Raw genomic sequence first — 56,314 nt, 5'->3', positions numbered from 1 at the left:
TATAGGTCGCAGGAACTGGGAGCTCCCATGCATCATTTCCGTTATGCTTTGTTAAATCTGAACCATATTTCTTATAAATTTCAATTTGATAATCAGGCAGCTTAAATATTAAATGGTAGTTTTTAGCAACGTTTCCGTTCATATCACTTAGAACAAGAAATTCTAACTCGTTTTTTTCTTTCGTCGAGAGTGAAGAATCAGGAGTTTGAGGACTAATCGCAATTAATTGTCCTCCTGTTGCTTTAATATCTTTTAAAACTCGTTGGTAAGCTCTTAATTCTAGATTACAATACGGACACCATCCGCCTCGATAGAAAGTTAAGATGACAGGTCCTTTTTTCAATTCTTCATAAAGGGTAATGGAAACGCCTGTGGCATCTTTTAAGGTAAAATCAGGTGCTAGTTCACCAATCGATAATCCCTTTGCTACATTCGATTCGACCAATTCTTTTGTTGCTTTTGCGATGATTTTTTTGTTTTCAATCAAGACTTTTTCTTCAAAGCTTTCTTCAAATTGCTGAATATCATCAACTAATTTTGTCATTGTTTTCACCTCTTGAATTTTTTCCACAGACTGTACCCGAGGCACAATCTGCTCAAATAATAATCACAACGCCTAGTACGGTACAGGTTCAATCAACCACACACAGACTAAACCAACCAGAAAAGATAATTAAGTTCGATTTGGGTAAACGTTGGATAAACAGTTCCCATTCGAGTTTCTAGATCGTCCATGATGGATCATTGCCACCACCAAACCTGCAAAACATCCACCAATGATTGCAACATCAAACTGTTTCATCATCCATACCTCTCCTGTGCTGTTTTATCTTTCATAAACTAAGACAAAGAAGAGGATTTGTGACATTCGTTCATAACTTTTTTTCTGTGAAAGTCTAAATTGCACGTAGAGCACCGTGTAAAAAAAATAGAATGCTCGAGACATAAAGATTTTGTCTCTAGGTTTAAAACATCAGCATATGGTCATCCTGTTAAGTTGTTGGTTTGGCGGAGACTGGTTCACCTGCGGAAACCATTACGCAAGCCAATAATCGCCTCGTGGAGTTCCATAGCCGATTGAAACTAGCACAAACATGGGGTGGTGGGGAAGTCGCTTCTGCGGATGGATTACTTTTCGTCACACCCGTCAAGACGGTTCATTCCGGTCCAAATCCCAAATACTTTGGCAGAGGATGAGGAATCACGTACTACAACTTTATGAGTGACCAGTTTACAGGCCTTCATGGATTAGTGATTACAGGTACGATCCGCGATTCGTTATACCTATTGGAATGCATCCTGGAACAAGAAACGGTACTACAACCAAAGCAAATCATGACTGATACGGCTGGATATAGCGATATTATTTTGGGGTACGGCCATGGTGGTACCCCTAATAGAGTTATACCAATTAATTTCATCCCAAATATCTTTAACTGTCTGGAAAGGTGCTAACCCCATATGCTTCACAACATCTTTATCAGATAAATATTTAAACAAATCATTAGCATCCTCAGTTGTTACTTCTCTTAAAATTAATCTTTCAGTTTCAATTAACGGAAATTCTTTTTTCATTAATTTTCCTTCTCTCTATTAACATTAGATTATTTTATATACTCTGTTTATTCCAGTAAACTGCGCCCTTTAATTTAATACCAATTATTTCAAAATTCCATCTTTTTAACAATACGTTATTCAACAATCTGGCCCTTTAATTGAACAATCAGGTGGCGTTTAAGGGACAAAAGAAAAACCCTATTTTCCAAGGTTTTTATCAATCATTATTTTAAATAATCGAACTTTGTTTTAAATGATCAATCTATTAAAAATCTACACATTGTTCTATTACTGATGATTAATTCATAAGAAAAGAAACAGCTGCCGGATAAAAATTCTGCAGCTGTTTCTTATTTCATTTTCGGATCAAGCGCATCCCTTAAGCCGTCCCCCATCAAGTTAAACCCAAGAACCGTCAGCATAATAGCAAGCCCCGGAAAAAACATCGTCCACGGCGCCTGAATGAGATACTGCTTCGAATCAGAGAGCATTTTTCCCCACTCAGGATTCGGTGCCTGAGCTCCGAGTCCGAGAAACCCGAGTGCTGCGGCTTCAATGATCGCCGTTGCTACAGCTAGAGATGCCTGCACAATAATCGGTGAAAAACTGTTTGGCAGGACATGTCTGAGCAGGATGCGGGAGTCCTTCATGCCGATCGCTCTTGCCGCAGTGATGTATTCTTCCTCTTTTACACTCAGTACCTTTGAACGGATGAGACGCCCGAAGGCTGGAACATTAATAATGGCGATGGCAATGAGGGCATTTTCAATGGAAGGACCAAGGATGGAAACTATCGCAATGGCAAGCAGAATACTAGGGAATGCAAGCATGATGTCAAAAACTCTTGAAATAATCGTATCGGGCCATTTTCCGTAATAGCCCGCAATGATCCCTAGAAGACTACCTGCCACGACTGAGCCTAATACGGAAAAAAAGCCAACAAATAAGGATATTTTCGCTCCATACACAATCCGGGAAAAGATATCACGTCCAAAGTCGTCTGTTCCTAGCCAGTATTCTTTAGAAGGCGGCAGCAGGCGCTTTGTGAGCTCCTGATCATTGATCCCATGAGGCGCAAGGATCGGAGAAAGGATTGCCAGTAATATAAAAATGAAAACAATGCCCGTCCCGGTAACAGCCAGCTTATTTTGAAAAAACGTTCTTGTTTTTTCCTGAAAAGGTGTAAGTACCTTTTCTTCCTGGACAGTTAATGGTTTTGTCAAAGCAGTCATGCCGCTTCCCTCCTTTCCAGAATCAATATTTAATCCTCGGGTCAATCGCTGCATACAGCAAATCGATGATCAGATTGATCAGAACAAAAAGCAGTGCAATCACTAAAATGCCTGACTGAATGACTGGATAGTCCCGGTAGCCAATCGCCTCGTATACATACCGCCCGATACCAGGCCATCCAAAGATCGTTTCTGTCAAAATCGCTCCCCCAAGGAGCAGGCCAGTTTGAAGTCCGATGATTGTGAGAATCGGTATGAGGGCATTTTTCAGCGCATGCTTATACACGACAAAAAACATCCGAAGCCCTTTCGCTCTAGCTGTCCGAATATATTCTGCACCCATCACCTCGATCATGCTAGATCTTGTGATGCGGGCAATGATCGCCATTGGAATAGTCGCAAGTGCTGCTCCGGGCAAAATCAAATGCTTTAGGACAACCACAAACTGGCTTAGATTACCCTTCAGCAAGGTATCGATCAAATACAAATTGGTAATAGCCTGCACAGGGTCCCGGACTTCTTCCCTTCCAGTTGTCGGAAGCCAGCCAAGCTTAATCGAAAAAAACCACTGCTCCATAAGCCCGAGCCAGAAGATTGGAAGCGAAACACCGATCAAAGCGATCAGCATCGCAAGATAATCAAACCAGGAACGCTGAAACCAGGCGCTGATCATTCCTGCATTTACTCCAATCACGATTGCGACAGCCATTGCGAAAACGGTCAGCTCAATCGTTGCCCCAAGGTATGGGACGATTTCCTTTGAAATGGCCTCGCTTGTCCGAATCGAAGTGCCGAAGTCACCGCTTAAAAGATCCTTAATATAATGAAAATATTGCACATACCAAGGCTGATCCAGTCCAAGCTGCTTCGTCAGTTCAAGGACTGCTTCCTTTGTAGCCCTTTGTCCGAGAATAACCTGAGCCGGATCTCCAGGTATTGCTCTGATGATGGAAAAAACAACAAGGGTCATGCCGATCAATACAGGAATCAGCATTCCAACTCGTTTTGCCGTGTAAGAGAGCATCACAGCACCCCTCTTCTAAAATTCATACACCTGCTTTCAGCTTAAGTGAGCATGAAAGCAGGTGCTGCCTGATTATTTAAATTCTGTATTTGTGAACAGATCTGTTCCAGTCGGATGCGGTGTGAAGCCTGTGATCGTTTTATCCCCTGCCATTAAAGGTGTAGAGTGAACAAGCGGAATCCACGGAGCATCATCGTGAATGATTTCCTGCGCTTGTTTGTATAGCTCATTTCGTTTCTCCTGATCTGTCACTGTTTGAGCTTCAATCAGGATTTTATGGAGCTTATCATTGCTGTAGAATGTGTAGTTGTTTCCACCGATGCTGTCCTTATCAAGCAAGGTATAAATGAAGTTATCTGGGTCCCCATTGTCTCCTGTCCAGCCGAGCATAAAGGAGTCAGCTTCACCCTTGCTTGCTTTTTCTAGATAGGTTGCCCAGTCGTAGGTGACGATTTTCGCTTTAACGCCGATTTTCTCAAAGCTTGACTGAAGAACCTCTGCCACCTTCATTCCTTCAGGCATGTATGGTCTTGCTACAGGCATTGCCCAAAGCTCCATTGAGAATCCATTCGGGAAGCCTGCTTGCTTTAAAAGCTCCTTCGCTTTTGCTGGATCGTACGGATATTCTTGAATGCCATTGTCATAGCCTTCAAGTGTTGGCGGAAGCGGGTTTTTAGCAGGCTCTGCAAGGCCGCCGTAGAATGCTTGAATAATCGATTTTTTATCAACAGCATAGTTTAGTGCCTGACGCACCAGTTTATTATCCAGAGGTTTTCTCGTTACGGTAAGTCCTACATAACCAACGTTCATCGATGCCCGTTTAAATAGCTGCAGGTTTTGATCCGCTTTTACTTTATCCAAATCAGATGGATTGACTCCATCCATTAAGTCGATTTCGCCTGTTTGAAGGGCGTTCAGTCGAGCTGAATTGTCAGGAATCGTTTTGAAAATGACTTTGTTCAGCTTCGGATAGCCTTTCATCCAGTAGTTTTCATTTTTTTCAAGCACGATCCGGTCATTGGCCTTCCATTCTATAAACTTAAATGGGCCAGTACCAACAGGGTTCTCTCTGAATTTATCCCCATATTTCTTTACTGCTGTTGGACTTGCAATTCCGAACGGTGCCATAGCAATGTTTTTCAAGAATGGTGCTTGAGGACGTTTTAAGGTAAACTGTACCGTATTTTCATCAAGTGCTTTTACTTCCTTAATCACATGTCCTTCATCTTTTTTATAGCCGCCAAACATTGTATAATAAGGGAATTTATCGGCATCTCCGTTCATCCAGCGGTCAAAGTTGAAGACAACAGCGTCCGCATTAAAATCAGTGCCGTCATGGAATTTTACACCTTTTCTGAGATGGAAGGTGTAAACAAGCCCATCCTTCGATACATCCCACGTCTCTGCGAGGGACGGATGAATGGTTGTATCATTTTCGCCATATTTCAGCAGTCTTTCATAAATGTTCTCTGTTACCTTGAAAGCTTCCCCTTCTGTCGTTGTGATGGGGTCAAGGGAGGTGGAGTCACCGCTTCTGCCATAAACCAGTGTATCTTTTGCCGGCTTCGTGTTTTCTGTCGTTTTCGTCCCTTTTTCAACCTCTGTTTTCGCTGTCCCGCTGCAGCCTGAAAGTGCAGCAGCAAGGATCAGCACAAGCATTAAGATCAGTGGAACAAGCACCTTTTTTCGCTTCATTTGGTTACCCCCTGTTTTTATACATATCTATCAAACACACAAGCCTTTTTCACTCATATAGGTGGCAGGCTGCGTAATGACCTTCCTTTTGCTTCGTTAAAAGCGGCTTTATCTTCCGGCACTTATCAAAAGCCTTCGGGCATCTTGTATGAAAAGCACAGCCCTCCGGAGGTTTCTCTGGATTGGGCGGCTCTCCTTTTAAGAGGATCCGCTCCCGTTTAGCAGAAGGATCGCTTGACGGTACGGCAGACAAAAGGGCCTCGGTATAAGGATGCAGCGGCTTTTCATAGAGAGAATCACTATCAGCAAGCTCTGCTATTTCTCCTAAATACATAACGGCTACCCTGTCACTGATATGCCTTACAACGCCAAGGTCATGCGAAATAAACAGGTAGGTCAGTGAAAACTCTTTCTGCAAATCCTTTAATAGATTCAGCACCTGCGACTGGATAGACACATCAAGTGCTGACACGGGTTCATCGGCAATAATCAGCTCAGGGTTTGTCATGAGGGCTCTTGCAATTCCGATCCGCTGCTTTTGTCCTCCGCTGAACTGGTGAGGATAACGGGAGGCATAATCCGGATTAAGCCCGACTATTTTCAGCATTTCAGCCGTTTTATCCTTACGCTCCTGCTTCGTTCCCATCTGGTGAACAATTAAAGGCTCTTCCAATATCTTTGCTACAGAATGCCTTGGATTAAGAGAAGCATATGGATCCTGAAACACCATCTGCATGTTTTTGCGGATCCTTTGCATCTCCCGCTTTTTTAATGAGAACAAATCTTCACTAGAGTAGGTGACCCTTCCTGATGTCGCATCAATGAGCCTCAAGATCAGTCTGCCTAGGGTCGATTTGCCGCACCCTGATTCTCCGACGATTCCGATCGTTTCTCCTTTGAAAACATTCAAAGTAAGGTCGTTAACTGCGACAACCTCTCTCTTTCCTCTACCAAAAAGGTCTTTTCCGGTTGGAAAAGCTTTTTTCAAAGATTCAATTTTTAATAGCGGCTCCTTCACCAACCGGCTCCCCCTCCTCTACTAAAAAACAGCTGGCAGACTGATGCTTCTTCACTTTAGTCAGCACAGGGCTTTCTTTCCTGCAGCGATCATGAGCAAATTCACACCTTGGCGCAAATTTACATCCTCCTTGGATACTGCCTGGCTTTGGAACCTGTCCCGTTATGGAATAAAGCTTCTCTTTCTTATGGTGCAAATCAGGGATCGACTTCAAGAGCCCCTTCGTATAAGGATGCTCCGGGGACTGAAAGATCGCCTCTAGATCTCCTTCTTCCACAATCTCTCCAGCATACATGACCATCACCCTCTGACAGGTTTGGGCTACAACCCCAAGATCATGTGTGATAAACAGGATGGAAGCGTTCATCTTTTCGTTTATTTCCTTCATTAAGGAAAGAATTTGCGCCTGAATGGTGACATCCAAGGCAGTCGTCGGCTCATCTGCAATCAAAATGTCAGGGCTTAGAATCATGGCCATCGCAATCATTACCCTCTGCCTCATGCCGCCTGAAAGCTGATGGGGAAATTCCTTTAACAGCTCTTCAGGCCTGGCAAGTCCAACAACCGAAAGCATTTTGACCGCCTGTTCCTTCGCTTCCTTTTTACTGACTTTTGAATGCACTCTTATCGCTTCAATCAGCTGATCGCCAATTTTAAAAAGAGGATTTAAAGACGTCATCGGCTCTTGGAAAATCATTGAGATCTCATTCCCCCTGATTTTCCGCCAATCACTCTCTGAGTAGGCTGTTAAGTCTTGTCCGCGAAATAAAATTTCTCCCGTGACACTCGCGCTTCTCTTCGCTAACAGCCCCATCAATGCTAGAGACGTCACACTCTTTCCGCAGCCTGACTCTCCTACAACTCCTAAAATTTCTCCCTCTCTCAGCGAAAAACGAATCGAATTCACGACAGGAATCTCCTGCTTCCCCTCTTTAAAGGAAACACTAAGATCCTTTGCCTCTAGAATAATCGGCCTGTCCATACTGCCACCCCCAATCTTTTCCGCATAGTATTAGGTTTCTAAAGTTTATTTAGACAAGCACGCATTTATGACTGATTGGGATGAAAAGCATATAAAAAAGCAGTGCCAATTCCTTAGAATCGGCACTGCTTTTTGTTAATAGCTGTTTTCGTATAGAGTGATGCTTTTCGTAAAAGCTGTTATAACGCACTTCGCCTTGGTTCGTGGCATTTTTCCTTAAAATCTCAGCCAAATCAAGGGTGATTTTAAAAATACAGAGTGAAAAGCAACAACAAAGTTTAAGAAAAGAGCCTTGTTAATTTATCGATTGGCGAACGACAATCCTTTTTCAGAGAGAGCACCGCGAATCAGCTCTGCGCCTTTTGGTCCCATCCCGTGAAGCTTAAGGACCTCTGCTTCAGTCAGCTTCGTAAATTGTTCAAGCCGGAAATACCCTGCTCCAGCAAGAGCGCGCTGTGCAGGCTTTGATAAACCTGCTGGAAGATCGCTTTTCTGTAGAGTATCCATCCATTTATCACTCTCTTCTTAACATTTTCAGACCTTAACGCAGCATAACGCTATAATGGCTCATCGACTTCGGGACTCCTTTTCCTTCAAGTACTCCATTATAAAGTCCAACTCTCCGTTCCATTCTAAATCGGTAATATAATCCTCGCTACGTATTTTGCACACCAGGACCATGCCAGTTTCTAATAAAAAATAGATATTCGGATGTTTGTCTTTCGTTTTCATATCATTCCATTCCTTTTACGTACCGTTTATAGAAGAAGTTCTATCCAGCGATACATTTTACCTGCCATACTTTCTTTTTTCCTAAAACACTTCAATATGTTTAGCCAAACAGGCTTACCCAGTTTAATGTAACCGGCTTTTGATAAATTTAAGCTCTTCCAAATCCGATATCAGCGCTCATCACCAATATATCAAGCGCCATCTTGAAGTTTATCGGCATACCTTCCAAATATATCGGCGGAAAACCCCACTTTATCGGCGGTTCTCAAGCTTTTATCAGCGCCGCACCACTAATGATCTTCAAACAAAAAACAGCGTAACCCGCCAAATTAATGGGTTCCGCTGCTTTCATCAGTTATTCAGCTGCTGAATTTGAAACAAGTTATAATAGTTTCCTTGAAAATCCATCAGTTCCCTATGGGTGCCCTGCTCAATGACCTGTCCGTTTTCAATGTGAATGATCTGAGAGGCATGGGTGATGGTGGATAATCTGTGGGCAACGACAAAGGTTGTCCTGTCTTTTTCAAGCTTTTCCAGTGCTTCTTGAATTAAATGTTCACTTTCAAGATCGAGAGCAGATGTGGCTTCATCAAGTACAAGGATCGGCGGGTTTTTCAGGAAAACCCTTGCAATTGCAACACGCTGCTTCTGCCCCCCGGACAGCTTTACACCGCGCTCGCCGACCTTTGTTTCATACCCTTCCGGCAAGCTCATGATAAAGTCATGGGCGTTTGCTTCTTTGGCCGCTGCGATGACTTCCTCGTCTGTAGCGTCAGGTTTTCCGATCAGAATATTTTCCTTAACCGAATGGCTGAATAGGAAGGTGTCCTGCAGAACCATACCGATTTGGTCCCTGACGCTTGTCACTTTGTAATCTCTCAAATCCACTCCATCAAGAAGAATTCTTCCTCCTGTTACATCATAAAAACGGGGAAGCAAGCTGATAAGAGTGGACTTTCCTCCGCCGCTCATCCCAACAAGCGCGATTGTATCCCCTTTTTTTGCCTCAAGAGAAATATTACTAAGTGCAAGGGCTTCGTTATCGTTATAACTGAAAGACACATTGTCAAAAACAACTGATCCTTTAATGCTTTCAGCTTTAATCGCATTTGGCTTGTCTTCAATATCATAGGGTTCATCAAGAAGCTCAAAAACCCTGTCCATGGATGCTGATGCTTGCGTCAAAGTCGTAGAAGAATTGACCAGTCTTCTTAATGGACTATAAAGCCTGTCAATATATCCGACAAACGCAACCATCGTACCGATGGTTAAGTGTCCATGAATAACCTGATAGGCTGCATAGGCAATAACCAATAGCGGTGCTGCATCTGTAATCGTATTAATCACAGCAAAGGTTTTGGCATTCCACATTGTGTGGTTTGTTGCTTTAGTTAGAAATTGATGATTTTCCTTTGAAAACAGCTTTTGTTCATGCTTTTCAATAGCAAAACTTCGAATGACCGGCATCCCAGAAACCCGCTCATGAAGGTGTCCCTGAACCTGAGCGAGCGCCTGAGACCTTTCTCTCGTAAGCCCTCTCAGCCTTCCGTAGAAATACCTTACTGAAATCCCGTAAAAAGGCAGCAGCACAATCGAGACGATTGTAAGAGGCACATCCATTGCAGCCATAAAGATAATAGCAATAATAATGGTCACAAGATCAAGCCAAACATTCATGAGGCCTGTTAAAACAAAGTCTTTCGTCTGTTCAACATCATTGATCACTCTTGAGATAACCTCGCCTGCCCGGGTATTGGAATAATAGCGCAGACTTAGCTTTTGTATGTGATGGAACAGTTTGTCCCTAATATCATAGAGGATCCGGTTGCTTGCCCACTGGGCGAAATACTGCCTGTAATATTCGATCGGCGGACGCAGAATAACAAAAATAAAAAACATAATACCCATAATCGTAAATACTTTTGAAGTTTTAGCATCAGCTGATAATCCTTGGGCCTGCAAAACATCATCAACAAGGTATTTCAAGAGTAAAGGAATAAGTAAAGGAATACCGAATTTCAAAATACCTATCAGTATGGTAACCGCAATCTGCCATTTATAAGGCCTGACAAAATGCAGATACCGTTTCATGGTACTCATTTGCATCTCTCCTCTCATTTTCGTTCAGCTGCATGGTGGCTGAAGATTTGCAAACGAAAAGCCCGTTGATCCATTCAACAGGCCAGAAGGGGTTTACTATTTTCCCGTTTCACAGGTCGTCAAGCTTCTCGTTTCCTGTTTATCTTGCTTGCCGCAAGTAATAGTTGTACCATTCGTCAACAAAGTCAGGAGAAAAAGGACCCTGCCTTTGGTGAATCCACTGCAGCAGCTTATCAACATTTTTCCTTAGAATAAGGTCGATGACTTCAGGATAATTCATCAGTTTTTTATGGTGCTCGTATTCATCTTCATCAAGCAAAATATACGTCATGTCCGGAAATACTTTTACATCCAGATCATAGTCAATATACTTTAATGCTTCTTCGTCCCATACAAATGGAGAACTGATATTGCAATAGTAGTAAATCCCATCATCGCGAAGCATGCCAATAATATTGAACCAATGCTTGGCGTGAAAATAACAAATAGCCGGTTCGCGGGTAATCCAGGTCCGCCCGTCTGATTCAGTAACGGTTGTCCTGTCATTACCGGCTATGATGCAATTCTCCGTTCCCTTCAGAACTGTGGTTTCTTCCCAAATGCGATGAATCAGTCCATTATGCTTGTAGCTATGTATTTGTATGGAATCTCCCTCCTTGGGAAAGCTCATCCATATCGCCTACTTTCAAAATGGATGCTTTGGAAATGCCTAATCTTCATTCACAAAGCGTTCTAATTGATGTTTTTTTTTATTATACCGTTTCAGGAATAAAAAAGAAAATAATAGAGCCATTCAATATGGAATGGCTCACCTGATTTTAGCGGACTTTTGCGTGAGGATCTTGATAGGAGCGGATGACATCTTCTGTCTGTTTTTCAAAAATTTCCTGAATCGCAGAGAGCTCCTTTTTCGTCTGCTCCACTTCCTTCTGAATGGAAAGCTTCGTCGCTTCATCCTGAAAATGGGTGACTTCCCGCTGAATCTCCTGGCATCGTTCTAATTCCGACTGCAGCTCCAAAAGCCTGTCCATCGTTTTTAGCTGTTCCCCGACAAGCATATTGAACGTTTCCATTCCCTGCCCCTTTCAAATCAACCACTAATCGGCTTCTTGTTCACCATTACCATTCTTCTTAAGCTATATAATTCCTTTGACAAATTATGTAGGAAAACAGGAAATTTTGTCGCTTTGAAAATAAGGGAAGGCACTTCTTCCCGAGTGCGAAGAAGTGCCTTCATTTAATTAGCTGTTTTGTTGTTTGTTTTGCTCAGCTTTTTGGTTTTGTTGCCTTACCTTTTGAGCTGAAGTTTCGCTTCCGAACTCAGTTCCGTATTGTTGGGATTGAGAAGAAGCTGCTTGCTGGTTTTGTTGCTTTGCCTTTTGAGCTGAAGTTTCGCTTCCGAACTCAGTTCCGTATTGTTGGGATTGAGAAGAAGCTGCTTGCTGGTTTTGCTGTCTCACTTGTTGAGCATTAGTTTTGCTCGGTTGTTGTTGGTTTTGGTTTTGGTTTTGGTTTGCCATTGTTATCACCTCCACGAAAATTATGATGTCCAGTGGAGGTGAATTATATCCGTCTACATGAAAAATTTTTATATTAGACGAGCAGGGACCTTCCGCCGTCTACAATAATTGTCTGGCCTCTGATCATGGAGGATTGATTGGAGATCAAGAACTCGACTGTGTCAACAAGATCTTCAATTTCAACCATTCTGCCTGCAGGTGTTTTTGAAATCGCGTCAGCCAAAAGCTCCGCTCTGTTAGGAAAATGCTTTAAGGCCTCTGTGTCAACAGCTCCTCCGGAAACCGCATTAACAACAATCCCTTTTGGAGCAAGCTCTACTGCCAGATAACGGGTTAACGCTTCAAGTGCTGCCTTTGAAACACCAACGGTTGTATAGTTTTCCAGGTAGCGGATCGAGCCCAATGAGCTGATGCTGATGATTTTACCGCCCTCCCCTGTTTTCTCCATTCGTTTTGCCGCTTCCTGTGCACAGAAAAGCAGCGCTTTGCTGTTAATATCCATTGTCCAGTCCCAGTGGGATTCCTCCAGCTCCATGGCTGGCCTTAAAACACCAGAAGCTGCATTGTTTACAAGGACATCAAGTCTTCCGAAAGCAAGGTCAATTTGTTCAAAAAGATCTTTAATCTTTTCCGGCTTCCCAACATTTGCTTTAACAACAAGTGCTCTTGCACCAAGCTTTTCAATTTCTTCTGCCGTCTCTAAAGCAGCCTGCTTGTTCCTTAAGTAATTAATGACAATGTCGTACCCTTTGTCTGCCAGACGCAAGGCGATTGCCCTTCCGATTCCTCTGCTGCTTCCTGTGACAAGAGCTACTTGATTTAGACTCATTTTTGAAAACCTCTCTTTGTTTTTATCGAATAGTTATTTTTATTATATCAAACACTAATGGTGTTAAATAAGCTGTGAAATCTAAACCGGGAGGCTAACTGCTCATGTATGTAGGCCGTGATATGACAGAACTATCAATGATTTCCATCAAAGAATGGAAAGACAGTGAGCTTTCTTATTTCCATCATTCCTTTCAGCAGATCATGCCTTACTTAAATACAGAAGGTCATACCATTTACCGTGAGGTTCTGGAAGAAATTTCAGAACGAGGCGGGCTGAAAAGAAATGAAGCCGATTATACCCATGGCACTGTTATCACATCTGACTGACTGTTAAGCATCAGAGTCGGCAATAAGCCGGCTGATTTTTTGATGAGAGACGGGGAATGCATAACGCTGCATTTCCTCTTCTGTCACTTTTTTTAAATTATTTCCTGATGTTTCATCAACCAAACCTGTAAAAACTGAGATCTCCCATTTAATATGAGAAAAAACGTGACTGATGACGCCTTCTACTGTATCAAGGCTTGCCCGTAGACTATATTCCTCTTTTAAATATTCCTCAAGCTGGGCTTTGGCAGCTGTCCCAGGGATGATCTCGCAATTCGGAAATTCCCAAAGGTTAGCGAGCAATCCAGTCGGATTCCGCTTGTTTATGTAATAGTTTCCCTCTTTGTCTGTCAGCACAGCTGCAGCCATTCTGACAGGCTTTGGCTTGCTCTTTTTGCTTTTCACCGGGTATTCCTTTTGGGTTCCTGTTTGAAATGCTTCACAGTATTCCTGTACGGGGCAAAGCAGACAAGAAGGGGTGGCAGGAATACAGATTAATGCCCCGAGCTCCATTAATGCCTGATTAAAGTCAGACGGATTTTTTTTGGAAATCATAATCCGGATCGCTTCTTCAAATACCTTTCTAGCTTTTGGTTTTGCGATGTCTTCATCAATCGCAAGGATTCTCGAGATAACCCTCATAACATTTCCATCCACAGCCGGTTCAGGGATATTATAAGCGATGCTCATAACGGCACCCCTTGTGTACGGGCCGACTCCTTTCAGCCCGGCAAACTCATCGGGTTCTATAGGAACGATGCTGTTGTACCGCTCTTTAACCTCCCTAACAGCTGCCTGAAGATTCCTTACTCGTGAATAGTAGCCCAGCCCTTCCCATGCTTTTAAAATTTCCTCCTCATCAGCATCAGCCAGTGCATCGACAGTCGGAAATTTTTCCATAAATGCATGAAAATAAGGTATGACAGTATCTACTCTTGTTTGCTGCAGCATGACTTCAGATACCCAAATGCGGTAGGGGTCCTTGTTTTCCCGCCATGGGAGCGTCCGCTGTTCAAGCTGAAACCAGGCAATCAGATCATTTTGAAATCCTTCGATATTAAATGTATTCTTGATGTCCATATTGCCCTCCATAGGTTAAGTTTCAGTGATTATTGGGAAAAATGGATAATAGGCTATTACTTATCAACGCATTATTTTGAGCCAAGCTGCTTATTTTTTGTTAAGATACGTTAAACTTTCTTATCATATAAGAAAAGCGCAAGGCCAGCTAGCTGCTTTTCGCAAACGAAGCGTTAAGATAAGATATACGAATATTATTTCACCATCAAAAAGATGGGAGGGAAATCATTTGGATACCGGAACACATGTCGTAATGGGAATTGCACTTGGAAGCCTTGCAACACTAGATCCAACTATTGGAATTCATACACCTGCAGCCCATTCTATCATGGCTGCTGTCTTAATTGGCTCCCAGGCTCCTGATATTGATACCATATTGAAGCTGAAAAACAATGCTGTTTATATACGCAATCACCGGGGGATTACCCATTCTATTCCCGCTGTCCTAATATGGACGTTATTGATAACCGGCGCAGTTTACCTGTTCTCACCTGGTATAGATCTTCTTCATCTGCTGATGTGGACCTTTATTGCCGTTGGACTTCATGTTTTTGTGGATATTTTTAATGCATACGGCACCCAGGCAATTCGGCCGTTTTCAAAAAAGTGGGTAGCTCTCGGTTTGATCAATACCTTTGATCCAATTATTTTCTTCCTTCATATAGGGGGGATTGTCATTTGGTCCCTTGGCGTTCCGCCTGGATATGCTTTTTTAGCCGTCTATGTCATTTTAGTCGTCTATTATATCACCCGTATTGTGATGAAAAGAACCATCGTTCATAATATTAAAAAACGGTTCGATGATATTGTTGATATTACAATAGCACCAACGATCAAGTTTCAAAAATGGCACTTGGCCATTACAACGAAAACCAATTTTTTTGTCGGCAAAGCAAAAAACGGAAAAATCATGATACTTGATGAATTTGAACGCCATCCTGTTCCGCGCACGCCGTTATTCAAAGCTGCCGAAAAGGACCATAACATCTCGGCTTTTCTCTCCTTTTCACCTGTTTACAGATGGGAAGTGGATGAGTTTAAGGACCATTACGAAGTCCGGTTTATAGATCTTCGCTACAGAAGCAAAGAATATTATCCATTTGTTGCTATCGTTCAGCTGGATGCAGATTTGAATATTATCAGTTCTTATACAGGCTGGATCTTCAGTGAAGAGAAGCTTCGGAAAAAGCTGCATCTTTTTCCTGATGAAGTATTGAGATAAGCTAAGACACTTGGCATTTTCCAAGTGTCTTTTTTATTGCTTTAATGTTTTAAATCATTCTCATCCTTTAATAACTCACTTATTTCGGATTAAGAGCAGCAAAATGGTGGAGCTTGTCTCCATAAGCATCAATCATTTGCCTGACAATTCGTTCAGTTACTTCCTTGCCTTGATAGTCTCTTCCAGCCTTCGCACGGGTTGTTTCAAAATCCTCCCAAAGAAGCTCCACCCATGTTCTTGCCTTTTCAGGGCTCAGCGAGTTATTCTTTTCAAGCAAGAGACTCGCAAGTCTTTCGTAATATGTTTCCATTATAATCACCTCGAGAAAAATTCCTTTAATATCTATTTATAATTAGCCGATTGTTTCAAATACTAATCATACGCTTTAACAAGCGTGCTATTTCATCCATGGGGGGTTAGCGCATGCGGAACAAGGCCAAAGGCTTTCCGAGCAAGGAAGACAACAAATTTGAAGGTCAGCCTCGCGCAAGAGATGAATATGCCTCAAAAAGGGCTGATGGTTCCATTAATACTCACCCGCAGGAGCGGATGAGAGCTTCAGGTCTTCGCCAGGATTTTAATTCCTGACATTACTGATATGGAGGTGCTTCGAATGGGTACCAATAATCACAAACCCTATTTTGATCATATGTCTGCCATGAAATCTCAAGCCTATCCACAGCCGTGGGCCAATGCGAAACATGCACATTCCCAGGTGAATGGTGAAACACAGCAGAGCCAGAACCTGGTTATTCTGCAGCGTGAAACCCGCAAGCGCTCATAGCGCTGCTGCCACACTCCTAAGCGGATTGTACCGGTATTTTAAGCTCCGGTATGATCCGTTTTTACAAGCATGGAAATCGGCAATGCCTCTTCCTGATCCTTAGAAGAACCGCGATGCCCCCATGCAAAAACCCCATTCATATAATGAATGTGAAACGTTTCTCCCGGATCCCCTTCGATCTCATAGCTTTCCTCTTGTTTAAAATCATCCGGATTCAGCATGTACGATTTTGCCATGGCAATTTTTCTTTCCAGCACAGCGAATTCGTTGATCATACCAAGCTGCTCTGCCTTTCTGGCTTTCTCTTTAAGCGTTCCAATTTCAGAATTCAATTCATACTCTGTCATTTCACTGTATCGTTTCATATGCTGTTCTCCCTTAAATTTCATCTTCAATTAGTATAGAATAGGAAGCGCTTATTTTCAAAAATTATATTGTTCCTGGAAAAGAGGTAGTGCTAAATGTCAGCAGTTGTTATTACAGGTGCAGGATCAGGTCTCGGCAAAGCCCTTGCCCATGTATATGGGAGCCATTATAAGGAAGTTCTGCTTCTTGGCCGAAACGAAGAAAGACTTGCAAAAGCAAAGGAAGAGCTTACAGCAGAAAACATTCAAAGCACTGTCTATTCCTTCGATACCACCGATTATGAAAAAACGGCTCAATTTGCCGAAAACGCTTTTCAAAATCATGAAATTTCATTATTGATTAATAATGCTGGAGCAGGCCATTTTGGACCAATTGAGACTCTTGGTGAAAAGGAAATACATGAAATAATTGATACAAATGTCAAAGGCACCATTTTTATGACTCAGGCATTTATTAAGCAGTTTCAAAAAACTGGACAAGGAGAAATCCTTCAAATTATCTCAACAGCCGGCCTTAGAGGGAAGGTGAATGAGAGCGTCTACAACGCCTCTAAATTTGCAGTGAGAGGATTTACAGAAGGCCTCAGAAAAGAATTGGCTGAAACATCTATTAAAATAAAAGCAGCCTATATGGGAGGAATGGACACGCCTTTTTGGGACAGCACCAGCCATATAAGCGACAAAAGCCGTTTAAAAAATCCAATGGACATCGCAAGGAAAATCTTTTCCGAAGAGTCAGAGGATATCGTTTTTGATTAATATACAAAATCCCTTAAGAAAATCTTTGTTTGTGAAAGGCTGACCCTATATTTAGTCTCGAAACCATTGGGATGGCAAAAACTTTAAGAAAAGATGCCCCGATGCTGGTCTAAATGCGTGATAAATGCATGTACGAAAAACTACAATCTCTGCGAAAACAGTATTATTTAATGCATGAAGACGGATTACTCTTGTTCCTGTAAGTAAGCATCAATCAGATCAAGTGAAAAACCTTTCCGGTAAAGGTATTGTTTCATTTTCATCTTATAGGTAAAATCATCTTCAATTGAATAGCGCCTTTTGATTTTTTCTGCTTGCAGGATAAGAGCTTCCATTTCCATCTCAGAGCTATTTTCGTAATCCACAGATTGAATAGCTGAAGAGATCACAGCAAAAGAGAACCCTTTTCTGAGAAGAGACTGTTCAAGCTTTTGCTTCAGCATAATGGTAGACTGTCCTGAACTTTTCTTTACTTCTTTTTCAATAATTTTCAGCGCCTCTTCTATTTGGGCCTCTTCAAAATAAACAGAGAGAGCCCGCTCAATATCGGCTTGTCCGACTCCTTTTTGAATAAGCTCCTGACGGATGACTCCAGGTCCCTTTCCATTTGTTTTCCAATGTGTACGGACTAATGCTTCTGCAAAATCTCCATCATTTATGTAATTGTATTCCTCAAGCTGATGAAGGACCTCTTGAATAATCGCCTCTTCATATTCTTTTTGCAGAAGGTGTGTACGGATTTCCCCTTTTGAACGCATACGGTAGCTTAAATAATTAATTGCTGCATTATAAGCTTTTCTGACATCGTCCCCATATTGAATTTCTACAATGTCCAATTCATCAATTTCCAGCCCTTTACGGAGCCCGAATTTAATGAGTGTCGTTTCATCTACACTAAAGGCGTATTCTTCACCATTTCCTTTGTCAAGAAATATATTATAACGATCTTTTAATTTTTTTTGAGCGGTAATTTTCGTTACATATGCCATGGCCGTCACCTCTTCTTATTATTTTAGCACACGTTTATCCTGAACCTTAAAGGGTAGAGAGCATAGAAAAAAGGTTTTTTCAGGAAAATACATTATGATGAAACGAACAAGATATCGGGAACTTACGTTTATTAAAAGGATGAGGTGATGGAATGAAGGTAGCAATCGCTGGAGGATCAGGATTTGTTGGAAGCCAGTTAACAAATATTTTAACAAAAGCTGGCCATGAGGTTCTAATTTTAACAAGAAGTGATAAACAAGGCGGTGGAGAAATCACCTATGTGCAATGGATGAAGGACGGAAGCCTGCCTGAAAAACACCTGGACGGAATCGATGCTATCGTTAACCTTGCGGGAAAAAACATTAACGATCGCTGGACAGATGAAACGAAAAAACAAATCATTGAAAGCCGCGTGGAAGCGACAAATGAGGTTTACCGCATCCTAAATGCCCTTGAGAAAAAACCATCCGTTTTAGTGAATGCAAGTGCTGTTGGCATTTACGGAACTTCTTCTAAAGCGACATTTATCGAAGAAGACACAGGGAGCGGAAACGACTTTCTCGCTAAAACAGCAAAAATATGGGAAAATGAAGCAAAAAAAGTGGGGGAGCTTGGCATCAGGCTTATTTTTGCAAGATTTGGGGTTCTTCTCGGCAAAAATGCTGGCGCCCTTCCTAAAATGATGCTGCCTTATAAATTATTCTTAGGAGGAAATTTCGGATCTGGAGAACAGTGGATCTCATGGATCCACGCTGAGGACGCAGCCAAAATGATTCTTTTTGCCATCGAGAACAAAAAAATCAACGGTCCTATGAATGTAACAGCACCAAATCCTGTCCAAAATAAAACGTTCGGAAAAACACTTGCTAAAGCCATGAACAGACGTCATTGGCTGCCTGCCCCAGCATTTGCACTAAAGGCTGCCATAGGCGAAATGAGCATGCTTGTGCTTGATGGCCAAAGAGCTATTCCAAAAAAAGCACTTGAACAAAAGTATGCATTTTCATATCCAACCCTTGATGAAGCGTTAACAAACATTATAAAATCAAGTTAACAACGGATAGAATAGGAGTTAACCATGGACAGAATTTTATTTAAAAATGCATCGATTTTCCCTATAACCGACGAGCCTATGTACGGCAGCGAGCTCTATGTGAAAGATGGAAAAATTGCTGCTATCGGGAAAAATCTTTCCGTACCAGAAGATACTCTTGGGATTGATTGTGACGATCAGTTCCTTTTTCCAGGCTTTATTGACGTTCATACACATCTTGGGCTTTATGATGAAGGTACAGGCTGGGCCGGCAATGATGCGAATGAAACGATTGAGCCTCTGACACCTCATATCAGGGCTTTCGACAGTGTTCATCCGCTTGACTCAGGTTTCAAGGATGCCATAAGCCATGGAATTACAACCGTTCATATTATGCCTGGAAGCGCCAATATTATTGGCGGGACCACATCTGTTATTAAAACATGCGGAAAGAATATATCGGATATGCTTTTGCAAGAAACAGCCGGCTTAAAAATGGCTCTCGGTGAAAATCCGAAGCGCATTCACAGTCATGGCAATAAGGAGTCCATTACAAGAATGGGTATTATGGGCATGCTGAGAGAAGCGTTTTACAACGCTAAATTCTGCGATGATAAAGATGATTTCCGCTCTATCCCCATCAAACGTGCGCTAAACAGGGAGATTCCTGTTCGAATACATGCCCACAGAGCAGATGATATTCTTTCTGCCATTCGCTTTGCCGAAGAATTCAATTTAGATTACAGAATTGAACACTGTACAGAAGGCCATCTGATTGCCGAGCACCTGGCCGGAAAAAACGCAAAAGTCAGTGTCGGGCCAACGTTTACAAGACGGTCAAAAGTTGAGCTGAGAAACAAAAGCTGGACCACCTATAAAGCACTCGCTGATCAAGGTGTCGAAGTGTCCATTACAACCGACCATCCTTACACTCCAATTCAATATTTGAACATTGTCGCATCCCTGGCTGTAAGAGAAGGACTTGATGAACAAACAGCTATTGAAGGCATTACCATTACCCCTGCGAGAAATCTTCGCGTGGAAGATCGGGTTGGAAGTCTGGAAGTCGGAAAAGATGCGGATATCGTGCTCTGGAGCCATCATCCCTTCTATTATTTAGCCAAACCGCAGCTTACAATGATTGACGGAAAAGCCGTTTTTACCGACCAAAAATGGAGCGAAAAAAACGGGCTGAAAATCAATAAAAATGTCTAGAAATTTCCTATAAAAAAGTTGTTTCCTTTTTCGTTTTTTTCGAGTATGATACTTGTGAAAAGCTTGATTTTTTCACCTGCAAAACACAACTGAATTGACCATATTACGTTATGGGAAGGCAAATGGTGCGCCACCAGTTTAACTGGTTCTAGTGGGTTCGATTCCCACCCCGAAATTTTTTGGAGCTACAATAAAAAATTTCGAGGGTGGGGGCTAACAGCATTCTTCTGCCCTCAATTGGAGGGAGAGATAATGATGCTTAAAAAACGTGACGTTCACGATAGTCATGCGCTGTTCGAACTTATGCAACACCCGGATGTCTTCCCATTTGTCCGTCATAAAGCAACATCCATTGAAGAATACCTGTTTCTAACGAAACAAACGATCGAAGCCGAAGAGCGCGGTGAATTGATTTCACGTACCATTCTCGACGAATGGGGCACTCCAATTGGCACAATCAGTCTCTTTGACATTCAGGAAGGCGCCGGCTTTCTCGGAACATGGATCGGCAAGCCATACCACGGCAAAGGCTACAACAAATTAGCGAAAGATGCTTTCTTCAACGAATTGTTCTATGAACTCGACGTTCATACGATATTCATGCGCATCCGCAAAATCAATATCCGCTCAATCAAAGCTGCCGAAAAACTTCCATATGTCCTGAATTCAAATGAAACAAGAGAAGCCCTGTTGGAACAAATCAATGAGGGTAAAGACACTTACAACCTTTACGAAATCCCAAAAGACCTTTATACCTTCGATGCCATCCGCACAGCAGCTGCTGAGGCGGAAGAACAGCATTTAAAGGAAGCTTAATATGGGAGGGCTTACCCGCAAACGGGTAAGCCCTTTTTTTGCGGCTAATTGGGGATTGGACCGGAAGATTGAGGTTTTGGCATTGACTTGAGACTGGCTTAGAAGATTGAGGTTGTTACACTGAATTGGAAACTGGTATGTAAGATTGAGGTTTCGGATTGTTAAGAGCACTTTTGGCTTGTTAGATAAGGGTTTCCGCTTGTTAAATTGCGTCTTTGAACAGTTAGAGACCAGTTTTGGACAGTAAGCTGTTTAGACAAGGCTCTAACTATGAAAAGGTGCTTTAAATACAAAAATCTCCTCAAGAAGTAAGCCATTATTCCCTATAAAATGAAGAAAAATCACTGTATTTCATTCGAATTTCAGCTCTTTTTTAGACAGGGTATGGATCATTCCTCATTTGACAAAAATAGAAAGAACCTGACGAAAGGAGGGACATTCAATGAGCGATAAGAAAAAGCGTGAAAACGTCCGAAGAAACCTGACAACGGCACAGGAAGTTACATACAGAAAAGAATTCAAAGCAGCAGACAGAGCTGGAGGATATGCGGAGCGGAGACACTAATTTCCTTTATATTTCTCCCTGAAAAAGGCCACTCTATAAAGGAACAGCAATGTTCAACTTTAAGGGGGGCTAAATCATGGGAAGAGGACATAAACAAAAAACAAGAGACAGCAACAAAGGCTCATTGCCGCAGGTTCCAAAGAATTTAAAAAAGGAAACTGACGGAGTTTATGAAGAATTCTCCCAGGAGCTTGCCGATACAAACGACAAGCAAGCACAAGCTCGATCTAAAGCTGCTGATCAGCGTCAAAAAATGAAAAAGCGTTAATTTCAAAAGGAGGGTCCTTGTTTAAGGACCCTCCTTTTTTTATGCACATTAACCAACTTGGGACAGAAACTCATCCCACAAATCATCGATCCATCTCCACCGAAAACTTATACCTGTCAGCCCTGTAATAAGAGTGAACCAGCTCCAATACACGCTTATCCTTTAGCCATGTTTTCCGCTGAATGCATAGAATCGGTGATCCTTCTTTCATTTCCAGAATGTCTGCTTCTTTTTTGCGTGCTATTGCTGCTTCGATTTCTTGCAAACCTTTGCCGATTTCAAGACCTGCGGTTTTTTCTACATACTCATAGATTGACCCTTTTGCTATGTCCATTGTTAAATTCGGAATCAGATCACAGGACATATAAAGGCACTCATAGGCCATTGGCAGCCCATCTGCCAACCGGATTCGTTTTATTTCATAAATAGGTGCCCCTATTGATATTTCCAGCTTTTCAGCAATAGAGGGGAGTGTCTGAACCTTTGTAAAGTGAATCAAAATGGTTTCAGGATTCATCCCGCGTGACTTCATGTCTTCTGTGAAACTTGTCAGCCCCTTGAGATTCTGCTCCAGCTTTTTTTGAGCAATGAAGGTCCCTTTTCCCCGCTGCCTTTCAAGATACCCTTCATTGACAAGATTACTGATAGCTTGGCGAACGGTCATCCTGCTGATTGAAAACCGTTCAGAATATTCACGTTCAGATGGGAGCATATCTCCGGGGTTCAGATCCCCGTTTTCAATTTGCTTTTTTATGCCCTCTTCCAGCTGAAAATAAATCGGAAGAGGAGATTGTTTGTTAATCATGTGTTCAACAACTGTTTATGGGCCGAATTTAATTTTGATAAGGCATCCTGATCAGCGATAATAATCACGTTTCCATGCTGCTTTAGAATGGTTGCAGGAATCTCTTCTGAAATTTCTTCGTGAACAATTTTTTCTAAAATGCCGGCTTTTTTGACTCCTGATGCGAGAAGCAAGATTTGCTTACTTTTCATAATGGAGCCAATTCCCATGGTAATCGCATGCGCAGGTACTTCATTGATGCTGTCAAAGTAGCGCGCATTGGCTGCTCTTGTAGATTCTGTCAGCTTTACCTTATGAGTAGCTGAATCGAACGGAGTGCCAGGTTCATTAAAGCCGATATGCCCATTTTCTCCAATTCCAAGAAGCTGAAGATCAATGCCCCCAAGGCCATCAATCAAGTTTTCGTACCGTTCTGATTCTTTTTCTATATCATCTGCCACACCGTTTGGAAGATGTGTTTGGTTAGCTGAAAAATCAACATGCTTGAACAAATTTTCATTCATATAGTAATAGTAGCTATTTGGATGATCAGAAGGCAGACCAACATACTCATCAAGGTTGACACTAGATGCTTTTTTGAAAGAAAGGCTATCTTCCTCATATTTAGCAATCAGGATTTCATACGGTCCAAGAACGGTACCGCCCGTTGCAAGCCCGAGAACAGCATCAGGTTTATTGGCTAATACGGACTGGATGATCTCAGCTGCTTTCAGGCTCATATCCTGATAATTCTTCGCTTCAATTAACTTCATCTTGTAAACCCTCTTTCATAAAAGCAATTTTCCCTCTGCAAATGGTTAAAATCACTTCGTTTTGATCATCAAGAATGACAATGTCCGCATCTTTATCCGATTTTATACTCCCTTTTCGATCAAACACATTCATTTCTTTAGCTGGATTGACGGAAGTCATTTGAATAATATCTTCCATTTTGCAGCCTGTAAAAGAAATCATATTTTGAACTGCATCCCTCATACGGAGAATACTGCCTGCAAGAGTTCCATTTTGAAGTGTGGCTTTTCCATCCTTCACTTCCACTTCCTGCCCGCCCAGATCATAATAGCCGTCATTCAGGCATTTTGCCCTCATCGCATCTGTTACAAGAACAACCCGCTCTCTGCCTTTATTGCGATAAGCAAGCTTAACCATCGCCGGAGCAATATGAATGCCGTCCACAATCATTTCAGATGTAATTCTATCTTCAAGAAGCACACTTCCGACTACACCCGGTTCCCTGTGATGCAGCGGGCTCATTCCGTTATATAAATGAGTTGCATGAGTGATCCCAGCTTCGACCCCCTCATTCACTTCAGCATGAGTGGCATCTGAATGGCCAATGGATGCAACCACTCCTGTTTCTTTTAAATAGGATGCAAGCCCAAGGCCCCCATTTCGTTCAGGTGCCAATGTCACAAGACGAATAGTGTGATTTCCAGCCTCCTGCCACTTCTTGAACAGCTCAACATCCGGCTCAATAATGTGATCTGGGTGCTGAGCCCCTGCTCTTTCTGGAGAAAGAAATGGGCCTTCAAGATGAATGCCAAGAATTTCTGCCTTTCCTTTTCCCTGTGAGTTCTTCATAAAATTTGCTATATTTTCGATGGCTGCTTCTATCGCCCTTTGACCCACAGTCATTGTCGTAGCCAGAAAACTTGTCGTTCCTTCCTTCGGCAAAAGATGGGCCATTGTTTCTAGCGCCTCGTTAGTTGCATCCATCGTATCTGCCCCGCCTGCACCATGGATGTGCAGATCAATCATGCCAGGTATTAGTTGATGGGATGGATCAAAGACCATTTCAGTTACTTTATCTGATCTTGCAGAATCAAAGCTTTCTCCTGTTTCTACTATTTTCTCTTCATCAATCAGTACGTAACCATTAGGGAATATCTGATCTTCAGCGTACACTTTTAAATTTCTAAGCAGTAACATCAAATCTCCCTCCTTTTCACCATTCTTTTATTTAATTTTATCACTCTTTAAAACTAGTTGTCTATACCAGTTGAAGGGTAGGTCATCCTATTGACAAACTTATGAGAACATTTATAATTAAAAATGCGAACATACATTCCGTATTAAGGAGGTCAACTTTTTGAAACAATTTCTCATCTTTTTAAGTAATAAAAATTCAATTGGCATTACAAATGATTTAGTCAGTTCGCATAAAGCTTATTTAAGAAAGCTGAAAAAGCATGGTCATCTAAAAATGTGCGGACCTTTTGAAGATAATGACAAAGCGTTTTTCATCTATTCATCAGAAAGCATTGGCGATGCTGCTTCCCTTCTGTTAAATGATCCTATCATGCAAGAAAACTGCTTTTCATCTTATGAAATACATGAATTTTCTGAAGCCAATATCAGCACTGGCCAGCTATAGGGCAATGCGGCATACAAATCTCCGCTTGCCCCCGAAACCTTAATTCTCATCCAATCCTAAAGAAAGCAGCGGAATTCTATTCTCATACTTTTTGATAAGCTGAAAGTTATGATGATCAGCATTGCTGACATTTCCGCTTAAAAAGATAGGCGGTGTTATTCCTTCTTCAGCCATCATCACAATCGCTTCTGACAAAAGGCCGTTCAAAATGGCTGCCCCAAGGATCGTGGATGTTGGTGTAAAAGGAACAGGCACCTTATCATGCCGCATGATAGCATCTCCGGCAACGGACAAGTTATCCACAAGAAGATCCGCACAATCGGAAAGATGCTTGCCGCTTTTATGCCTGGAAGGAAAACCTTTTGACGTCTCCACTGAGGTTATGGCAATGACAAATGCCCCTTTTTTCTTTGCATGGAGCGCGACATCTACAGGCACAGGATTTCTTCCGGATGTAGAAATAACGATTACTATATCCTGATCCCTGAAATCCTCCTTTTCCAAAAATTCAGCAGCATAATCATTTTTTCTTTCGAATAAAGAGGACCTTACGGCACCTTCGTGAAGCATTAACGGCTCAATTAAAATTGGTTTTACCGGTACGAGACCTCCCGCTCTGTAAAACACCTCTTCTGACAGCAAATGGCTATGTCCGCAGCCGAAAATTTGAACAATCCCGCCTTGCTTGATACTTCTCGCCACTTCACTTGCACCTTTTTTTAAATGATCTGTTTCTCTCTCTATCAGCTGTTTCAATTTGTTCCCTACTTCTTCTATGTATGCTTCAAGCATCATATTCCCCTTTCTTATGCACAGCTTATTCATTCATTATGTGAATAACTTACCCACACCTCTGTGTATAATGTGCATAACTTTACTAAAACGGCTTTCCTTAACCATAGGTTATCCACACAACTTACCCACAGGCGTAGAATAAGGTGGGGATAAAACCATAATGTCTATCTTTATTATATAAGTTCTTTTTATTAATGGCTCTTTTCTTAAACTTTGTTGTTTTTCATCTAATTTAATGAATTCTGCGTATTTTAAGAAAAGATGCCACGAAGCTAATCTTTATACTTGTTTTAAGCCCTTACGAATAGAAATAATCTTTGCGAAAACAGCCTTATTATTTAAACAAAAAAATAGAAAGGAGCTCCTCTATAAGCAAGATGGCTAATAGATAAACTCCTTCCGTATTAATGACCGCCTAAATAGGCCATTTTGATCTCATCGCTTGTGTACAATTCATCCGAAGATCCAGATAGAACCACTTTGCCTGTCTCAATAACATATGCCCTGTCAGCAACCGAAAGAGCCATATTGGCGTTCTGCTCAACAAGCAGAATTGTTGTTCCTGTTTCATTGATTTCCTTAATGATTCGGAAAATGGTCTGAACAAGCAGCGGGGCAAGTCCCATCGACGGTTCATCCAAAAGAAGGAGACGCGGCTCTGCCATTAGCGCCCTTCCCATTGCAAGCATCTGCTGCTCTCCTCCAGAAAGTGTACCTGCATGCTGTTTTCTGCGTTCAAGCAGTCGAGGAAACAGATGATAAACACGGTCAAAATCAGATTTGATGCCAGCTTTATCCTTTCGTAAATACGCACCAAGCTCTAGATTTTCCTCAACTGACATGTTCGCAAAAACCCGTCTTCCTTCCGGTACATGAGAAATTCCTTTTTTTACAATCCACTGTGCTGCTTTGCCGCATATGGATTGCTCTTCATACAAAATTTTGCCCTGCTTCGGCTTTAAAAGTCCTGAAACAGTTTTGAGCAGTGTGCTTTTCCCCGCTCCATTTGCTCCAATCAGCGTAACAATTTCCCCTTGATTGATTTCAAGTGAGACACCTTTCAGCGCATGGATGTTTCCATAATAAACATTGAGGTCTTGTATGTTCAGCATTATGAAACCTCCTCTCCCAAGTATGCTTCAATGACCTTTGGATTGTTCCTGATTTCCTCTGGTGCACCCTTTGCAATCAGCTGGCCATGGTCAAGAACATAGATCCGTTCACATACTCCCATGACGAGAGGCATATCATGTTCGATTAAAAGTACTGTTAGATTGAATCTTTCGCGGATAAATCCAATCAGGTTCATTAATGCTTCGGTTTCTTTATTGTTCATTCCCGCAGCAGGCTCATCAAGCAAAAGGAGCTTCGGTCCCGCTGCAAGCGCTCTGGCAATTTCAAGCCTTCTCTGCTGGCCGTACGGAAGGTTTTTTGCCTTCTCATGACGGTATTGTTCCAGCCCAAAAACAGATAGATACTCTAATGCCTTTTCCTCGATCTCCTTTTCTCCTGAGAAATGAACAGGAAGCCTGAAAATGGATTGAATCATTTTATGTTTTGATTGCGTATGACAAGCAACTTTGACATTATCGAGCACAGATAGTTCTCCAAACAGACGGATATTCTGAAAAGTTCGGCTTATTCCTTTTCTTGTGATTTGGAAAGGTGCGAGTCCATTGAGCTTCTCTCCGTTAAGCTGAATACTTCCTTCTGTTGGAACATAAACACCTGTAAGCAGGTTAAAGAACGTTGTTTTACCGGCTCCGTTCGGACCGATGAGGCCAACAAGCTCTTTTTCCTTAATCTCTAAATTTACTTCGGAAACTGCCTTGAGCCCTCCGAACCGGATGCCGGCATTTTCCACTTTAAGCAACGGTGTGTTTGCTGCCATCTGGCGTACCTCCTTCCTGCTGCTTTGTTTTTTTGAAGAAGGATGTAATTTCCCTTGTTCCCATTAATCCTTGAGGGCGGTAAAGCATCATGATAATCAGAACCAAACTGTAAATAATCATCCTTGTTTCAGGATATTCCTGGAGGAAGGTCGAGATGATCGTCAGCAAAACAGCCGCAATCACCGCTCCTGACATGCTGCCAAGTCCTCCAAGCACAACAAAGATCAAAATATCGAATGATTTCAGAAAACCGAAGTTTGTCGGCTGGATGATGTAAAAGTTGTGAGCAAATAGTCCGCCTGCAATACCTGCAAAAAAAGAGCCGATCATAAAAGCCGCTACTTTATAATAGGTTGTGTTAATTCCCATCGCATCTGCTGCGATTTCATTTTCCCTGATGGCGATGCAGGCCCGGCCGTGTGTCGAATTGGTAAAGTTCGCGATCACAATGACAGTGATAAGGACACAACTGAAAACCCACGGCCAGTCGGACATGTGAGATACCTGCATCCCGCTTGCACCGCCAACATAGTCGGTATTGAGGAAGATAATCCGGACGATTTCACCGAAACCAAGGGTCGCGATAGCCAAGTAATCGCCTTTTAACCGTAGACTCGGAAGCCCGATAATCAGCCCGGCGGCTGCCGCTGCAATTCCCCCAATTAAAAGAGCAACTGGAAACGGCATGCCAAGCTTCATGGTTATAATAGCAGAACTGTATGCTCCGACAGCCAAAAATCCAGCATGCCCTATGGAAAACTGGCCTGTAATTCCAATAATCAAGTGGAGGCTGACAGCCAAAATAATGTTGATTCCGATTGTCAAAAGTGTATTAACTAAAAATGAATTCAGAGCACCTGTACTAATGAAAATCTGGCTGATGATAAAAAACAGGATGCTTGCACCAATCCATTGCCAGAAGCCTTTTGCCCGTTTGAGAGCTGCCATAATTCTCCCCTCCCTATACTTTTTCTCTCACGTTTTTTCCAAAAAGGCCTGATGGACGGAAAATCAATATGAGGATTAAAATAACAAATGCAGCTCCATCCCGCCATAAGGAAAAACCAAATGCACTGACAAGAGCTTCAACTACTCCAAGCACAAGTCCTCCTGCCATTGCCCCGGGAATAATGCCGATCCCGCCAAGTACAGCTGCAACAAATGCCTTGAGACCAGGGATGATTCCCATCAAAGGTTCAATTTTTGTATAATACGTGCCAAAAATAACCCCTGCTGCTCCTGCAAGAGCAGATCCAATCGCGAAGGTGGCTGAAATGGTCCTGTCCACATTAATTCCCATCAGTTTTGCTGCTTCTGTATCATAAGAAACAGCTCTCATCGCTTTTCCGATTTTTGTTTTATGAACGACAAATTGAAGAATACCCATCAATCCAAGAGAAACAGCAAGAATCAGCACAGACTGGCTGTTAATAGTGATGCTGCCAAAATGAAGCTCTGTTGAAGGAAGAACATTTCCAGGATAAGCTTCAGGCTGTGCCCCCCTTACATAAATGGTTCCATATTCTATAAAGAGCGAGACGCCAATCGCTGTGATCAGCGCCGCAATTCTAGTAGCATTTCTCAAAGGCTTGTACGCAATCCGCTCAATTAAAACTCCGAAAAGGGCACAAATCGCCATTGAAATAATCAAAGCCGGGAAAAATCCCAAATGCAAAATGGAGATGGAGTAAAAGCCAGCAAAAGCTCCAACCATGAACACATCTCCGTGGGCAAAATTGATCAGCTTCACTATGCCGTAAACCATTGTATATCCGAGGGCTATAAGGGCATATATGCTGCCGAGAGATATTCCGTTAACAAGCTGTTGAATAAGTTCCATATAAGCACCCTCCTGTATTCACCATTGTAAAAAGCTTTTTTCGCAAAGATTGCTGCTATTCGTACGGGTTTAGAACATGCTTGAAGATACACTTTGCGGCTTCTTTTCTTAAAATTCGCTAATGACGATTTGCTCAAAATTTATTTAGTTAGATGAACAAAGCAACAAAGTTTAAGAAAAGAGCCCTGTAAAAGATGGAATGGGGGGACATGCCCCCCCATCCGCTACATTGCTATTTAAGGATTTACTTTTGAGTTAAATACCTGTTTGCCGTCTTTGTATTCGAGGATACTGGCTGATTTAACCGGGTCATGGTTTTTATCAAGCGTCAATTTTCCTGATATTAGCTGAAGTTCTTTTGTCGCAGCAAGAGCTTCTTTAATTTTCGCCGGGTCACTGGATCCTGCACGTTTCACAGCGTCTGCCAAGAAGTAAGCTGTATCATAGCCAAGGGCAGCAAATGCATCTGGAGATTTGTCTTTGTATTTCGCCTTGAAGGCTTTAACAAAGTCCTGGATTTTCGGATCAGTATCACCTGATGAGTAATGATTTGTAATGTATGTGTTGTTAAGCGGTGCAGCTCCTGCAATTTCCGTCAGCTTCGGTGAATCCCATCCATCTCCGCCCATGATAGGTACATTTAAGCCTATTTCGCGGGCCTGTTTCACGATCAAACCAACTTCTTCATAATAGCCAGGAAGGAAAATAAATTCAGGATTCTGGGATTTGATTCGTGTCAGTGTTGCATGGAAATCTGTGTCCTTTGCGACATAGGCTTCTTCTGAAACAATAGAACCGCCATTTTTCGTAAAGGAATCTTTAAACGCGCTTGCCAGACCCTTTGCGTAGTCACTGGCATTGTCAATTAGTACTGCGGCGTTTTTCACCTTCAATGTTTTAGAAGCGAAGTTCGCTGCTACTGTTCCTTGGAATGGATCGATAAAGCATGTACGGAAAACATAGTCATTTACTTTTCCGTCTTTTACCGTTACGGCAGGATTCGTTCCTGTAGGAGTAATTATTGGAATTTTGTTATCCTGTGCCACCTGTACTTGAGCAAGAGTATCCGTACTCGTTGCAGCTCCGATAATCGCTGCCACCTTATCCTGGCTCGCAAGCTTCAATGCTCCGCTTGTTGCTTCTGCAGCATCTGACTTATTGTCTACCTTAACGAGCTCAAACTTTTTGCCGTCAATTCCCTTTTTGTTGATTTCATCGAGAGCAAGGTTAAGCCCCTCTGAAATGGACTGTCCGTAGGAAGCTACTCCTCCTGAAAGTTCAAGGTCGGCACCAATCTTAATCGTATTTTCGCCCGACCCCGATGTAGCACTGCTGCACCCGGCTGCAAGACTCGCTGCAACCGTTAAAGATAACAACATACCAGCCACTTTTCTCTTTTTCATTTTTTCTTCCCCCCGATAATTTTTATAAGGTTCATGCAAGACGTTCATCCTTTCCTATGAAACAGTCTCCTTTCTTTTGGCAGCGCCATTTATTTGAATAAAAATAATATTCTGAAAATATTGTAACCAATTCCCGTCTATTAGTCTAGCTAATTCGTAGGACTTTTATGAATAATATTACAATAATAGAATTGTAAGGAAGTTTTCAAGGGTTGGTTTCTATAAATTTTATTCCTGTTTTTGTTTTATATTTCCTATAAACAAGATTTTGGCAGGTTTTTTGAAAGGCATTGGCGTTTAAATTGGGAGTTTTTGAATAATTTGTGTTGGTTATGAGAGAAAGAGTGAATCTTTATGAACGGGTTTGTGAGGTTTATTTGCGGGTTCCCGTTGGAACAAAGTCCATGTATGTCGGAAAGCAAAACGCCGGTGAAGTATGGTACGACATGACAGGCAACAGAACGGATAACGTCAGTATTGATGCAAATGTCTATGGCCAATTTTCAGAAACGGCAGCTCTGTTTCTGTTTATGTGCAAAAGTATAAATAAAAGACTGCAACATTTGCAGTCTCTTTTTTTAATAAGGTAAAATCAAGTCTCCCCAAACTTCCTCTCTTTCGGCAAAGGCAGAGAGATTAAAAAGGTTGTCCCGCTTGATGAAGTTGAAAGCAGTTTGATGCTGCCATTATGATTTACAATAATTCTCTGGACAATTGTCAGCCCGAGCCCTGTACCGTTTTCTTTCGAGGTAGCAAAGGGTTCGAACATGGACTTTTGAATGGCTAAAGATATGCCAGGTCCATTATCTCTTACATAGATTTGATAGCTGCTGTCTTCTATTTCTGAATAAAAGGAAATCTTCCCTTTTTCATGAATAGACTCAATACTGTTACGGATCAGGTTATGAAACACTTGCTTAATCTGCTTCGCATCTACTAATAACGGGATTCGTTCTAGTTCAACGATAAACCGCATTTCTTCTGTGTTATGACTCCTGATAATCAGTGGCAATATTTCCTGGATAATATCCTCGAGATAATGTTCCTTTAGTATTGGAGCTCCCGGTTTTGCCTGTAAAAGCATATCTTCAATAATGACATTGATCCTCTCGATTTCCTTCATCAGCAGAGGCATATGGTATTTTTCATTTTCTTCCGATGTAAATGATGCGCTCATAAGAGACATAAATCCATGAATAACGGCTAAAGGATTTCTTATTTCATGTGCTGCTCCTGCAGCTATTTCTCCAACAAGAGCAAGCTTTTCTGACTGATGCATCCTTTTTTCCATTTCTTCTGTTTCGGTGATATCAATAAAATAAAAGATTCTCCCGATAACATTCAGCTTATCATCAACGAGCTGTGACTGTGAAACTAGAAGCACCATGTTTCTTGCAGCTGACTGGAACGGTACTTTTTTATTCTGGCAGATTTCACTTGAAAAAAGCAGCTCCCAAAAGGGGTTATTCACCTGCTTTTTCTTTATCATATCGCTAAGATTCTGAGCATTGGTATGTAACAGCTTTTCTGCAGATGTGTTCAAGATGTAGTCTTCTGTTTCGTTATGATAAATAATAATGCCTACAGGCAGGGAATTAAGAATTTGTTCCCTGTAATTTTTATCGGCAATGATCCTTTGAAACGATTCATTCAGTCTCAAAGACATTTTATTAATCGAATTCGTCAAATGCTTCAATTCAAGCTGCTGGATTTCCGGTATGGTGAGGCCATATTGGCCGCCAGCAATCTTGTTTACTTTTTTCACCATTTTTTCAATTGGCTGTGTGAGATTGGCACTGATCCGGTAGGAAGCATATATGGAGAAAATAAGTGCTGCAAACGTTAACAGGAGAAGAAGCCATAAAGACTTTCTGATAATGGGCGGAATTTTGTCTGCTTCATTTTGCAGCGAAGTAAACGTATTGCTTCTTTCCAAAGAAATATCCTTCTGAACGTTTTTTAGCTGAGGAAGGTATTCATCCTGTATAAATCTTCTGGCAGCCTCTTCATCACCATATTTAATGAGTCCTCGAACATTGTTTTTGATTTGAAAGTCCAGTAAATTCATCTTGGAATTTAGTCTGCCAAGAGAATCCGGAAGCTGCGGCATTCCGCTTTCATCAATTTCACTAACCAAGTAATCTTTCATAAATTGCATACTGTCACCGGAAGAAATGTAGGTCTCTGCCAAGTAATTTTTCATATTTAATTCTTCCGTCCAATGCGAAAACCATATGACTTCGGGAATTTTGCGATTTTTCATCTGGCTGCTTACATCACTGACCTGCGCAATGGAATGAACAAGAATGAGGGAAAAGATGCTCAGTAAAAAGGTATTCAGCAGGAGAACTGAAAGAATCTTGCTGCGAAACGATATGGTGCGAACGGCTTTAAACATGCTGCATCACCCGCTAACTTCAAAAAGATAATTTACCTTGTTTGTATTTCTTCAGTTCCTTATTAATATAACGTTTCTCAGCTTCGCTGAACATAGGGCCAAATGGCGCCAACCCATATACCCCGTCTTTTTCTTTCAAAATGACCTCCCCTGAGGGAATCCCCTTTTGACTATAGAAATCTTTCATGATGGCCACATATATTTGAGGGATATTGTTAACCACACTTGTCAAAACTGTCTGTTTTCCCATGTAAGATTGGTCATCAAGATATCCAACCACATAAATTCCATGGTGCTTTGCGTATTCGATTACCTCTCTGTTGTATCCATTCCCTTTGGAATAAACCACATCAACACCCTGGTTTTTCAGTTCTTTTAGAAGGGAAACAGCTTTTTTGCCATCATCTCTGCTATTGACTACTTTATAATAAAACTGGATATTCGGTTTATAATGATTAAGCCCTTTTTCAAACTCCGGGTTTTTCGCACGGCTGTCGGAAGAGTCAATTAATCCAACTTTATTGCTTTTGGTTTTCAAGCTGGAAGCAAGAGCAGCAAAATACTCAACGTCACCCTGGTCATAAATATAAACGGTTTGATTTGGATATTGTGCCGTTCCATGCACTGTTATAAAGCGCACCTTTGGATAGGCTGGAGCAAGCTTTGTAAAAACTCCCGAAAATTCACCTCCATGGCCTATAAGAATGTTATATCCCTTCTCAATATCCCTTTTCACCGTATTTTGCATTTTTTCTTCTGTATCCAGTTTGCTGTCAAGGTGAGCTTTTATCGAAAATTGCTCTTCTATGTTAATCTTTCCTTTATAAGCCAGGCTTCCCCAGCTTTGATCAGCCACTTCATCCGAGGTTAAAATAGCCACTTTGTTCCTTATTTCCTTAGGGCTATTTTTCAAATTATTCATGATGTTTTGTGTCAGAAAAATAATGGTGATCAGCAATGCAGCTACTATTATAAATGTAGTGATTAAAATGATTCGCAGCTGTCTCGATTGTTGCATACTAAATTCTCCTTTATCATATCATTTCTATTTATATTATACATGACAAAAGAACTATATAAATAATATCGAAAATATGCTTATATACCCAAAACATAATTATATTTCCCTGATTCTTTTGTACCGAAACCTATACTTTTTTTAAATTGACTACAATGGCAAAAAAACAGCGTTTGCTTGAGCAAACAAGGCTTTACCCACCCATTTTCGTTATTATATCAGAAATACTTGTATCGCTTGTCAACATTTTCCGTGATTTTTCCCAAAAGGGATTATGAAGAAGGTTTTCTGCCAGTACACTATGCTTTCAGCTGCAGCTTGACCAATCGGAAGGAACTTTCGGTATAATGAAATCGAAAACAATTAATCTGTATAGGAAAGGATCATTAAAATGAAGAAGCTATTTTTAGCATTAATTCCGATCGCTCTTCTTGCACTCGCAGGCTGCAATAATGGACAGGCAAGCAACCCGCACCAAAAGATTGAGCTGACCATATCAGCAGCAGCCAGTCTGCAGGATGCTCTAAAAGAGATGAAACAGGAGTTTGAAAAAGAACATCCTGATATTAATCTTCTTTACAACTTTGGAGCCTCGGGTACTCTTCAGCAGCAAATATCCCAGGGGGCTCCTGCAGACTTATTTTTGTCCGCCGCGGAAGATAAAATGGACAGGCTCGTCCAAGAAGGATACATAGAAAATAAAAACAGAAAGGACATAGCCGGGAATGAGGTGGTGCTCGTCGTTCCTAAAAATGAAACAGCCATCCGTTCATTTGAAGACTTGAAAAAGGCAAAGAACCTCTCTATTGGAACTCCAAATTCTGTACCGGCAGGCAAATACGGAAAAGAAACATTGGAGCACATGAACCTTTGGAACGAATTGCAGCAGAAAGTAGTATACGCAAAAGATGTTCGCCAGGTTCTCGCCTATGTGGAATCTGGAAGTGTTGATGCAGGACTTGTTTATAAAACAGATGCCCTTACCTCAAAGAAAGTAACGATTGTTGAAGAGGCAGCACCTGCTTCTCACTCACCCATTGTCTATCCGGCTGGAATGGTCAAAAACAGCAAACATCCTAAGGAAGCACTGTTATTCTATGAGTTTCTTCAAAAAGATTCAGCTCAAAAAGTGCTGAAAAAGTATGGTTTTAATGAAGTGAGGTAATGTTATGGATGCCTTTTGGCCGCCTGTCATTTTATCCCTGCAAATTGCTGTGGCAGCAGGGCTGGTAGTATTTGCTGCGGGTCTTATTTTTGGAAGATGGATGGCGGGCAAAAAATTCAAAGGGAAAATTCTGCTTGAAACGTTTTTTCTCCTGCCGCTCGTACTTCCGCCGACCGTTGTCGGTTTCCTGTTAATAGTTCTTTTAGGGCGCAATAGCGCTGCAGGGAAAGTCATTGAATGGGTATTCGGGCAGCCAGTCGTGTTTACTTGGTGGGCCGCAGTACTTGCCTCCGCTGCAGTGGCTTTTCCACTGATGTACCAATCGGCAAAAGCGGGATTTGAGTCGATTGACAGTGATATTGAGGATGCTGCCCTTGTAGACGGAGCAGGCAAATTTCATTTACTTGTCTTTATTTCCATACCGCTTGCTCTTAAACCACTCCTTGCGGGGGCTATTCTCAGCTTTGCCAGAGCACTAGGAGAATTTGGGGCAACTATCATGTTTGCCGGCAATATTCCCGGTAAGACACAAACAGCTTCAACGGCGATTTATTTAGCTTTTGATGAAGGGAACATGAACCTCGCCTGGATGTGGACAGGGTGTCTTGTTGGCATATCGTTTTTTATGCTTGCCATTCTTCAATTGCTGATGAGGAAAGGGTAAAAAAGGCCCAAGCGCCTTGAACAGCCCCGTCATGCACTTCAGATCGGGCTAGGCGCTGGAGCTGGATTCAGTGCGCAAACTGAGTTAAGAATTGAAATAAATTCAGGTAACAAAAAAAGATTGAAGAATCTTGAAACTGTCTCAGGATTCTTTCAATCCTATTTTTTGCTATTTTTGTGCGTATACATCTTTTTATCTGCTTCTCTGAACAAGCTGTCCATACAACCGATCGAACGCAGACTTGCAGCACTTCCTACTGATAAGCATAGGTTCGTCCCATTTTCTTGGTTACTCGCTTCCAAACGTTCAAAAATGTTTCGAATTAAGCCCTCAGTATCTTTCTCCGTAAAAGCTTCTCCGATCAAAACGAACTCATCGCCGCCAATTCTTGAAATGGTCAACCGATCACTGGCAAAGCTATTTAAGATCGCTGCTGTCTGCTTAATCAGTGCATCACCTTTTGCATGTCCCAATGTGTCATTCCATTTTTTTAACTCATCCAAATCCAGCACAATGATTGAAACTGGAAGGTCTATTTGCTTGTCGTACTTTTCCATCTGCTCCCCTGTTATAAGCCCCTGTAAGACCATCACGGTAAATACGCTGCATGAGGTTTTTTTCTAATTCTTTTCGGTTATTAATATTTCGGATAATTCCGTGCAAAGCTTTTAATTGACCATTTTCATATACAGGACTAGTGTATTCCTCAAACCATTTATAATTACCTTCATTATCTCTCTATCGCTGAATAATGGGTTTATTAAAATCCATTTTCCCTGATATTTTATTTTGCAAAATACCATAATCGTGAGGATGAATAAGACCAAAGGCTGAATGCGCGTTGTGATAGGCTTCCTTCACCGTCCCTTCTCCCAAAACCAGGTCAAGGGAAGGGCTGATGTATTTATATTTCAGTTCAGGCTCCACCTCACAATAATAAATAATATCTCTGGACTTTTCAGCGAGCTGAAAAATCCGTTCAAAGTCTTCAAATCTCCTCTTTTGCCTTTTATAAATCATGCGATTGACGATCATAGTGACAAGAATCCCTAACAGTATCCCGATGATTAACTTCATCTCTTATCCTCGCAGTTTTTTAAGGTTCACAATTCCAGCGAAGTGGCTTTCACTCAAATAAAAAGAGCCAATCTTCACCGATTAGCCTGTCTAAATGTGCTTATACCGGTAGCTGGCTGGCATGATCCTTCGACTTTAGCCCCTTTAGCTTTGCGTCTCCGTTTTTCAACGGATTTGCCTTTTTCAATTGTCATTTTTTTCAATTATATAACAGACTCCCTTATAGATCAATAGGCCTATTTTTAAAATATTTAATAGTTCTTTTTAACCTAAATACCCGCAACTTTAAAATGATAAACACAGAATGATCTCATATGATTAGCCAAATGAGAATAGTTCTTCGCCTTTAGAAGAACCGGCCTCTTCAGATCAGTCCTTTTCTTTACCCTTGATTCTTTTGCAGTTAAGTTCTGTCACAATGTATTTGGCGAGTAACGGACGGTAATAGGTTTCAATAGCTTTCGTGCCCCGTTTTGTTCCTAGCTGTTCGTTCAGTCTGAAATGAGTAAGAACTTCATCACAGTAATGGATTTGAATGCCTTTCGTTAAAAAGCAGTGCTGCATTTCATAATCCAGGTAAAAATGAAATGGGTCCCCGCCATCACTAATAGACCAAATAAAAGCAGGAAACCAAAACGGTTTCCTGCTCTGAATGGAGCTATATGGATAACAAAGCAATAAAGTTTAAGAAAGAGCCTTTAAGATTGATTCCGTATGCTGATGATTTCATCTGCCACAAATTGAACAGAAGTTCCAACGATTACTTGAATGCTCTGCGGCCCAACGATGTTAATACCCGGGACACCTGTTGATTTAATCTTTTGCTGATCAACGGCATTCATATCCTTCACTTCGATTCTTAAACGGGTCACACAGTTGTCAACAGACGTTACGTTTTCATCTCCGCCCAAACCTTCGTAGATTTTAGCGGCCATGGCCGAAAATTGCTTATTTTTATTAGTAAGGCTGGCAGCTGCTATTTCTTTGCCCGCCATAATTCCCTCGCCTTTTTCAATGGTTTCGTCTTCTCTTCCCGGTGTCATCAAGTTGAATTTTGCAATCATGAACCTGAAAATAGAGTAGTAGATCACTGCAAACACAAGACCTTGGATCAGCAGCATGTAAGGCATGTTTGCTAATGGCAGCTTTGAGCTTAAAACAAAGTCAATCAGTCCTGCGCTAAAACCAAAGCCTGCTGTCCAGTGAAACAAAGCAGCAATGGCAAGAGAAAGACCTGTAAGAACGGCATGAACGAGAAATAGTGCCGGTGCGACAAACATAAAAGCAAACTCAATCGGTTCTGTTACTCCTGTGAAAAAGGCAGCAACTCCTGCTGCAAGCATTAAGGAAGCGACTTCTTTTTTTCGATGCGTTTTAGCTGTATGATACATGGCTAGCGCTGCAGCCGGCAAACCGAACATCATTACTGGGAAGAAGCCAGCCTGATACATTCCTGTAACACCCTTTGTCCCTTTGCCTGACCAGAAATTCCCGATATCATTGATTCCTGCAACATCAAACCAGAATACCGCATTTAAGGCATGGTGAAGTCCAAGCGGGATAAGCAGCCGGTTGAAGAAGCCATACAGGCCAGCTCCGACAAAGCCAAGGCTGCTTATTGATGTTCCGAATGATACAAGAGCTGAATAGACAACTGGCCACACGAAAAGAAACACAAGAGAAACAACAAGCATAGTAGCTGCCGACATGATTGGAGCGAGCCGTTTTCCGCTGAAAAAAGCTAAGGCATCAATCAATTTAACGTGACTGAATCGATTGTACATGACAGAGGCAACCAATCCTGAAATGATACCAATAAACGGGTTTTGAATTTTTATAAAGGCCGGATTTACTTTCGCAGCATCAATTCCCTGCAGCAAAGCAACAGAATTGGCAGAAAGAAGCGTGGTGATAACCAAATAAGCCACAAGACCGCTTATTGCAGATGCCCCGTCTCTTTCCTTCGACATCCCAAGCGCAATCCCTACTGCGAACAAAATAGCTATATTGTCCAATATCGATTTGCCGGCTCCAATCAGGAAAGCGGCAATCGGACTGTCTGCACCCCACCCTGCAGGGTCAATCCAATACCCGATCCCCATAAGAATGGCAGCTGCAGGCAAAACTGCAACTGGCAGCATCAAGGAGCGGCCCATTCTTTGCAAATATTTCATCATTTGTGTATTCCCCCTCACTTTTATATGCAAGCGTATTCATTACTAATTTTATAGTAATATATAAGCTTATTTAATGTGCGGAATGACCTAATTCCAAGAACTTCCTCTATCTATTGGATTGAAATTTATTAGATGTAAAGATTCAAGAATAAAAGAAAAGCGATGAATATTTCCCTGGTTGAATTAGCTTATGAAAAAGCCGCCAAAAATACGTATATTTTTTTTCACCAGCTGCCTTGCTAATTTGGTCCTTGTATGACTCTGGATAACAAAAGAAAAAACAGGGCAGGAATTTTCTATTTTACTGATTGGAAATGCTATTTTTCTATGGACACGGGCCTTTTATTCCCGTAAAACCGCATGAAAAAAAGAGAAGTTTGAACCCGGCTCTTCTTTTATTTAGGGACGTTTTTTTATTTATTCAAATACAGCGAAAGCAGTGTCAGCACAAATATGATTTACCTTTTGAGCCTAAATGAAATTTGCACTTCCATAAAAATGCAACAGAAAAGAGCACAGGGAATGTGCTCTTTTCTGGTTGCGTGCAAAGGATAATGGAAGCGGCATTTATGGAAATTGATCAACATAGAAATAGGAAAGAATCCCATTAAGACTGACCTAAGGGGGGTTATTTATTTCTTGAAGCAAAGAGGTGAGAAGATGTCCAGGAAACCTATGATTCTTCCAAACGCCTTATTTCTTGTTTTTATGGCAGGAACATTTGTTTTTTTCTATTTAAAGGGGGATGCTTCAAAATCAAGTTACGCACTGACCAGCTTTTTTTGCGGCTTTGTTCCTCACCTTTTGACTTATTTTGCGAAGCTTCAGCTAAAAACCCCTTTAGTTCTTTCCTACTTAGGATTTTTATTTGCCTCTCATTTTCTCGGTTCCATTTTAAAATGGTACAGTCTTTGCTGGTGGGATTTATTTTTGCATTTTTTGAGCGGAGTTCTTCTTGTCTTTGCAGGAACGGCATTTTATTGCTGCCTGGTACCTGAAAAAATAAGAAAAGCTGTTCCTGCCCGGTTTCTCTTTGTGTTTCTTTTTGCATTCCCGGTACTTGGAGGGGTTATTTGGGAAATATATGAGTTTAGCATGGACACCTTTTTCGGCACAAAATTGCAGTTTGGCGGGAACAGCGATACGATGACGGATTTGATCGCAGATACTATTGGAGGTTTCATAATCGCACTCTTTACATCAGTACAAGCAAAGAAGAAGCAAAAACAAGCGGAGGGGGCAGGGAGCTTAGATGAACATCTATCTTAGCTTACTTGGTAACTCTTCAGAAAAGAAAACGAATAAGCCATCTTCCTCGCAAATTGGAGTGGAGGTTCAACGAATTGAAGGTGAATATACATAATCAGCGGCTTCGTATACAGCCAATGATTATGCAATGCACTGACGATGATCCCTTGGCTCTGCAACATATCGCATAAATTGTATGAGGGGTTTTATCACTTAAGCAGTTTTACATTGAGTTTATTATTGATCTTGTGCACAAAAACCAAGCATTTGGGTGCATAGTCTTTTTGATATTCCTTATTAATTCTTAATTCCTAAAATGATGAGGCTCCTTGTTAATATGGAAGCTCAACCTGATCTTTATTCAAAACCATCAATTCTTCAAGATTTGCGCTACTGCTCGAATAACTGGTACCATTGATTGAATCCAGGATAAGTTTATCTTTACCTGATTTGCTAATTGAAAGCCAGCCAAAAGTAAAGGTTTGATCCGGGAATGGATCATTCCTTTGAAAGACATTCTGTTTACCTGATGCAGCTTTTGTGAACGAATTCATCAACGTTGACCATTCTTTTGGCAGCTTCACTACTCCATAAGTCTTCTTTAAAAGAGACACGTTCCTGTTCATTTGCACTTTCGGATCGTACTGCTCGATCCCTCCTGATATGTTGAAGTTTCGTTTTCTCATTAAATAAAAATCAATAGAATTCAATTGATTATCAGGATGATGAATGTTCCAGACTAGCTGATAGGTGGACGGATCATTTTTATTAATCTTCCATATTGACGGACTGCCTTTCGTATCAACACCCGCTACATTCCACTTATGATATTGCCACACCCAGTAACTGAGACCATAATTCTTTCCTTTAGATATAAACGGAATAAGTACATGGCGTTCATCGACACGAATCGTATCTTGAATCACTCTTGCGTATACTTTTGGAAAGGAGCTATTTATGTCTTTTATCGCTTGTTCTTTTGAAGGAACATAAGCGGGTTTCGAGAAATAAAACCAATAGACTAAAATGATGACCAAAATGAGCCCTGCAGAAATCCAAAGCCTTTTCTTCGTCATTTATTTCCCCTCCTTGATCAATGAAGCTTCTGAGCGAAAATAAAGCTGTTTTTCCGGCGTCGATAATAAGAGCCCTTTTCCATCTTTTTCAATAAAAATGAGAGGATGTAAGCCGCTCCCCCATTTAGGAGAAGTACCTGCTAGAAGATAGGGAAACCGTTCATTTCTTTGATTCTTGACCGTCTCATAGTACCACTGATCACTATGGATCGTTTCTTGCTTTATATGAGGAAGCTGCTTTTTTAGACTTTTTATATTTAATGAATGGCTCTTTACTGATGGATCCATGGGAATAATAGCTGCATGCACAGCATCAGAGATATAAGTAGTTGGTTCGCTTTTTGGATAGATCACCAGCTGGATTAAAACGGATATCAAAGCAGCCGCTATGAAAATAAAGTTTGCTAAAAAGCCTACCCAGGCAAATGATCGATAAGTCACCCAACTGCCTTCTTTTTGGTTTAAAATGAAATACAAGATACCTACACCGAGAGGCAAAATTGGAAGCTTGAACACAGTATCATAAAAAGTCAGATTAACATTAAAAGAAAATATGGCTGCTATAAGGACTATCAATATCTTCCATACTTTTGGTTTTACGCTTTGTTTTTTATACATGTTAAAAGCTAAAAATACAATCAATCCCCAGGCTAAAAAAGAGGTGAATAGATCTACATATTATTTGGAAAATCAACGTTCATTCTTATACAAAACAACTCCTTATTGATCCATCTCCACATCTCCTTTTTTTCCATAATTGGTGTTTATAAGAATTAGAGTTTTTGAAATAAACAAGCTGCAAATAAAATCCCCTCAGACTATTCGTCAAAGGGAAGCTCCAAAAATCGCAGTATACTGATTTTGAAGAATAAATCGGTTCGCTTTCCATCCTAACGTGTTCTGTATATATCCCAAAGCATCCGCATTGTATCTCCCAGCTATCTTCTGATATGCCAATAATTCATACACTCCATTGAAATCGAAATCTACTGGATATAAGCCGCTTAAGGATTTACAAATCCAGTTATAGGAGTCTTCAGTTTGCCGTTTTCGTAGTAGATCTCGTTCAGATACTCTGGACCCCTTGTGGATATGTCTATCATATAGGTTACGTTATTAAACTTGCTGACCACTTTCACTTTGTAGTTATTCTGATACATAACCTCATATTGGTATTGCTTATTATATTCATCGAAGGCAAAAAGCAGCTGAGGTTCGTTATTCACGAATGAATAAATATAATGGTACATGATCGCACCGCTGCCGCCTGTATCAATGCTGATTAAAATATCGGCAGTGCCATCCCCAGTGAAATCCCCAAGGAATAACGTTGGGGTATAGCCTGTATTTTCTCGAAGCGGTACTCTTGTTACTCCACCTGTTCTTCCATTCTGTACATGAAGAGTTATATGCTGGATGAATAAACTATCGGCCGTTTTTATTCCGGTTAAATACACATTGTCTGGAATGCGGTCTCCGGTGACATCTTTCCTTCTGAACGCAACCACGCTTGGCTGATTCCTATAAGCCATAAGATCGTAATTGTACATAAGGTTACTCCTTTATAACATGACCTTTGATGATTCCTATCGTATGGGCTCAACAAGAAAGAGTGCTTATTCGCCATTTAGCAGGTTAAAGACAAAGAAAAAAAGCCTTTTATCGGCTTCTTTATAACTGAAATAAGGGTGCATCATCCACATGAAATTCTTCAAACAAACTTGATTGGATAAATCCTTTTTCCTTCACAACATCCTTCTGTACATATTGATCGTTTTCAATTAGATTAGAAAAATAAAAAGATCTGGCGGATTCCTGCAGCCAGATCTTTTTGCTAAGGGCGGATTTATCATTTATTTCGGAGATAACCGTGTAATGGAAGCCTTTTGAACCAATACAAAATATGATGTTAAAGCTAAAAAGCTTGCTGAAAAAATAACAATCCCCATTGGAATCGCCGTATATTCCCCAGCGATACCCACAAGGGGGGCAGTTAATGACCCCAGGACGAAGGGCAGCAGCCCCAAAAGCGCTGAAGCACTTCCTGCAATGTGTCCTTGAGAATCCATTGCAAGGGAAAAAGATGTTGTAGAAATGATCCCAATGGATGAAACCAAAAAGAATATTGGAATAGCAACGGCTAAGAGCGGTGCTTTTATTAGGAGAGAAATTAATAAAACAGCACCTGCGCAGTTTGAAATGAACAAACCGATTCTTAAGAAAGTCCGATCTGAAATAACATCCGTTAAACGGCCAACCAGCTGGGTTCCTATAATAAGTGCGATCCCATTAAGTCCAAATAAAAGACTGAATTGTTGGGGCGTTACACCATAAATATTCTGATAAACAAAGGGAATTCCCGAGACGTACGCAAAAATGCCCGCAATAATAAATCCTTGTGTCAACGCATAGCCCGCAAATTGCTGATCTTTTAATAATGATTTGAAGTTCGTTAGAATTTGAAGTAAGCTGCTTGGAACACGATTTTCCTTTTCCAAGGTTTCTTCAAGCTTTGCTGAAACAATTAAAAATAAAACCGTGCCCACACAAGCAAGAACAATAAAAACACCTGTCCACTTTGTAAAAGCCAGGATGGTGCCGCCTGCGATAGGTGCTACTATGGGACCAAGATTTCCAACCAGCATAAGCAATGCAAAAAACTTTGTTAATTCCTTTCCCCTATACAAGTCTCGGACAATCGCCCTGGATATTACAAGCCCTCCTGCAGCCGCAAATCCCTGCAAAAACCTGGCGCCGATAAAGATATAAATGGTAGGCGAAAATGAGCAGGCAAGCGAAGAAATCAGATACAAGATAAGAAAATTAAGCAGTGGCTTCCGACGGCCAAGTACATCGCTCATTGGTCCGATGATCAATTGCCCCAAACCCAGCCCTAAAAGGCATGTTGTCAAGCTGATCTGCACTAATGACGCCTTGGTGCCGTAATCCTCAACAATGGTAGGGAATGATGGCAAATACATATCAATAGTAAAGGGGCCAAGCAGTCCAAGGGATCCTAACAATAGTGCAAGCTGAATACGTTTTTTTCCTGATAGCTTATTCATTTAATCTCGCCTTTCGGAATAATAAAATACAATTCTAAATAACTGGTGATATATCATTCTATTGTATTGTATCGTTTCATTTATCAATGAACAAATAAACACACCCAAATTAAAAAGCCCGGAAGCCAAGCCTTCGGGCGATTTATCCTAATACAGATCACCTGTTATTTTCTTTTCGAGTATTCTACTAACTTAGTATGGGCTGGTTCTTTAACTCTTGTACCCTTCGTAAAAAGAAGAAAGGCACACATTTTACGGTAAGGCCTCCTATTAAGAGAACTTTAAATTTCATTTGCCTTTTTACTTTTTTAGATGATACGGTACCGTCGTGATCACTACATCTTTATGACGAAGAAACCACATCCGCAATTGAAGGGCAGTTTGATTATGCAAAAAATTATGCCACCATCTTTTAGGTATAAATTGTGGTATGACCAAATGGATGTGCCCTTGACCTTTCTTTTCTTCTACTAATTTCATAAAGCGACTAAGTGGTTCAAACACTGAACGATATTTACTTCGAAGAACAACTAACCTACATGGTGAGCCCCATTGTTCCCACTTTTTCTCCATTTTAACAATTGATTCATCATCAAAACCGACGTAAACAGCAATCATATTATCTCCTAAACTTTTAGCAAACGAAAGTGTGTTATTAACTACTCGGTGAACTCCTGAAACAAGTACAATGGTCGTAACTTCTCGCATTTCTGGAAACTCTTTTTCAATGTCTATACGGAGTTCCTCTGCCACAAAGTTATAATGGCGACGTATAGCTAGAGACATGAAAACGATTAAAGGCAAAACCACTAAGACAAGCCAGGCTCCACCTGTGAACTTGGTGACTGCAACAATAACCGTGACAATGGAAGTCACAATCAACCCTACAATATTAACGGCTAATCTTATTTGCCAACGCGGACCCTTAACTCTTATCCATCGGCGTACCAAACCAAATTGTGCAATTGAGAAAGACAGAAATACACCGATTGCATAAAGCGGAATCAAGGCATGTGTTTCTGAATGGAAGGCTAAAATTAATACGCTTGCAGCCGCTGCTAATGCAATTATACCGTTTGAATATGCTAAGCGATCCCCTCGGTTTGTTAGGACACGGGGTAAAAAACCATCAGCTGCGACAATCGCAGATAATTGTGCAAAACCTGTAAAAGTTGAATTTGCCGCCAATATCAATACAATAAACGTGAACCAAATGATAATCTGATACACTATTCCATGACCGACATACATTTCTGCCAGCTGGGACAACATCGTGTTTTCAGGCGAAGGTGCAATCCCTTTGATATATAACAAATATGCAAAACCTAAAAGAGTAAAGCCAGTAATTGCTCCTAAAGTGATATAGGCTTTTATGGCTCCTTTTTGTTGAGGCTCCCTAAAAACGGGGACCGCATTTGAAATCGTCTCAATTCCTGTTAGTGCCGAACAAGCTGAACTAAATGCTTTTAGGATCAGTAATAGGCCTAAACCTCCTGGTACTGTACCAAATGGAGGGGTTGACTCCTGGACAAATCCATGTTGCATTGTATCAAATAGACCAGTAAAAATTACTAAAAGCATACATAACATAAATCCAATGGTAGGCCATGCAAATATTTTTGCTGACTCAGCCACACCACGCAAGTTCATAATCAATAGCAAAAATACAACAGTAATCCCTAACTCCGTTCGGAAAGGTTCAACCGCAGGGTAAGCGGAAGAAACTGCTTCTAAGGCTGCTGATACTGACACCGCAACGGTCAGTATATAATCAACCAGCAGGGAACTGGAAGCTATTAGTGATACCCATCTAGCCTTGAAATTATCTTTCGCAATTGCGTATGCACCGCCACCACTGGGATAAGCTAAAATCCCCATAATGTATGAGGAAATCAATATAGCCAAAAGTGTAACTGTTGCAATGGTTATAGGGATGATTAGCCATTTCCCATCTTCTCCAAACCTGGCAAGTTCAGTCATCCCAGCTTCTGGTCCATATGCTACGGAAGAATAAAGGTCAGCTGCAAGGATCGGTAAGGCGATGAACCATACAAGTTTTGTATGTTGTCCTAAAAGCTCAGCGGTTCGCATACGGCGACCAATTAAAAACCGTTTTAGACCAGCAAAGTTGGTAAATGCTATCCAAATAAAGGATACGGCTATAATAAATAAAAATACTTCAACCCAATGCATCGGATCTTTCATTTTTAAATCTCCTTTTAATCGTTTACATTAGAGAAAACGAGTAAACATTACCCTAAAATCAAACGAATGTTATACTCCATATATAATATTATTCAATTTTTTCATATCATTTTGGGCTTCACAAACACCCACATAGGTTCGAACATTCATTATAATCTTCATATCCAAACAAGTTAAAGATGGAATAAATGATAACAGATTTTTTGCATTTTGTAATAATTTGCGTGTTTTAGGAATAACTTTACCAAATACAAAAACCAAACTGTATGGTTTCCTCCTTTTTCATTTTTATCAAATCAAAAAGACCTCCGGAATCAAAAATAAGCTTTTCCTGTAAAAAACCACAATAAAAGCACCTTCATAGGTGGTCTTTTGACCTTTTTCGCTTTAGTCGGCTAAGTTAGCTGACGGGTAGGATGGCGATAGAGATTCACATCCCTTCTACATAAGCAGGTCCTCCATCCCCTTTCGGGATTAGGCAATATAAAATTTCTTTAGCATGATAGTACGCCCAAGAAAATTTATTGTAAAGGGATTAAAAAGTTAAAATTTACGCCTAATAAAACGTTACACTCACATTATACTTCTCCTTTTGTTTTTTTACTAAATGCTAATTAGATTTTTATTTGAAATTGTTTTATAGGAGTTATAAAGGAGAATACGGGGAAAAGTATGAATAAATGAACGAAGGAGTGATAGAATGGTACAAGTTTGTACTGTTTGTGGTGATGTAAAAGGTGATAGTGAAGAAGAAATAACAGTTTTAATCATTTGTGAAACATGTCTGGATAGTGATGAACTTGATCCTTATTTAGATAAAATTTTCTAATTTTTTTGTTTCACTTTTAAGGAAGTATAAAGAATGTTATGGTTAGGAACAGTTTCCACTGCCACTGTCAATCTCTCCACAGTATTTTCAGTGATATATGGAAACGTGTCCTATACCTGCATTAGAAACGCTTATGCTGCATGATTTCAAATTGAAAACGTCAAGAATTGAATTTTGCGAATTCTTTTAAATCATTGTTTTGCCCTATCACGACCAGTGAATCATGATCTTTAAAAATAAAGTCTGGTCCTGGTGCAATTGTTACTTTTTCATCGTGGTGACGAATAGCAATAACGTTGACGTTAAATCTGGCTCGAACATCTAGCTCTTTCAAGGTTTTGCCAACAATTAGCGAAGGTATCATAATTTCTTCAATACTGTACTCCTTGGAAAGTTGAATATATTCAATGATATTGGGCTGCATTAACTTTTGTGCAACACGCAAACCCATATCTCGTTCAGGATACACTACTTGATCAGCCCCAACTTTAGAAAGGATTGCCCCATGGCGGTTATCCAAAGCTTTGGCAACAATATATTGTACACCTAGTTCCTTGAGCACGACAACAGTAAATATACTCGATTGCATATCATCACCCATAGCAACAATAACAACGTCAAAATTTGTTATTCCGAGACTCTTCATACTTTGTTTATCTGTACTATCAGCGATTACCGCTTGACTAAGATCCTGATGAAACTCTTCCACTCTCTCCTCGTTGATATCTATCCCGATTACTTCATTTTTGGCTTCATAAAGGGCAGTAGCTAAACTTGATCCAAACCTTCCTAAACCAATTACTGCATATTGTTTTTTTGCCATCTTATAAATACCTCTCTTCTGGATTAACCAATCATAATTTTCCCTTTTGGATATCGATAAAGTTCTTTATACGTTTGTTCTGCTAAAGCAATAGCTACCGTCAACGGACCAAGTCGACCGATGAACATGGTCAATGATATAATAATTTTACCTATCGGGGAAAGCTCTGGGGTCAAACCCATCGACAGTCCTACGGTACCAAATGCGGATACTGCTTCAAACAAAATCATAAAGACATTAGCCTGTTTTTCTGTTATGGAAAGTATCATAGTTACCGTAATCACAAGCAGTAAAGAACTTAGAATAACGGTTAGGGCTTTATAGATCATTGTAGGGATAATTCGATAGCGAAACATTTCGACATCTTTTTTTCCTTTAATTTGTGACCACACGGCTCCTAATAATGTCGCTAAAGTAGTTGTCTTTATTCCACCACCCGTTGAACCTGGGGAAGCACCAATAAACATTAAGATGATTATTAAGAAAAGAGTTGAATCCCTTAGATCCGGTATATTCAACGTATTAGATCCTGCCGTTCTTGGAGTCACGGATTGGTAGAATGAGGCAAGGAATTTTCCGATAGCAGATAATGGCTGAAGGGTTTTTGGATTGTTATATTCCAGTAAAAAAATCAGGACGGTACCTGCTGCGAGTAATAAAGTGGTAGTGGATAATACAACTTTAGTATGTAAGGATACTCTCCGAAGAGACTTTTTTTCAAATAAATCACTAATCACCATAAATCCTATTCCACCCAGAATAATAAGTGCACATACCACAAGTGTGACGATGGGGTCTTCCACATATCCTGTTAAACTCCGGAATTCTCCCATTAAATCAAAACCTGCATTGTTGAAATTCGATATCGAATGAAATATGCCATAATATATCGCTTTTTGTGCAGGCATGTCAAATGAAAATCGAAAAGCCAATAAAACGGCTCCGATCCCTTCAGATACCAATGTAAATAGAAGGATGGTCCGTACCAATTTAACAACGCCTTGTGTGGATGCTTGATTTAAAGATTCTTGAATAAGCAACCGCTCTCGAAAAGAAATCTTCCTGCCAACAAACAACGCAAAAAAGGTTGCAAATGTCATAAATCCAAGACCACCAACCTGAATGAGAGAAAGGATCACCAGCTGTCCGAATAAGGTAAAGGTGGTGCCAGTATCCACAACAACCAGTCCCGTCACACATGTGGCAGATGTTGCAGTAAACAAGGCATTTAACCAGTTTAAACCCTCACCGTCCTGGGTCGCTATGGGTAAACAAAGAAGGCCACTTCCGAGCAAAATAATCATTGCAAAGCCTAATACTAATATTTTTGGCGGTGTCAGTGAAAACTTATTTTTTATACTCATAACAAAGGATCACCCTTTCTTTAAACCTTGTTATAATACCCGTTATTATCTTTCTTTATGTCCAAAATATTTATTTCTTAAAAAGACCATATTAATACTTAATATTAGCCTCAATAAGGAGCTTCGACTATGGAAACGGATATGATAAAAACTGTACAACATGAATTATTAATGATCGCTCTTGTTTTTATCTTTGGGTTATTAGCTATAAAGATTGCGGAGCGAATTAGGATACCCGATGTAGCACTTTATATTTTGATTGGAATATTAGTAGGTCCTTCCGGGTTTAACATTATAACACAGCCCATTAACTCGGTAGCCTATCAGTTTATTGTTATTCTTGGTTCCATTTTAATTTTATTCGAGGGTGGACGGGCCATTCAGACCTCTGTCTTAAAAAACGTATGGATTTCAATCTTATTACTAGCCGTTTTGGGTGTTTTTGTTACAGCTGCTGCTGTTGCAGTGTCAAGTTATTACTTGTTAGGAATTCCCATTCTTTATGCTGTATTGCTTGCCTCTGTCATTTCATCAACAGACCCTGCAACCCTCATACCTGTTTTCAAACAAGTCCATGTGAAAGAAAAAGTGAGGCAGACAGTTGAGAGTGAATCAGCATTTAACGATGCAACAGGGTCGATCTTAACATTCACTGTATTAGGAGTCATTCTGGGAGAAACGAATCTATCGGTAACAGCTGCAGCTTGGAGCTTTGTTCAGGAAGCAATCGGTGGATTACTAGTTGGCAGCTTGATTGGTATTATCGGTTTATTTCTTATTTCTAACTATAAAATGGGTGTTTTCCGTAATTATGCGCCAATAGCAAGCTTTGTTGTCGCGATCATCTCATACTTAGTAGCGGTTCAGTTCCATGCCAGTGGTTTTATGGCAACTTTTGTTGCGGGCATTCTGTCTGGAAATCCACAATTACTGCGGACAAAAATTACAAATGAAACCAATACCAGTATTCTCGAGTTTTCAGAAACAATAACCCTCATGATGAGAACATTAATATTCATTTTTCTCGGTACTCAAGTCAATTTTAGTGTGTTACTTAACTATTGGTGGCAAAGTATCCTGATTGTTTTGATCTTTATGTTCGTAGCACGTCCTCTTACTGTTTTGATCTGTACCCTTCCCGACAGAAAAGCAAAATGGAGTTGGAGAGAAATAATATTCATGTTCTGGGTAAGAGAAACTGGAGTAATTCCCGCAGCACTTTCAGGCATGATTGTTGCAACTGGTGTAAAATATGCAGACGCAATCGCTTCTGTCACATTTGTAGCTATCCTTATGACCATCGTTATTCAAGCAAGTACCACTGGTTTTGTAGCGAAAAAGTTAGGATTAGTTATAGAGCAGGGAAAAAGTACAAATTAGAATACCCTCAACTTCCATTTGCTCAATAAAAAGAATAAAGCTTAAAAATGAAGAACTCGTTCCTAAAACGATAAAAAAGGCAACACCCAGAAGGGTTAGTTGCCTTCTTTTAAAATGAGCTGCGCGATGCACTCCACATGCGCAGTCTGAGGAAACATATCCACCGGCTGCATATATTCCACCTTGTACTGCTTAGATAAATACTCAAGATCCTTTGCAAGCGTAGATGGATTGCAGCTCACATAGATAAACTTCTTCGGCTTTACTTGCTTGATCGTATCGAGAAGCGCTCGGTCACAGCCGGTTCTCGGCGGATCAACTACCACTACATCCGGTCGCCAGCCTTCCTTCGTCCATTTTGGGAGCCAGTGTTCTGCAGTTCCAGTAACATAGGTGGCATTTATGCCATGTTTTTTGGCGTTTTTGTTTGCGTCTTCAATAGACGCTTCAATAACATCCATACCTCTGATTTCTTTTGCGCCATCAGCAAGCCACATCCCAATCGTTCCGACTCCGCAGTAGGCATCAGCGATTTTTTCTTCCCCTGTAAGAGCTGCGGCCGTTTTCACTTCATTGTATAGCTTTTTCGTTTGCTCAGGGTTGAGCTGAAAAAAGGCTCTTGGAGAAAGCTCGAAGGTCAATCCTCCTAGGGTCTCGTCAATTGTACCTTTTCCTTTTAGATTGGCCGTTTTATCTCCAAAAATCATGGACGTTTTACCCGGGTTTACATTATGGACAACAGATTTCACTTCAGGATACCTTTTTATGATTTCAGCCGCAATGACGTCTTTTCTTGGAAAATCATTTTTCTCCGTTACGAGGACAACCTGAACTTCACCTGTTTCAATGCCCGCTCTCGTCACAATGCTCCGGACAAGCCCAGTGCGCTTTCGTTCATCATATGGCTCAACCTTAAAGTCCTGCAAAATCTGCTTTACACCCTGTGTTACCTTGTCTGTTGCAGGTGTCTGCACCATACAGTGATCAATCGCAACAAGCTTGTGCGAATTCAAACCGTATAATCCTGCTGTAAGCTTCCCGTCCTGCTGGCCGACCTGGAATTGGCTTTTATTCCGGTATTCCCAAGGGTTGTCCATCCCAATCATGGGACGGATATCAAGTGTTGTGATATCAAACTTTGAATGACGTTCGAGCGCCTGAATGAGAATATCACGCTTTTCCTTTAGCTGCTGGCTGTAATCAAGATGCTGAAGCTGGCAGCCTCCGCACTTGCCGAAATATGGGCACGGTGCTTTCACACGATGTGGTGAAGCTTTCCGGATTTTTTTAATTTCCGCTTCTGCGAACTTCGGATGGATTTTCGTTATTCTTGCGACGACCTCCTCTCCGGGAAGGGCTCCGTATACGAAGACGACTTGCTTTTTAAAATAGCCGACACCTTCGCCATTAATTCCAAGTCTTTTAATGGTTAAAGGAAAGGTCTGCCCCATTTCCATGTTAATATTTGACTGCTGTCTTGGTTTTTGTTTATGCTGGTTGTTCATATTAACGCTCCGATCTTTTTTCGATGCTCCGCCATAGATAAAGAGAGGCGTAGCTTGAGTAAGGCTCCCACTCTTTGCTTATGATGAGCATTTCTTCCTTTGTAGGCTTGTCAGTCATTTGAAAATGCTGTTTAAGAGCGTTTTGAATGCCGATGTCCGCAATAGGGAACAAATTCGGCCGTCCTAGCCCGAACAGCAGGATATTTTGTACTGTCCACGGTCCGATGCCTTTTATTTTAATGAGTTCTTTCATAATCTCTTCTTCCGTCTGTTCATGGAGCTTGTTCAAGTCCAGCTCACCGATTGCAATCATTGCGGATATTCCCGTGATGTACTCCGCTTTTCGTCCGCTGAACTGCTGCTCCCGGAGTTCTGCTATCGGGATAGACGCTGCTTTTTCAGGATGCGGATGGAACAGGACCCCATCTACCTTTTCTCCGTATGTTTCAACAAACCGCTTGGTTAAAGTCATTGCAAACGACAAATTCAGCTGCTGATGGATAATGCATTTAATGAGACATCCGTATAGGCTGAAGTCGAGAATAAGCGGCGTCCCCTCATGCTCTTCGAAGATTCTCGCAATATTAGATGACTTGAAATGCTCGCCTATCGCCGTCAATTCAAGATCCCACTGGAAAATCCTGCGCACTTCGGAAAGTGCCTCTTTCTTCACAGCTTCCTCTTTACCGCTCACTATAAAAGAAGGCTCAATCTTGCTTCCGGTTGCCTGAACAGTGATCACATGCGGCTCAAATCCATTTAAGCGAAGCGGCACCTTAACGTACCTCTCCTCTAAATCCAGCACATTGAGCGGATCAATCGAAAGCCTTTCCAATACTAGGTCAAAATCATAAGGAGCCGCCACTTGAACCTGTTCCTGCCACATGCTAATCCCTCTTTTCCTGCTTTAAATGGTGATTGTATTATAGCATAGAATGAAAAGGTCTTGAAAAACGGCAGTTTATGAAATAAAAAATCCCTCTGATGCCTTGTCAAAGGGAATGATTAAAGTGTTTTTTCATCATTAGGTCATCAAGACTTTTGAATTGGTAGCCCTGCTTTTCCAGGTCTGCAATAGCTTTATCCAGCGCTTCAGCATTATCCCGTGAAACCGTGTGAAGCAAAAGGATAGCACCAGGATGAATTTGGGACATCATATTGTTGTAGGCATACTCCCATCCTCTTTGCTGATCTGTTTTCCAGTCAACAAAAGCAAGCGACCAAAAAACGGTTTCATAACCCATTTTCTTTGATAAAGAAAGAACTCTCTCGCTGAAAATACCGCGCGGCGGCCTTAAATAGTTCATCCCTTTTTGTTTGGTCATTCCTTCTACTTTCGTGCGGACTGAATCCAGTTCCTCTTTCAGCTTTTCATCGCTGATTTTGGTCAAGTCAGGATGATGCCAGGAATGGTTTCCGATAATATGGCCTTCATTGACCATTCTGTTGACTAATACAGGCTGATCAAGCAAATAATGGCCAGTCACAAAAAAGGTTGCAGGAACCTTATGCTTCTTCAGTACATCGAGGATTTTTCCGGTATAGCCCTTTTCATAGCCATTATCAAATGTCAGGTAAATATCCTTTTTGGATGTATCCCCCATATAAAAGGAACCGTATTTCGCAATCATCGAATCAAGCTTCGGCCCTGCTGTCGGCGGCTGATGGTTCTTGCTCTTTTGGAAGCCCCAATGAACCGGGCTGTTAGACACTTCACCGGCTGCAAGCAGCGGAAAGAGAAAAAGCAGAATGACAAATGGGATGATAAATCGTTTTTTCAAGTCCATCTCTCCTAACTAGTTGCTTTCATTAGTTTCTTATAAGAGAGATTTTCTGATACTTGCAATTGTTTCCAAAATTAGTTTGAAGATGATGGCTTTATAAGAGCCGGAATACGAGCAGGAAGGGGAAAAGCTATGCATATGAGGAAATAAGGTGGGCATATAAGGAAATAGCTTTTGAAACCCTGAAATCTCTGTAGAGTGAGCTTGTAGCCGGCACTTTTATTACAATAACGCTTTTAGAGCTCTTAAATTTTCGTGAGCGCTCTTAAATCTTTGGCACCGCTCTTAAATTTTCGTGAGCACTCTTAAATTCTCGTGAGCGCTCTTAAATCTCTGGCTCCGCTCCTAAATTCCCGTGAGTGCTCATAAACCAATCCTGAGCAGCAAAAACTCCCTTCATTCCAAAAAAGAGCATTTTCTCTCTCCAAGACGTAAAATACTCAAAATCCAGCGACAAAGATCCAACCCTCAATCAACAACCAACCCTAATTCCAAAAAAAAAGCTGCCAATCTGGACAGCTTTCCTTCCCAATTAATTAACTAAATACAGGCTCTTTAAAAGCAGAAAGCTTCTCAAGAGAGCTTTGGCTAATATCCTGATGCAGGCTGTTTCCGTGTGAATCCATTGTCACGACTGCAGTAAATTCTTTTACACGCAGGTGCCACATGGCTTCTGGAATGCCGAATTGCATTAAGTCTACGCCTTCAACGTTTTGAATGCATTCGGCATAATACTGAGCCGCTCCGCCGATCGCATTCAAGTAAACGCCGCCATGCTCCTGAAGCGCAGCAAGCGTTTTAAGTCCCATACCGCCTTTACCGATGACTGCACGGATTCCAAAGCGCTTCATGATGTCACCTTGATAAGGCTCCTCCCTGATACTTGTTGTTGGGCCTGCCGCTTTAACATGCCAGTTGCCTTCATCGTCCTTAAGCATTACAGGGCCGCAATGATAAATGATCTGGCCATTTAAATCAACAGGAGCGTCGTTTGTAGAAAGGTGCTTATGAATCGCATCCCTCCCTGTGTACATAAGACCGTTGATTTTAACAACATCTCCTACTTTTAAAGAACGGATTTGTTCTTCTGTAATAGGCGCCTCAAGAATCACTTCTCTGCTTTCTGATTCTGCTTCTTCAATCGCTGCAGCTGTTTCTTTTGTAAAGTCAGCTGCTTCGCCTTCCTTGTAAAGCCATTCTCTAATTTCACCGGTTGCTTCATTGATTTGAACGCCCAGGCGGCGGTAAGCCCAGCAATTATATGCAACGGAAACAAAGAAGCTTGCAGGTATACGGTTAATGACGCCTGCTT

59 protein-coding genes, 3 pseudogenes and 1 riboswitch (2 of these 63 only partly in view) are annotated in these 56,314 nt (G+C 41.1%); of the genes and pseudogenes, 18 read left to right on the top strand and 44 right to left on the bottom strand.

Annotation, left to right across the window (positions count from 1 at the left end; genetic code table 11):
* Positions 1-544: the 5' portion of a peroxiredoxin-like family protein gene (locus tag ACOT8F_RS15540; RefSeq protein WP_421652839.1), read on the bottom strand. 104 nt of this gene lie to the left of the window's left edge; only the first 544 of its 648 coding nucleotides appear in the window; its start codon is at positions 542-544; the stop codon falls past the left edge of the window.
* A 482-nt stretch (positions 545-1,026) separates the two neighbouring features.
* Here ACOT8F_RS15540 and ACOT8F_RS15535 point away from each other — a divergent pair.
* Positions 1,027-1,374 (top strand): annotated as a pseudogene (locus tag ACOT8F_RS15535) (Tn3 family transposase); the annotation flags it as partial.
* Here ACOT8F_RS15535 and ACOT8F_RS15530 read toward each other — a convergent pair.
* From ACOT8F_RS15530 to fabL, 12 genes are all read right to left on the bottom strand, one after another.
* Positions 1,318-1,575, bottom strand: a complete 258-nt coding sequence (locus tag ACOT8F_RS15530; protein ID WP_421652869.1) for a GNAT family N-acetyltransferase — start codon at positions 1,573-1,575, stop codon at positions 1,318-1,320. The pseudogene ACOT8F_RS15535 and the gene ACOT8F_RS15530 sit on opposite strands and share 57 nt — an antisense overlap.
* Before the next feature lie 332 nt (positions 1,576-1,907).
* On the bottom strand, positions 1,908-2,789 hold the full coding sequence (nikC, locus tag ACOT8F_RS15525) for a nickel transporter permease (RefSeq protein WP_421652838.1): 882 nt from the start codon (positions 2,787-2,789) through the stop codon (positions 1,908-1,910).
* Positions 2,790-2,811: 22 nt separating this feature from the next.
* The gene (locus ACOT8F_RS15520) at positions 2,812-3,813 is read right to left on the bottom strand and encodes an ABC transporter permease (RefSeq protein WP_421652837.1); all 1,002 of its coding nucleotides are present in this window, start codon (positions 3,811-3,813) and stop codon (positions 2,812-2,814) included.
* A 72-nt stretch (positions 3,814-3,885) separates the two neighbouring features.
* A complete protein-coding gene (locus tag ACOT8F_RS15515; protein WP_421652836.1) occupies positions 3,886-5,508 on the bottom strand; it encodes an ABC transporter substrate-binding protein in 1,623 nt (540 codons plus the stop codon).
* Positions 5,509-5,557: 49 nt separating this feature from the next.
* Positions 5,558-6,526 (bottom strand): ABC transporter ATP-binding protein, encoded by a 969-nt coding sequence (locus ACOT8F_RS15510; RefSeq protein ID WP_421652866.1) that lies wholly within the window; start codon positions 6,524-6,526, stop codon positions 5,558-5,560.
* Positions 6,501-7,508 carry an ABC transporter ATP-binding protein gene (locus tag ACOT8F_RS15505; protein ID WP_421652835.1) on the bottom strand — a complete coding sequence of 336 codons (1,008 nt, stop codon included), beginning with the start codon at positions 7,506-7,508 and terminating at the stop codon, positions 6,501-6,503. The genes ACOT8F_RS15510 and ACOT8F_RS15505 overlap by 26 nt, the downstream gene beginning before the upstream one ends.
* A 300-nt stretch (positions 7,509-7,808) precedes the next feature.
* Positions 7,809-8,015, bottom strand: coding sequence for a helix-hairpin-helix domain-containing protein (locus ACOT8F_RS15500; protein WP_421652834.1), 207 nt, complete (start codon positions 8,013-8,015; stop codon positions 7,809-7,811).
* 576 nt (positions 8,016-8,591) lie between these two features.
* Positions 8,592-10,340 (bottom strand): ABC transporter ATP-binding protein, encoded by a 1,749-nt coding sequence (locus tag ACOT8F_RS15495; RefSeq protein ID WP_421652833.1) that lies wholly within the window; start codon positions 10,338-10,340, stop codon positions 8,592-8,594.
* A gap of 139 nt (positions 10,341-10,479) precedes the next feature.
* A complete protein-coding gene (gene ntdP / locus ACOT8F_RS15490; protein WP_421652832.1) occupies positions 10,480-11,010 on the bottom strand; it encodes a nucleoside tri-diphosphate phosphatase in 531 nt (176 codons plus the stop codon).
* Between the two features lie 148 nt (positions 11,011-11,158).
* Positions 11,159-11,413, bottom strand: a complete 255-nt coding sequence (locus tag ACOT8F_RS15485; RefSeq protein WP_421652831.1) for a YgaB family protein — start codon at positions 11,411-11,413, stop codon at positions 11,159-11,161.
* 168 nt (positions 11,414-11,581) lie between these two features.
* The gene (locus ACOT8F_RS15480) at positions 11,582-11,860 is read right to left on the bottom strand and encodes a gamma-type small acid-soluble spore protein (RefSeq protein WP_421652830.1); all 279 of its coding nucleotides are present in this window, start codon (positions 11,858-11,860) and stop codon (positions 11,582-11,584) included.
* 73 nt (positions 11,861-11,933) lie between these two features.
* Positions 11,934-12,689, bottom strand: a complete 756-nt coding sequence (fabL, locus tag ACOT8F_RS15475) for an enoyl-[acyl-carrier-protein] reductase FabL (protein ID WP_421652829.1) — start codon at positions 12,687-12,689, stop codon at positions 11,934-11,936.
* A gap of 104 nt (positions 12,690-12,793) precedes the next feature.
* Between fabL and ACOT8F_RS15470 the strand changes: the two genes are divergently transcribed.
* On the top strand, positions 12,794-13,018 hold the full coding sequence (locus ACOT8F_RS15470; RefSeq protein ID WP_421652828.1) for a hypothetical protein: 225 nt from the start codon (positions 12,794-12,796) through the stop codon (positions 13,016-13,018).
* 3 nt (positions 13,019-13,021) lie between these two features.
* Here ACOT8F_RS15470 and mutY read toward each other — a convergent pair whose 3' ends face one another.
* Positions 13,022-14,098, bottom strand: a complete 1,077-nt coding sequence (gene mutY, locus ACOT8F_RS15465; RefSeq protein WP_421652827.1) for an A/G-specific adenine glycosylase — start codon at positions 14,096-14,098, stop codon at positions 13,022-13,024.
* Between the two features lie 229 nt (positions 14,099-14,327).
* On the opposite strand from mutY, the gene ACOT8F_RS15460 reads away from it, so the two are divergent.
* Entirely contained in the window at positions 14,328-15,320 is a 993-nt protein-coding gene (locus ACOT8F_RS15460) for a metal-dependent hydrolase (protein ID WP_421652826.1), read from the top strand.
* A gap of 79 nt (positions 15,321-15,399) precedes the next feature.
* On the opposite strand, the gene ACOT8F_RS15455 is transcribed toward ACOT8F_RS15460, so the two are convergent.
* Entirely contained in the window at positions 15,400-15,630 is a 231-nt protein-coding gene (locus ACOT8F_RS15455) for a YfhJ family protein (protein ID WP_421652825.1), read from the bottom strand.
* A gap of 113 nt (positions 15,631-15,743) precedes the next feature.
* On the opposite strand from ACOT8F_RS15455, the gene ACOT8F_RS15450 reads away from it, so the two are divergent.
* Both ACOT8F_RS15450 and ACOT8F_RS15445 read left to right on the top strand, forming a co-directional pair.
* Positions 15,744-15,908, top strand: a complete 165-nt coding sequence (locus ACOT8F_RS15450; RefSeq protein WP_421652824.1) for a small, acid-soluble spore protein K — start codon at positions 15,744-15,746, stop codon at positions 15,906-15,908.
* Positions 15,909-15,933: 25 nt separating this feature from the next.
* The gene (locus tag ACOT8F_RS15445; protein WP_421652823.1) at positions 15,934-16,104 is read left to right on the top strand and encodes a YpzG family protein; all 171 of its coding nucleotides are present in this window, start codon (positions 15,934-15,936) and stop codon (positions 16,102-16,104) included.
* Positions 16,105-16,142: 38 nt separating this feature from the next.
* Here the strand turns inward: ACOT8F_RS15445 and ACOT8F_RS15440 are convergent, their stop codons facing one another.
* The gene (locus ACOT8F_RS15440; protein WP_421652822.1) at positions 16,143-16,469 is read right to left on the bottom strand and encodes a YfhH family protein; all 327 of its coding nucleotides are present in this window, start codon (positions 16,467-16,469) and stop codon (positions 16,143-16,145) included.
* A 96-nt stretch (positions 16,470-16,565) separates the two neighbouring features.
* Here ACOT8F_RS15440 and ACOT8F_RS15435 point away from each other — a divergent pair, with 96 nt between their 5' ends.
* Positions 16,566-17,228 (top strand): SDR family NAD(P)-dependent oxidoreductase, encoded by a 663-nt coding sequence (locus tag ACOT8F_RS15435; protein ID WP_421652821.1) that lies wholly within the window; start codon positions 16,566-16,568, stop codon positions 17,226-17,228.
* Positions 17,229-17,413: 185 nt separating this feature from the next.
* On the opposite strand, the gene recX is transcribed toward ACOT8F_RS15435, so the two are convergent.
* Positions 17,414-18,217 (bottom strand): recombination regulator RecX, encoded by an 804-nt coding sequence (gene recX / locus ACOT8F_RS15430; protein WP_421652820.1) that lies wholly within the window; start codon positions 18,215-18,217, stop codon positions 17,414-17,416.
* Positions 18,218-18,369: 152 nt separating this feature from the next.
* Between recX and ACOT8F_RS15425 the strand changes: the two genes are divergently transcribed.
* From ACOT8F_RS15425 to ACOT8F_RS15405, 5 genes are all read left to right on the top strand, one after another.
* On the top strand, positions 18,370-19,272 hold the full coding sequence (locus ACOT8F_RS15425) for a TIGR01777 family oxidoreductase (RefSeq protein ID WP_421652819.1): 903 nt from the start codon (positions 18,370-18,372) through the stop codon (positions 19,270-19,272).
* Positions 19,273-19,296: 24 nt separating this feature from the next.
* Positions 19,297-20,466 carry an amidohydrolase gene (locus ACOT8F_RS15420; protein ID WP_421652818.1) on the top strand — a complete coding sequence of 390 codons (1,170 nt, stop codon included), beginning with the start codon at positions 19,297-19,299 and terminating at the stop codon, positions 20,464-20,466.
* 255 nt (positions 20,467-20,721) lie between these two features.
* Positions 20,722-21,282, top strand: coding sequence for a GNAT family N-acetyltransferase (locus ACOT8F_RS15415; protein ID WP_421652865.1), 561 nt, complete (start codon positions 20,722-20,724; stop codon positions 21,280-21,282).
* Positions 21,283-21,724: 442 nt separating this feature from the next.
* On the top strand, positions 21,725-21,847 hold the full coding sequence (locus ACOT8F_RS15410; protein ID WP_421652817.1) for a YfhE family protein: 123 nt from the start codon (positions 21,725-21,727) through the stop codon (positions 21,845-21,847).
* Positions 21,848-21,923: 76 nt separating this feature from the next.
* Positions 21,924-22,115 (top strand): YfhD family protein, encoded by a 192-nt coding sequence (locus ACOT8F_RS15405; RefSeq protein WP_421652816.1) that lies wholly within the window; start codon positions 21,924-21,926, stop codon positions 22,113-22,115.
* Between the two features lie 82 nt (positions 22,116-22,197).
* On the opposite strand, the gene ACOT8F_RS15400 is transcribed toward ACOT8F_RS15405, so the two are convergent.
* The 3 genes from ACOT8F_RS15400 to nagA are packed head-to-tail and all read right to left on the bottom strand — an operon-like array spanning position 22,198 to position 24,849.
* Entirely contained in the window at positions 22,198-22,920 is a 723-nt protein-coding gene (locus ACOT8F_RS15400) for a GntR family transcriptional regulator (protein WP_421652815.1), read from the bottom strand.
* Positions 22,917-23,672, bottom strand: coding sequence for a glucosamine-6-phosphate deaminase (gene nagB / locus ACOT8F_RS15395; RefSeq protein WP_421652814.1), 756 nt, complete (start codon positions 23,670-23,672; stop codon positions 22,917-22,919). Before nagB ends, ACOT8F_RS15400 begins: the two co-directional genes overlap by 4 nt.
* The gene (gene nagA, locus ACOT8F_RS15390; protein WP_421652813.1) at positions 23,659-24,849 is read right to left on the bottom strand and encodes an N-acetylglucosamine-6-phosphate deacetylase; all 1,191 of its coding nucleotides are present in this window, start codon (positions 24,847-24,849) and stop codon (positions 23,659-23,661) included. The genes nagB and nagA overlap by 14 nt, the downstream gene beginning before the upstream one ends.
* Before the next feature lie 160 nt (positions 24,850-25,009).
* Here nagA and ACOT8F_RS15385 point away from each other — a divergent pair, with 160 nt between their 5' ends.
* Entirely contained in the window at positions 25,010-25,294 is a 285-nt protein-coding gene (locus tag ACOT8F_RS15385; protein WP_421652812.1) for a YciI family protein, read from the top strand.
* A 39-nt stretch (positions 25,295-25,333) separates the two neighbouring features.
* Here the strand turns inward: ACOT8F_RS15385 and ACOT8F_RS15380 are convergent, their stop codons facing one another.
* From ACOT8F_RS15380 to ACOT8F_RS15355, 6 genes are all read right to left on the bottom strand, one after another.
* Positions 25,334-26,086 carry an SIS domain-containing protein gene (locus ACOT8F_RS15380; RefSeq protein ID WP_421652864.1) on the bottom strand — a complete coding sequence of 251 codons (753 nt, stop codon included), beginning with the start codon at positions 26,084-26,086 and terminating at the stop codon, positions 25,334-25,336.
* Positions 26,087-26,493: 407 nt separating this feature from the next.
* The gene (locus ACOT8F_RS15375; protein ID WP_421652811.1) at positions 26,494-27,201 is read right to left on the bottom strand and encodes an ABC transporter ATP-binding protein; all 708 of its coding nucleotides are present in this window, start codon (positions 27,199-27,201) and stop codon (positions 26,494-26,496) included.
* Positions 27,201-27,980 (bottom strand): ABC transporter ATP-binding protein, encoded by a 780-nt coding sequence (locus ACOT8F_RS15370; protein WP_421652810.1) that lies wholly within the window; start codon positions 27,978-27,980, stop codon positions 27,201-27,203. Before ACOT8F_RS15370 ends, ACOT8F_RS15375 begins: the two co-directional genes overlap by 1 nt.
* Positions 27,955-28,929, bottom strand: coding sequence for a branched-chain amino acid ABC transporter permease (locus tag ACOT8F_RS15365; protein WP_421652809.1), 975 nt, complete (start codon positions 28,927-28,929; stop codon positions 27,955-27,957). The genes ACOT8F_RS15370 and ACOT8F_RS15365 overlap by 26 nt, the downstream gene beginning before the upstream one ends.
* A 13-nt stretch (positions 28,930-28,942) precedes the next feature.
* Complete coding sequence (locus tag ACOT8F_RS15360) at positions 28,943-29,821, bottom strand: branched-chain amino acid ABC transporter permease (protein ID WP_421652808.1); 879 nt, start codon at positions 29,819-29,821, stop codon at positions 28,943-28,945.
* A gap of 236 nt (positions 29,822-30,057) precedes the next feature.
* Positions 30,058-31,224 (bottom strand): ABC transporter substrate-binding protein, encoded by a 1,167-nt coding sequence (locus ACOT8F_RS15355; protein ID WP_421652807.1) that lies wholly within the window; start codon positions 31,222-31,224, stop codon positions 30,058-30,060.
* A 344-nt stretch (positions 31,225-31,568) separates the two neighbouring features.
* On the opposite strand from ACOT8F_RS15355, the gene ACOT8F_RS15350 reads away from it, so the two are divergent.
* Positions 31,569-31,814, top strand: a complete 246-nt coding sequence (locus ACOT8F_RS15350) for a hypothetical protein (RefSeq protein WP_421652806.1) — start codon at positions 31,569-31,571, stop codon at positions 31,812-31,814.
* A gap of 2 nt (positions 31,815-31,816) precedes the next feature.
* On the opposite strand, the gene ACOT8F_RS15345 is transcribed toward ACOT8F_RS15350, so the two are convergent.
* Positions 31,817-33,622, bottom strand: coding sequence for a sensor histidine kinase (locus ACOT8F_RS15345; protein ID WP_421652805.1), 1,806 nt, complete (start codon positions 33,620-33,622; stop codon positions 31,817-31,819).
* A gap of 19 nt (positions 33,623-33,641) precedes the next feature.
* Positions 33,642-34,640 carry a BMP family ABC transporter substrate-binding protein gene (locus ACOT8F_RS15340; RefSeq protein WP_421652804.1) on the bottom strand — a complete coding sequence of 333 codons (999 nt, stop codon included), beginning with the start codon at positions 34,638-34,640 and terminating at the stop codon, positions 33,642-33,644.
* A gap of 391 nt (positions 34,641-35,031) precedes the next feature.
* Here ACOT8F_RS15340 and modA point away from each other — a divergent pair, with 391 nt between their 5' ends.
* Complete coding sequence (modA, locus tag ACOT8F_RS15335) at positions 35,032-35,805, top strand: molybdate ABC transporter substrate-binding protein (protein WP_421652803.1); 774 nt, start codon at positions 35,032-35,034, stop codon at positions 35,803-35,805.
* Between the two features lie 4 nt (positions 35,806-35,809).
* Positions 35,810-36,469, top strand: a complete 660-nt coding sequence (modB, locus tag ACOT8F_RS15330; RefSeq protein ID WP_421652802.1) for a molybdate ABC transporter permease subunit — start codon at positions 35,810-35,812, stop codon at positions 36,467-36,469.
* Between the two features lie 158 nt (positions 36,470-36,627).
* Here the strand turns inward: modB and ACOT8F_RS15325 are convergent, their stop codons facing one another.
* The 4 genes from ACOT8F_RS15325 to nagE all read right to left on the bottom strand — a co-directional run bounded on the left by ACOT8F_RS15325 (position 36,628) and on the right by nagE (position 39,723).
* Positions 36,628-37,026 carry a GGDEF domain-containing protein gene (locus ACOT8F_RS15325; RefSeq protein ID WP_421652801.1) on the bottom strand — a complete coding sequence of 133 codons (399 nt, stop codon included), beginning with the start codon at positions 37,024-37,026 and terminating at the stop codon, positions 36,628-36,630.
* A gap of 181 nt (positions 37,027-37,207) precedes the next feature.
* A complete protein-coding gene (locus ACOT8F_RS15320) occupies positions 37,208-37,546 on the bottom strand; it encodes a hypothetical protein (RefSeq protein ID WP_421652800.1) in 339 nt (112 codons plus the stop codon).
* 104 nt (positions 37,547-37,650) lie between these two features.
* A riboswitch (cyclic di-GMP riboswitch) is annotated at positions 37,651-37,735 on the bottom strand.
* Positions 37,736-37,915: 180 nt separating this feature from the next.
* Complete coding sequence (locus tag ACOT8F_RS15315; protein WP_421652799.1) at positions 37,916-38,110, bottom strand: hypothetical protein; 195 nt, start codon at positions 38,108-38,110, stop codon at positions 37,916-37,918.
* A 134-nt stretch (positions 38,111-38,244) separates the two neighbouring features.
* Positions 38,245-39,723, bottom strand: coding sequence for an N-acetylglucosamine-specific PTS transporter subunit IIBC (nagE, locus tag ACOT8F_RS15310; RefSeq protein WP_421652798.1), 1,479 nt, complete (start codon positions 39,721-39,723; stop codon positions 38,245-38,247).
* A 660-nt stretch (positions 39,724-40,383) separates the two neighbouring features.
* On the opposite strand from nagE, the gene ACOT8F_RS15305 reads away from it, so the two are divergent.
* A complete protein-coding gene (locus ACOT8F_RS15305) occupies positions 40,384-40,992 on the top strand; it encodes a DUF2238 domain-containing protein (protein WP_421652797.1) in 609 nt (202 codons plus the stop codon).
* Here ACOT8F_RS15305 and ACOT8F_RS15300 read toward each other — a convergent pair.
* The 6 genes and pseudogenes from ACOT8F_RS15300 to ACOT8F_RS15275 all read right to left on the bottom strand — a co-directional run.
* A pseudogene (locus tag ACOT8F_RS15300) lies at positions 40,989-41,141 on the bottom strand (DUF1259 domain-containing protein); the annotation flags it as partial. The gene ACOT8F_RS15305 and the pseudogene ACOT8F_RS15300 overlap by 4 nt on opposite strands.
* Before the next feature lie 162 nt (positions 41,142-41,303).
* Positions 41,304-42,047 (bottom strand): hypothetical protein, encoded by a 744-nt coding sequence (locus tag ACOT8F_RS15295; protein WP_421652796.1) that lies wholly within the window; start codon positions 42,045-42,047, stop codon positions 41,304-41,306.
* Complete coding sequence (locus ACOT8F_RS15290; protein ID WP_421652795.1) at positions 42,048-42,488, bottom strand: hypothetical protein; 441 nt, start codon at positions 42,486-42,488, stop codon at positions 42,048-42,050.
* Between the two features lie 384 nt (positions 42,489-42,872).
* A pseudogene (locus ACOT8F_RS20985) lies at positions 42,873-43,207 on the bottom strand (hypothetical protein).
* A 693-nt stretch (positions 43,208-43,900) separates the two neighbouring features.
* Positions 43,901-45,112 carry a multidrug effflux MFS transporter gene (locus tag ACOT8F_RS15280; protein WP_421652793.1) on the bottom strand — a complete coding sequence of 404 codons (1,212 nt, stop codon included), beginning with the start codon at positions 45,110-45,112 and terminating at the stop codon, positions 43,901-43,903.
* A gap of 300 nt (positions 45,113-45,412) precedes the next feature.
* Positions 45,413-47,317, bottom strand: coding sequence for an APC family permease (locus ACOT8F_RS15275; RefSeq protein WP_421652792.1), 1,905 nt, complete (start codon positions 47,315-47,317; stop codon positions 45,413-45,415).
* A gap of 700 nt (positions 47,318-48,017) precedes the next feature.
* Between ACOT8F_RS15275 and ACOT8F_RS15270 the strand changes: the two genes are divergently transcribed.
* Positions 48,018-48,146 carry a hypothetical protein gene (locus ACOT8F_RS15270; RefSeq protein WP_421652791.1) on the top strand — a complete coding sequence of 43 codons (129 nt, stop codon included), beginning with the start codon at positions 48,018-48,020 and terminating at the stop codon, positions 48,144-48,146.
* 160 nt (positions 48,147-48,306) lie between these two features.
* On the opposite strand, the gene ACOT8F_RS15265 is transcribed toward ACOT8F_RS15270, so the two are convergent.
* Positions 48,307-48,969, bottom strand: coding sequence for a potassium channel family protein (locus ACOT8F_RS15265; protein WP_421652790.1), 663 nt, complete (start codon positions 48,967-48,969; stop codon positions 48,307-48,309).
* A 23-nt stretch (positions 48,970-48,992) separates the two neighbouring features.
* Positions 48,993-50,333 carry a TrkH family potassium uptake protein gene (locus ACOT8F_RS15260; RefSeq protein ID WP_421652789.1) on the bottom strand — a complete coding sequence of 447 codons (1,341 nt, stop codon included), beginning with the start codon at positions 50,331-50,333 and terminating at the stop codon, positions 48,993-48,995.
* Positions 50,334-50,462: 129 nt separating this feature from the next.
* Here ACOT8F_RS15260 and ACOT8F_RS15255 point away from each other — a divergent pair, with 129 nt between their 5' ends.
* Entirely contained in the window at positions 50,463-51,713 is a 1,251-nt protein-coding gene (locus tag ACOT8F_RS15255) for a cation:proton antiporter (RefSeq protein WP_421652788.1), read from the top strand.
* A gap of 95 nt (positions 51,714-51,808) precedes the next feature.
* Here ACOT8F_RS15255 and rlmD read toward each other — a convergent pair whose 3' ends face one another.
* The 4 genes from rlmD to ACOT8F_RS15235 form a co-directional block, all read right to left on the bottom strand.
* Positions 51,809-53,218, bottom strand: a complete 1,410-nt coding sequence (gene rlmD / locus ACOT8F_RS15250) for a 23S rRNA (uracil(1939)-C(5))-methyltransferase RlmD (protein WP_421652787.1) — start codon at positions 53,216-53,218, stop codon at positions 51,809-51,811.
* A 1-nt stretch (position 53,219) separates the two neighbouring features.
* Entirely contained in the window at positions 53,220-54,104 is an 885-nt protein-coding gene (locus ACOT8F_RS15245; RefSeq protein ID WP_421652786.1) for a DNA-3-methyladenine glycosylase family protein, read from the bottom strand.
* Positions 54,105-54,210: 106 nt separating this feature from the next.
* Positions 54,211-55,005: a delta-lactam-biosynthetic de-N-acetylase gene (gene pdaA, locus ACOT8F_RS15240; RefSeq protein ID WP_421652785.1), complete on the bottom strand. Its 795-nt coding sequence runs from the start codon at positions 55,003-55,005 to the stop codon at positions 54,211-54,213.
* Positions 55,006-55,538: 533 nt separating this feature from the next.
* Positions 55,539-56,314, bottom strand: the 3' portion of a protein-coding gene (locus tag ACOT8F_RS15235; RefSeq protein ID WP_421652784.1) for a fumarate hydratase. 763 nt of this gene lie beyond the right edge of the window; the window shows 776 of its 1,539 coding nt (coding positions 764-1,539); the start codon falls outside the window, past its right edge; its stop codon occupies positions 55,539-55,541.

Origin of the sequence: Chryseobacillus diguaensis (assembly GCF_049220665.1) — a bacterium.
Lineage (GTDB): Bacteria > Bacillota > Bacilli > Bacillales > Bacillaceae > Metabacillus_B.
Note: the sequence above shows the minus strand (reverse complement) of the source record. Positions and strands in the feature narration are given on the sequence as shown.

Coding starts and splice junctions, on each gene's coding strand:
- ACOT8F_RS15445 (WP_421652823.1), top strand. CDS start 15,934: ATGGGTACCAATAATCACAAACCCTATTTTGATCATATGTCTGCCATG.
- ACOT8F_RS15345 (WP_421652805.1), bottom strand. CDS start 33,622: ATGTTTAAAGCCGTTCGCACCATATCGTTTCGCAGCAAGATTCTTTCA.
- ACOT8F_RS15405 (WP_421652816.1), top strand. CDS start 21,924: ATGGGAAGAGGACATAAACAAAAAACAAGAGACAGCAACAAAGGCTCA.
- ntdP (WP_421652832.1), bottom strand. CDS start 11,010: ATGAGCTTTCCCAAGGAGGGAGATTCCATACAAATACATAGCTACAAG.
- ACOT8F_RS15485 (WP_421652831.1), bottom strand. CDS start 11,413: ATGGAAACGTTCAATATGCTTGTCGGGGAACAGCTAAAAACGATGGAC.
- modA (WP_421652803.1), top strand. CDS start 35,032: ATGAAGAAGCTATTTTTAGCATTAATTCCGATCGCTCTTCTTGCACTC.
- ACOT8F_RS15415 (WP_421652865.1), top strand. CDS start 20,722: ATGCTTAAAAAACGTGACGTTCACGATAGTCATGCGCTGTTCGAACTT.
- ACOT8F_RS15270 (WP_421652791.1), top strand. CDS start 48,018: ATGGTACAAGTTTGTACTGTTTGTGGTGATGTAAAAGGTGATAGTGAA.
- ACOT8F_RS15450 (WP_421652824.1), top strand. CDS start 15,744: ATGCGGAACAAGGCCAAAGGCTTTCCGAGCAAGGAAGACAACAAATTT.
- pdaA (WP_421652785.1), bottom strand. CDS start 55,005: ATGGACTTGAAAAAACGATTTATCATCCCATTTGTCATTCTGCTTTTT.
- ACOT8F_RS15260 (WP_421652789.1), bottom strand. CDS start 50,333: ATGAGTATAAAAAATAAGTTTTCACTGACACCGCCAAAAATATTAGTA.
- ACOT8F_RS15420 (WP_421652818.1), top strand. CDS start 19,297: ATGGACAGAATTTTATTTAAAAATGCATCGATTTTCCCTATAACCGAC.
- ACOT8F_RS15495 (WP_421652833.1), bottom strand. CDS start 10,340: ATGAGTACCATGAAACGGTATCTGCATTTTGTCAGGCCTTATAAATGG.
- ACOT8F_RS15370 (WP_421652810.1), bottom strand. CDS start 27,980: ATGGCAGCAAACACACCGTTGCTTAAAGTGGAAAATGCCGGCATCCGG.
- ACOT8F_RS15505 (WP_421652835.1), bottom strand. CDS start 7,508: ATGGACAGGCCGATTATTCTAGAGGCAAAGGATCTTAGTGTTTCCTTT.
- ACOT8F_RS15295 (WP_421652796.1), bottom strand. CDS start 42,047: ATGACGAAGAAAAGGCTTTGGATTTCTGCAGGGCTCATTTTGGTCATC.
- fabL (WP_421652829.1), bottom strand. CDS start 12,689: ATGAGTCTAAATCAAGTAGCTCTTGTCACAGGAAGCAGCAGAGGAATC.
- rlmD (WP_421652787.1), bottom strand. CDS start 53,218: ATGAACAACCAGCATAAACAAAAACCAAGACAGCAGTCAAATATTAAC.
- ACOT8F_RS15255 (WP_421652788.1), top strand. CDS start 50,463: ATGGAAACGGATATGATAAAAACTGTACAACATGAATTATTAATGATC.
- ACOT8F_RS15375 (WP_421652811.1), bottom strand. CDS start 27,201: ATGCTGAACATACAAGACCTCAATGTTTATTATGGAAACATCCATGCG.
- ACOT8F_RS15410 (WP_421652817.1), top strand. CDS start 21,725: ATGAGCGATAAGAAAAAGCGTGAAAACGTCCGAAGAAACCTGACAACG.
- ACOT8F_RS15380 (WP_421652864.1), bottom strand. CDS start 26,086: ATGCTTGAAGCATACATAGAAGAAGTAGGGAACAAATTGAAACAGCTG.
- ACOT8F_RS15265 (WP_421652790.1), bottom strand. CDS start 48,969: ATGGCAAAAAAACAATATGCAGTAATTGGTTTAGGAAGGTTTGGATCA.
- ACOT8F_RS15245 (WP_421652786.1), bottom strand. CDS start 54,104: ATGTGGCAGGAACAGGTTCAAGTGGCGGCTCCTTATGATTTTGACCTA.
- recX (WP_421652820.1), bottom strand. CDS start 18,217: ATGGCATATGTAACGAAAATTACCGCTCAAAAAAAATTAAAAGATCGT.
- nagA (WP_421652813.1), bottom strand. CDS start 24,849: ATGTTACTGCTTAGAAATTTAAAAGTGTACGCTGAAGATCAGATATTC.
- ACOT8F_RS15340 (WP_421652804.1), bottom strand. CDS start 34,640: ATGCAACAATCGAGACAGCTGCGAATCATTTTAATCACTACATTTATA.
- ACOT8F_RS15425 (WP_421652819.1), top strand. CDS start 18,370: ATGAAGGTAGCAATCGCTGGAGGATCAGGATTTGTTGGAAGCCAGTTA.
- ACOT8F_RS15515 (WP_421652836.1), bottom strand. CDS start 5,508: ATGAAGCGAAAAAAGGTGCTTGTTCCACTGATCTTAATGCTTGTGCTG.
- mutY (WP_421652827.1), bottom strand. CDS start 14,098: ATGGACATCAAGAATACATTTAATATCGAAGGATTTCAAAATGATCTG.
- ACOT8F_RS15325 (WP_421652801.1), bottom strand. CDS start 37,026: ATGGAAAAGTACGACAAGCAAATAGACCTTCCAGTTTCAATCATTGTG.
- ACOT8F_RS15435 (WP_421652821.1), top strand. CDS start 16,566: ATGTCAGCAGTTGTTATTACAGGTGCAGGATCAGGTCTCGGCAAAGCC.
- nikC (WP_421652838.1), bottom strand. CDS start 2,789: ATGACTGCTTTGACAAAACCATTAACTGTCCAGGAAGAAAAGGTACTT.
- nagB (WP_421652814.1), bottom strand. CDS start 23,672: ATGAAGTTAATTGAAGCGAAGAATTATCAGGATATGAGCCTGAAAGCA.
- ACOT8F_RS15400 (WP_421652815.1), bottom strand. CDS start 22,920: ATGATTAACAAACAATCTCCTCTTCCGATTTATTTTCAGCTGGAAGAG.
- ACOT8F_RS15365 (WP_421652809.1), bottom strand. CDS start 28,929: ATGGCAGCTCTCAAACGGGCAAAAGGCTTCTGGCAATGGATTGGTGCA.
- ACOT8F_RS15360 (WP_421652808.1), bottom strand. CDS start 29,821: ATGGAACTTATTCAACAGCTTGTTAACGGAATATCTCTCGGCAGCATA.
- modB (WP_421652802.1), top strand. CDS start 35,810: ATGGATGCCTTTTGGCCGCCTGTCATTTTATCCCTGCAAATTGCTGTG.
- ACOT8F_RS15275 (WP_421652792.1), bottom strand. CDS start 47,317: ATGAAAGATCCGATGCATTGGGTTGAAGTATTTTTATTTATTATAGCC.
- ACOT8F_RS15315 (WP_421652799.1), bottom strand. CDS start 38,110: ATGCAGCACTGCTTTTTAACGAAAGGCATTCAAATCCATTACTGTGAT.
- ACOT8F_RS15500 (WP_421652834.1), bottom strand. CDS start 8,015: ATGGATACTCTACAGAAAAGCGATCTTCCAGCAGGTTTATCAAAGCCT.
- ACOT8F_RS15520 (WP_421652837.1), bottom strand. CDS start 3,813: ATGCTCTCTTACACGGCAAAACGAGTTGGAATGCTGATTCCTGTATTG.
- ACOT8F_RS15355 (WP_421652807.1), bottom strand. CDS start 31,224: ATGAAAAAGAGAAAAGTGGCTGGTATGTTGTTATCTTTAACGGTTGCA.
- ACOT8F_RS15440 (WP_421652822.1), bottom strand. CDS start 16,469: ATGAAACGATACAGTGAAATGACAGAGTATGAATTGAATTCTGAAATT.
- ACOT8F_RS15470 (WP_421652828.1), top strand. CDS start 12,794: ATGTATGTAGGCCGTGATATGACAGAACTATCAATGATTTCCATCAAA.
- ACOT8F_RS15530 (WP_421652869.1), bottom strand. CDS start 1,575: ATGAAAAAAGAATTTCCGTTAATTGAAACTGAAAGATTAATTTTAAGA.
- ACOT8F_RS15455 (WP_421652825.1), bottom strand. CDS start 15,630: ATGGAAACATATTACGAAAGACTTGCGAGTCTCTTGCTTGAAAAGAAT.
- ACOT8F_RS15305 (WP_421652797.1), top strand. CDS start 40,384: ATGTCCAGGAAACCTATGATTCTTCCAAACGCCTTATTTCTTGTTTTT.
- ACOT8F_RS15280 (WP_421652793.1), bottom strand. CDS start 45,112: ATGAATAAGCTATCAGGAAAAAAACGTATTCAGCTTGCACTATTGTTA.
- nagE (WP_421652798.1), bottom strand. CDS start 39,723: ATGATGAAATATTTGCAAAGAATGGGCCGCTCCTTGATGCTGCCAGTT.
- ACOT8F_RS15480 (WP_421652830.1), bottom strand. CDS start 11,860: ATGGCAAACCAAAACCAAAACCAAAACCAACAACAACCGAGCAAAACT.
- ACOT8F_RS15320 (WP_421652800.1), bottom strand. CDS start 37,546: ATGAAGTTAATCATCGGGATACTGTTAGGGATTCTTGTCACTATGATC.